Genomic DNA, 56,871 nt, shown 5'->3' with positions numbered 1-56,871 from the left:
AGATTGACCTCGCGGAAAAAGATGTAGGCACGGTTCGCGCGGCGCAGCTCCTTGGCGCCGTCAGGATTTTGAGCCATCCACTCCCTGATCTTCTGCATCGACATCTCCTCTTTCGGGATGATGCCGCGCTCGATCAGGATGCGACCCACGGCCGTATAGGGATAGCCGTTATAGGAATCGTAGTTCAGCCGGAGCGTCGTGCCGTCCTCGAACTTGATCCGCGCCGAGCCCTGGATCTGGGCGAACAAAAGATCGGTTGGGTCCTTCAGCCAGGCGAGCTCGAGCCCGCGGCCGGCGATCTTGCCGTCTTCTATCTCGCCGCGATCGTAATAGGGGACGAGCTTGCGGCGGCCGATCTTGCGATAGACCGGGCCCTTGTTGGGCAAGCTCACCGAGTCCTGCTTGTAGCCGCGCACGAACAGGTTCGAAGGACGGCGATAGACCGGGACGTTGTAGACGTCGGTCTGCGTGCGCGATCCCTCGAGCACCGGCTCGTAATAGCCGGTGACGAAACCGTCGGGCTCGCCGAGACGCGAGATCCGCAGCGGCGCGAAATTCTCCTCAAAGAAGGTTTTGGCCTTGGCGTCGTCGGTGAGCTCGAGCGACCTGGCGGCCCGGCAAGGCTCGTTCAGCGAGCCGGCCAGCGCCTTCGGATCAGAAGCATCGGTCTGCGCATTGATCGACTTGCAGCTCGTGCGGAACGTCTTGTAGGCGGCGAGATGATCGTCGTCGCTCCAGCCCTTCACATCGGACCAGGGCAGCGGCAGATATTGCGCGCCTGATATTTCGAAGGGCAGGGGAAGCTGCGGATAGGGCAAGGCCCGCGGCGCTGCCGCTGGCAGTGCCGGAAGGTGGTGATGATGGCTGCGATGGTGCCGCCGCGCCGCCTCGGCGCCGAGCGAAAACGACGACAGCACGACGATGGCAGCGCAAAGCGCCGTCGCGCTGTTCTTCAGGAAGACCTTAATTCGCGCTTCCGGTGCCAACCAGCTTCCAGTTCGGATCGCGGGAGGTGATGTCGCGGGCGAAAGTCCAGATGTCCGTGATGTCGGCAACCGTGTCGGCGCTGCCGTCGACGATGTTGCCGGCCTTGTCACGGGTGGCCGAGATCATCTGCGAGACGAAGCGGATCGTGAGCTGGGCAGTGCGATCGCGCAGCTCGGCGCCGACGAGATCCGCCTTGTCGATCGAGACGAAGCGCGTCTCGACCTTCTGCTCGTTTTTCTCGCGCTCCTTGATGGCGGCGTCGAAGCTCTCATAGACATCCGACGACAGCAGGTCGCGCAGCGCGCGGCGGTCGCCATTGGCAAAAGCCAGCACGATCATCTCGTAGGCACCACGGGCACCCGAAATGAAATGGCGCGGATCGAAGGTAGAATCCTTCTCGACGATGGCGTCGAGACCCAGGGCAAGCGCGGTGCCCGGCTCGGTCAGGCCCTTCCAGCGGTCGGAGGGCGGGACCGGATCGGCCGTCGGCGCCAGCGGGGCCTGGTCGATCACCTTGCCCGGCATGGTCACGACGTTCTTGTCCGGAGCACCCCCAGCGCATTGCGGGCGGCGGTGCGGTCGAACGGTGGCCGTTCGTTGCCCGTCCGCTGCCCCAATACGCTGCGCAGCCTCAGAAAGATGAAGACCGCCAGCGCCAGGAAGATGATGGTATAGATGTCCACGTCGTATTCGCTTTCTGGTCTTCTCTGAAAGGGGCGTCTCGAAGGGGTCGTCGCCGGGAAAATCAATCCGGCCAGTAGACCGTTCCATACCGGAACGGCAAGTCTACATCACCATTTTAGGTCCGCGCGTCAGGTCCGTGGGATGTAGGCACGAAATCTTGCCCGGCCAATGGCGCCTTTTGGCACAGCCACGAGTGTAGCGCGTTTTATGCTTAAGGGGAAACCCGATCCTGCCCGGAAATCGCGCATCTTCAATCGTTTAACGCACGATGTCGCTGGGCGGACGGGATGAACGTCCCAGTTGTGGCCACGGACCGAAAACCCCATCCGGGACCGTTCGTCCTTGTGGAATGAGGCGGCCCTATGTTAGCCAACCGCCGCGAAATTCAGCCCAAATCGGGTAAGGAGAGACTTTCATGACCAACGGCAACGGCACCCCTCCCGAGGCGGCCCAGGCTCCCCAGCTCAACGTGCTGGCGCAGTACACCAAGGACCTTTCGTTCGAGAACCCGAACGCACCGACCTCGCTCCAGCAGCAGGGCCAACCGCCCCAGATCAACATCCAGATCAACGTCAGCGCCAACAACCTCAGCGAACAGGAATTCGAGGTGACGTTGTCGGTCGAGGGCAAGGCCGAGACCGCCGGGAAGGTGATGTTCTCGTTCGAGCTCGCTTATGCCGGCGTGTTCCGGATCGCCAATGTGCCGCAGGAGAACCTGCACCCGCTGGTCATGATCGAGTGCCCGCGGCTGCTGTTCCCGTTCGCCCGCGAAATCATTGCGACCGCGGTGCGCGACGGCGGGTTCCCGCCCCTGATGCTGGACCCGGTCGACTTCGTCGGCCTCTATCGTCAGAACATGGAGCGGCAAATGGCCGCCGGTGGCCAGGCGGGCCAGGCTTAACCGAGCAGGCCTAACCGGCCGGAGGGGCGACTGGAGCGGGCCGGAACTCGTTCCAGATCGCCTTGTCACCGAGCGTGGCAATAAAGGCCCTATGCGCCTCGCGCTCGGCATCCGAAATCCGCGGCGCGAGCGGCACCAGCCGTTGCCGCCGCGGCGCATCGCCGGCCGCATGGATACGGGTATCCTCGGCTTCCGATGCCAGCAGCAATTGCGACTGCCGCGCCCCGACCAGATCGACATAGACCTCGGCGAGCAACTCGGCATCGAGCAAGGCGCCGTGCTTGGTGCGGTGCGAATTGTCGATCAAATAACGCGAGCAAAGATCGTCGAGCCGGTTCGACACGCCGGGATGCTTGCGCCGCGCCAGCAACAGAGTGTCCACCAGCCGCTCGCGCGGGATCGCCGCCCGCTTGATCCTGTCGAGCTCGGCATTGATGAAACTGATATCGAACGAGGCGTTGTGGATCACCAGCGGCGCATCACCGATGAACTCCAGGAATGCATCGACCACCTCGTGAAACAGCGGCTTGGTCGACAGGAATTCGGCTGACAGCCCGTGCACCGCAAAGGCTTCTGCCGGCATGTCCCGTTCGGGATTGATATAGACGTGATACGTCTGCCCCGTCGGCATCCGGTTCAACATCTCGACACAGCCGATTTCGACCAGCCGATCGCCGCGCAGGGGATCGAGGCCGGTGGTTTCGGTATCGAGAACGATTTCGCGCATGATCTTGAGACGCCGTGTGAGGGGCGGCGAATCAGGCTCGCCGCTGCGGCATTTTAACAACCTCGGCCAGAATGTGCGTGATTTGAGCGCGCACAGGCTCAACTCCGTGTGACGTATCCACCACGAAATCCGCGCGCTGGCGCTTTTCCGCGTCGGGCGTCTGCTTGGCGATGATGGCGTCGAGCTTGGCCTCGTCCATCGTGCCACGCGCCAACACCCGCTCACGCTGAAGTTCCGGCGAGGTCGACACCACGACGACGGCATCGACGCGCTTCTCGCCGCCGGTTTCAAACAGCAGCGGGATGTCCAGCACGACGACCGGTGCCTTGGCGGCTTCCGCAGCGGCAAAGAATTTCTGGCGGGAGGCGCCGAGCATCGGATGCACGATCTGCTCGAGCTTGCTTGATCGCAGCGGGATCATGCACGACGCGCGCAGAGAGTTTCGGCCGGTCGACCTTGCCGTTCACGGTGGTCCCGGGAAAGGCGGCCTCGATTGCCGGAGCGGCCTCTCCCTCATAGAGTTGATGGACGGCAGCGTCGGCGTCGTAGACGGGCACGCCGGCTTCCGCGAATAATTTCGCGGTGGTTGATTTGCCCATCCCGATCGAGCCGGTCAGTCCCAGGATCCGCATCAGCGCCCAGCCTCGTCTGCCATTCACACCGCAACTAGCCGTTCGCTGCGCAGGAACGCAAGAAGCGGCAGCAGCGGCAGGCCGAGAATGGTGAAATGGTCGCCCTCGATCCGCTCGAACAGATGGATGCCAAGACCTTCGAGCTGATAGGCGCCGACACTGGTGGTGACGGCATCGCCGGCGGCGTCGAGATAGGCTGAAAGCTCGGCCTCGCTCATCTGCCGCATCGTCATGTGGGCGACGGAAACGTCCTCGAAAACAATCTTGCCGTCGCGCGCCAGAGCGACGGCGGAATTCAGCTCGTGGCTTCTGCCGGCGAGATCGCGCAACTGCGCCAGCGCCTGCGGCCGGCCCGCGGGCTTGTTGAAGAGACACATCCCGAGGGCCAGCGTCTGGTCGGCGCCGATCACATGGCTTCCGGGGCGATGAACCGAGACCGCCTTGGCCTTCTCGCGAGCCAGCAGCAGAGCAATCTCGCGCGGATTGGAAAGCCCTGAGGCAGCCTGAATGCCGCGTTCGTCGATGTCGGCTGTGACGGCCTCGAATTCGAGCCCGGCATTCGCCAGCAGCATTTTGCGCGCGCCGCTTTGCGAGGCCAGGATCAACGGAGACTTGCCGAGCCAAAGACCCATCGCCGACACTTACTCGGAGGGTCGATTGCGCTGGCGATCACTGTAGAGCTTCATGATCGCCGCCGCGGTTTCCTCGATCGAACGCCGCGTGACGTCGAGCAGCGGCCAATCGTGCTTGGCGCTGAGCTTGCGGGCGAACGCGACCTCCTCGGCGACCGATTGCTTGTCGGTATAGGTGTCGCCGCTGGAGTCGGCGCCCATCGAGAGAAGACGGTTCGTACGAACCTGGATCAGGCGTTCCGGCGTCGCATGCAGGCTGACCACCAGCGGCCGCGTCAGAGTCTCCAATTGCGCCGGCACCGGAATGCCCGGCACCAGCGGCACGTTGGCGGTGCGGATGCCGCGATTGGCCAGGTAGATCGACGTCGGCGTCTTCGACGTGCGGGACACGCCGACCAGAACCACATCCGCATCGTCAAGGCCTTCGACATGCTGACCGTCGTCATGAATCATCGTATAATTCAGCGCGTCGATACGCTTGAAATATTCCGCGTTGAGGACGTGCTGGGCGCCGACGCGACCGGTGGTCGCAGCTCCGAGATACGCCTCGAACAGCTGCATCACCGGACCGATGATCGACAGGCTCGGAACGTTGATCCCCTTGCACTTGTCCTCGAGCCTGGCGACCAGATCCTTCTCCAGCAGCGTGAACAGCACGATCCCCGGCGCTTCCTCGATCTCGTCGAGCACGCGATCGAGCTGCTTCTGGCTGCGCACCAGCGGATAGACATGCTCGACCGGGGTGACGTTTGCATATTGTGCGGCGACGGCGCGCGCGACGGTGATCAGCGTCTCGCCGGTGGAGTCGGACACGAGGTGCAGATGGAAATAATTGTTCGAGGTCGGCACAAAAGCCCTTTGTATGGAGAGGGTGTGGTCTGTGGATTTCTGTGGACCTTAACCCCTCGGAAAGGGTTGCGCGACACCAGGGGCGGGACAACTGCCAATTTTGTTCACACCGCTGCCCCGCTGAACAAGTTCGATGCCCCGGAAATGCAGACATGGGATTCCGCGGACAACCCCCTTGATAAGCTGCCGACAGACACGCGCAAGCCTTTGAAGCTGGTCGACTTCTCGGCAGTCGCCGGAGCTGCCGGGGATATGTTGATGAATGTGAACAAACGATCGGGAACGTGCGGACGGAATCTTGTGAGTCCAATTCACGGTCACATAGACTCAAACCTTAAGAATCTAAGATTCTTTATAGGAGAAGGGGCGCTCCAGATGGACTATGTGTGCAGGTGAGACCTTAACGAGTTCTTACTATCCCCAGTTCCATTCGCTGGCAGAAATCCCAGGCGCCAAAAATGTTCGAAGACGTCTACCTCTGGATCAAGGCCCTGCATGTGATCGCGGTTATCGCCTGGATGGCCGGCATGCTCTATCTGCCGCGACTGTTCGTCTATCACTGCGAGGCCGAGATCGGCTCGAAGCAGTCCGAGACGTTCAAGGTCATGGAACGCCGGCTGTTCAAGGCGATCATCAACCCGGCCATGATCGTCACCTGGCTCGCCGGGCTCTACCTCGCCTGGTCCGGTCACTGGTTCACGTTCGGCTGGCTGCACGTAAAACTGGCATTGGTTCTGGCGATGTCCGCGGTCCACGGCTTTTTTCGCGCTGGCTGAAGGATTTCGCCGCCGACCGGCGCCCGCGAAGTCAGAAATTCTATCGGATTATCAATGAGGTGCCGACGGTTCTGATGATTCTCATCGTCGTCATGGTGATCGTGAAACCGTTCTAGGCAGCGATCCCGAACGATCGCTCAGCGCTTCGGCTTGCGCAGTGAGAAGCGATTTTCTATATTAGCGACATCCCACCCAACGCAGGCGGATGTGGTTGTGTCTGAGCTTTCCAGAGGCCGGACACCGCATCAGGTTTGAAGCCTCACCGGCGCTCTCCTTGCCAGACCTGCGGACCTTACCTTTTCGCGTCCGCATTTCAGAGCCTCCTCGCACCCCCTCCCAAGGTTACCCCACAGGACCACCCCAATGCGGGAAATTAAACTCCAGGACCTCAAGTCGAAGACGCCGGCCGAACTCGTCTCGTTCGCGGAAGAGCATGGGGTCGAGAACGCCAGCACCATGCGCAAGCAGGAATTGCTGTTTGCAATCCTCAAGCAGCTTGCGCTCGCGGAAACCGATATCGTCGGCGAAGGCGTCGTCGAGGTGCTCTCGGACGGTTTCGGCTTCCTCCGCTCGCCCGATGCGAATTATCTGCCGGGCCCGGATGACATCTACGTTTCGCCGTCGCAGATCCGCCGTTTCGGCCTGCGGACCGGCGATACCATCGAGGGCCACATCCGCAGCCCGAAAGAGGGCGAGCGCTATTTCGCGCTGCTGAAGGTCAACACGCTCAATTTCGAGGACCCGGAAAAGGCCAGGCACAAGGTCAATTTCGACAACCTCACGCCGCTGTTTCCGAATCAGCGCTTCCGCATGGAAATCGACGATCCGACGCGAAAAGACCTTTCTGCAAGGGTGATCGACATTGTCGCGCCGATCGGCAAGGGCCAGCGCGCTCTGATCGTGGCGCCGCCGCGCACGGGTAAAACCGTGCTGATGCAGAACATTGCGCATTCGATCACGCACAACCATCCGGAATGCTATCTGATCGTGTTGCTGATCGACGAACGTCCCGAGGAAGTCACGGACATGCAGCGCTCGGTGAAGGGCGAGGTCGTGTCCTCGACTTTCGACGAGCCGGCGGTGCGTCACGTCCAGGTCGCCGAGATGGTGATCGAGAAGGCCAAGCGACTGGTCGAGCATGGCCGCGACGTCGTCATCCTGCTCGATCTCGATCACGCGCCTCGGCCGTGCCTACAACACCGTGGTGCCGTCATCCGGCAAGGTGCTGACCGGCGGTGTCGACGCCAACGCGCTGCAGCGCCCGAAGCGTTTCTTCGGTGCAGCCCGCAACATCGAAGAGGGTGGCTCGCTGACCATCATCGCGACCGCGCTGGTCGATACCGGCAGCCGAATGGACGAAGTCATCTTCGAAGAGTTCAAGGGCACCGGTAACTCGGAACTGATCCTGGACCGCAAGGTCTCGGACAAGCGGACCTTCCCGGCGATCGATATCTCGCGCTCCGGCACCCGCAAGGAAGAGCTCATCACCGACCCGCAGGTGCTCAAGAAGATGTACGTGCTCCGCCGCATCCTTAACCCGATGGGCACGATGGACGCGATCGACTTCCTGCTCGACAAGTTGCGCTCGACCAAGAGCAATTCGGAGTTCTTCGACTCCATGAACACCTGATTGCAGTGCAATATGAGATCAGAGGGCGCCTTCGGGCGCCCTTTTTGTGCGGTATTGCTGCAGTAAATCTGCAGCATGACGAACGTCCCGACATAGATCTAATGCAGGGAAACCTGTTGATTTATCTATAGAATGCTTGACTCAGGTCTGGCTTATCGCGCGGGCGATCGAAGATACCTGCAGAAGAATGCTGCAGTTTATATTGCATCGCAATATCACCGGTGCTGCGGATTGGAGCGCAGCAAAACCGGGATCGGCTCGCTCGATAACAGCGCGTTTGCCTTTTCTCCGGCAGCCGGACAAATAGGCCATGCATCCGCGAGACCAGACTATCTTTGCACTGTCGTCCGGGCGGGCACCAAGCGCGATTGCGGTGGTGCGCGTCTCCGGGCCGGAGGCTGGTGTGGTGCTGACAACGCTCGCGGGCAAGCTGCCGGCGCCGCGACAGGCCGGCCGCCGGCTGCTCCGCGACGGCGTGGGCCAGCCGATCGACGATTCGGTGGTGCTCTGGTTTCCGGGGCCGGCCAGCGCGACCGGCGAGGACGTCGCCGAATTCCACGTCCATGGCGGCCGGGCGGTGCTCTCGGCGCTCCTGGCCGAAATTTCTGTAATACCGAATTCACGGGCGGCCGAGCCCGGTGAGTTCACGCGGCGCGCCTTCGAGAACGGCAAGCTCGACCTGACCGAGGCCGAGGGTCTCGACGATCTCATCCACGCCGATACCGACCGGCAGCGGCGCCAAGCGCTGCGGCAATTACAGGGTCTCCTGGGCGATCGCGCGCGCGACTGGCGCGAGCGCATCATCGAAGCCTCGGCCCTGATCGAGGCCGGCATCGATTTCTCGGATGAGGGCGACGTGCCCTCCGAATTGCGAACGCCGGCGGTCAAGGCGATCAGAGCGCTGCATGATGAAATCGCAAATGTCCTTGCGGCACAGGGACATTCTGAACGCCTGCGCGACGGCCTGGTGGTCGCGATCGCCGGCGAGCCGAACGTTGGCAAGTCGACGCTGATGAATCAGCTCGCGTGCCGCGAGGTCGCGATCGTCTCGCCGCATGCCGGCACCACGCGCGACGTGATCGAGGTGCAGCTCGATCTCGACGGCTATCCCGTTACGGTGATCGACACGGCCGGTATTCGCGAGACCGACGATCCCGTCGAGCAGGAGGGCGTCCGCCGGGCGCGGGCGCGAGCCGAAGACGCCGACCTCGTGCTGTGGCTGGTCGAGGGCGACCGGGCTGTCGATCCCGGCGCGATGCGATCGCTGTGGGTGCCCGGCGACACGCGGGATCCGTCAGGCGGGTCGGTCTGGATCGTGCGCAACAAAATCGACCTGAAGGAAAGCGGGGAAGCCTTGCCACAAGGCCAGTTCGGAATCTCGGCGAGCCGGGGCGATGGCATTCCCGATCTGGTCGACGCGTTGGTCAAGTTCGCAGGCGTGTTTTTTGGAACGGGTGAGGGCGCGTTGGTGACGCGGGTCCGTCAACGGGATCTGCTGCGGCGAGCGTCCGATAGCTTGCGCCGGAGTCTGGACCTTGTAGAAGAGGGCGAAGAACTTGCCGCTGAAGAGCTCCGCGCGGCCGCCTATGCCTTGGGACGGCTTTTGGGCCGGGTGGATGTCGAAGACGTACTTGGCGCCATTTTCGAGAAATTCTGTATCGGAAAGTAGTGCTAGTTCTTAATTCTAGAACTAGCGCTTCAACTTAGCGCTTGGGCCACTGTTCATGTTTCACGTGAAACGCCGTCGGTTGGGTTCCCGCCGTTTCACGTGAAACACCACCCGATCCCATGAATGGCGGGGCCGCGACTGCTGTCACTGTTGCTCGCGGCGCTCGTGCCTCACAATCGCCACCTACGACGTCCCTTGCGACGTCCGCATTTGTTTCACGTGAAACAGCAGACGGAACAAGGTGATCTCTACTGTGCATGGGGTTGTTTTCGAGAAGGTGCGTTTCGCTCGCTCGGCCGAAGCTGTTTCACGTGAAACACGCGCATCGCCCAGTTTCCCCTTCCGGCTTTTTCCTCTCTGAGCTAGAAGACCGCGCATGCGTGCAGAGCGAGAGAGCTACGACGTCATCGTGATCGGCGGCGGACATGCCGGCTGTGAGGCCGCTTCTGCCGCTGCCCGGATAGGTGCGACAACAGCTTTAGTGACGCACCGTTTCTCGACGGTCGGCGCGATGTCCTGCAATCCCGCCATTGGAGGTCTCGGCAAAGGCCATCTGGTCCGCGAAGTCGATGCCCTCGATGGCCTGATGGGCCGGGTCGGCGACGCCGGCGGCATCCAGTTTCGCGTTCTCAATCGCCGGAAGGGCCCCGCTGTGCGTGGTCCCCGGGCCCAGGCTGACCGGAAGCTCTACGCCGCCGCCATGCAGGCCGCGATCCGGGCGACCGAGGGACTTTCGGTTATCGAGGGCGAGGCTGACGAGCTGATCGTGATCGATGGCCGGGTGACCGGACTTCGCCTGGCGGATGGTCGCGAACTCCGGGCAGGCGCTGTCGTCGTCACCACCGGCACCTTCCTGCGTGGTTTGATCCATCTCGGAGAGAAGAACTGGCCCGCCGGGCGGGTCGGAGAGGCGCCGGCGATGGGCCTGTCGAGTTCGTTTGAACGTGCCGGCTTCAGCCTCGGACGGCTCAAGACCGGCACTCCGCCGCGTCTGGACGGCACCACGATCGACTGGTCGGCGGTCGAGATGCAGCCCGGAGACGAGCCGCCGGAGCCGTTTTCGGTGCTGACCGAACGGATCACGACGCCGCAGATCCAATGCGGCATCACCCGGACCCTGTCTGCGACCCACGAAGTGATCCGGGCCAATGTCCATCGCTCCCCGATGTACTCCGGCCAGATCAAGAGCTCTGGTCCTCGCTATTGCCCCTCGATCGAGGACAAGATCGTCCGCTTCGGCGACCGCGACGGCCATCAGATCTTCCTGGAGCCGGAAGGCCTCGACGATAGTACCGTCTATCCCAACGGCATCTCGACCTCGCTTCCCGAGGAGGTCCAGCTCGCGATCCTTGCCACCATTCCCGGCCTGGAGCGGGTGAAGATGGTCCGCCCGGGTTACGCCATCGAATACGACCACATCGATCCCCGCGAGCTCGACCCGACCCTCCAGACCAAGCGGCTGCGCGGCCTGTTCCTTGCCGGGCAGATCAACGGCACCACTGGATATGAGGAGGCCGCCGGTCAGGGCATCGTCGCCGGCCTGAATGCGGCGCTGGCCGCAAGCGGGGCCGCACTGACGGTGTTCGATCGTGCGGACGGCTATCTCGGCGTGATGATCGACGACCTCGTCACCCGGGGCATCAGTGAACCCTATCGGATGTTCACGTCGCGCGCCGAATACCGCCTGACCCTGCGGGCCGACAACGCGGACCAGCGCCTCACCGAGAAGGGCATCGCGCTCGGATGCGTTGGAAGCGTCAGGACGCGGCATCACCGCGCCAAGATGGATGCCTTGAATGCGGCCCGGGCCGTGTCGAAGGCCCTGACCATCACTCCGAACGAGGCGATCAAGCACGGGCTGTCCTTGAACCGGGACGGCCAGCGCCGTTCGGCCTTCGAGCTGATGGCGTATCCTGATATCGGCTGGAGCCAGGTGTGCGCGATCTGGCCGGAGCTGTCGACCATTGATCCCGTCATTGCCACCCATCTTGAGATCGACGCCAAGTACGATGTCTATCTGGAGCGCCAGAGCGCCGACGTCGAAGCCTTCAGGCGGGACGAGGGGATGATTCTGTCCGAGGTCGACTACCAGCAGGTCCCGGGTCTCTCCAATGAGGTCCGCGCCAAGCTGGAGAAGGCGCGTCCGTTCACGGTCGGCCAGGCTGGCCGGATCGACGGCATGACCCCGGCGGCGCTTGGTATCCTCGCGGCTTATCTCCGGCGCGAAGCACGAAAGACTTCCAAGGCAATTGCATAGGCGTTTCACGTGAAACAGCGCGGATCGGGCGGCGACAGGCCGCTATCGCGACGACCCGGCGCGGGCGAGGGCGCCGCGCGTCAATCCGAGATCGACTCCGGCCAGCCCGAAGATCGACAAGGCGAGCGCCAACGATCGATCGCTGGACGCCATCATCGCCGCCGACAAGGCCGCGGCGCTCAAGCTCGCGCCCGTTTCACATGAAACCAAGGCCCGGCTCGATCGCTACATCGCGCTGCTCAGGGAGTGGCAGGCCAAGACCAACCTGGTCGCGCCATCGACGTTGCCGCACCTCTGGACCCGTCACATCGCCGACTCGCTTCAGCTGATCGATCTCGCGCCCTCGGCAAAGCGCTGGGCCGATCTCGGCAGCGGTGGCGGCTTTCCGGGCGTCGTGCTGGCGTGCGCAATGGCGGGGATGCCGGACGCGCGCGTCCATCTGGTTGAGCGGATTGCCAAGAAGGCTGCGTTCCTGCGTGAAGCTATTCGCGTCACCACCTCTCCAGGAGTCGTACATCTGGCTGAGATCGGGGATAATGTGGATAGAATCACCGGCCCCGTCGATTGCGTCACCGCGCGTGCGCTTGCTCCGCTACATCAACTCATCGGCTTTGCGGAGCCGCTGATGCGCCAGGGCGCAAAGGCGCTGTTTCCGAAGGGTCAAGATGTAGAGGCTGAATTGACCGAAGCCGCTAAATATTGGAATATTCAGCCGCACCTCCATCAAAGCCGCACCGGCGATGGTTGGATCGTCGAGCTGACGTCCGTCGAGCGGCGCGGGTGAGGCGTTCAGGGGTCGAGTGGGGAATTTGCGATGAGCGTGATTGACGAGCCGCAGCAACAACAAGCCGCCGAGGTCCCGCAGGGCCACCCGCGCATCCTGGCGCTGGCGAATCAGAAGGGCGGCGTGGGAAAAACAACCACGGCGATCAACCTCGGTACGGCACTCGCGGCGATTGGCGAGCGTGTCCTGATCGTCGATCTCGATCCGCAGGGCAATGCCTCGACCGGCCTCGGCATCGACCGCCGCAACCGGTCCTGCTCGACCTACGACGTGCTGATCGGCGAATCGAGCTTGCGTGAAGCCGTGGTCTCGACCGCGGTGCCGCGGCTGCATATCGCGCCCTCGACCATGGATCTGTCCGGCCTCGAGCTCGAGCTCGGCACCACGCCGGGCCGCGCTTTCAAGCTGCGCGACGCCATCGGCGCGCTCAACAACAACGTCTCGCCGGACGCCGACTACACCTATGTGCTGATCGACTGCCCGCCCTCGCTCAACCTGCTCACGGTGAATGCGATGGCGGCGTCGGACGCGATCCTGGTGCCGCTCCAGTGCGAGTTCTTCGCGCTGGAAGGTCTGTCGCAATTGCTCCAGACGGTGGAGCAGGTGCGTTCGACGCTCAATCCGAACCTGTCGATCCACGGCATCGTGCTGACCATGTTCGACTCGCGCAACAACCTCTCGAACCAGGTCGTCGCCGACGTCCGTCAGTTCATGGGCGAGAAGGTCTACAAGACCATGATCCCGCGCAACGTGCGCATTTCGGAAGCGCCGTCCTACGGCAAGCCGGTGCTGGTCTACGATCTCAAATGCGTCGGTAGCGAAGCGTACTTGCGGCTCGCTACGGAAGTGATCCAGCGCGAGCGCGAGCTGCGCGTGACGCATTGATGCGTAGTGCCGTAGGGTGGGCAAAGGCGTCTTCGCCGTGCCCACCATCTTCCGCACATAAACAACTGGTGGGCACGCTTCGCTTTGCCCACCCTACGACAATTCAGTTCTGGAGTGTTGCACCGTGAATCCAAGGGAGCTGGCGATGGCCGATGAAGCGCGTTCGCGACTGGGCCGCGGTCTTGCAAGTCTGATCGGTGACGTCGGCGGCGAGGCGCAGCATGTCGATCGCCCGCGTGCGCAGCGCAAGGTGCCGATTGAATTCATCAAGCCCAACCCACGCAACCCGCGCCGCACCTTTTCGGACACCGAACTCAAGGAGCTGTCCGAGTCGATCAAGCAGCACGGCGTGATACAGCCGATCGTCGTGCGCCCCGTGAAGGGCGCGCAGGATCGCTTCGAGATCATTGCCGGCGAACGGCGCTGGCGTGCCTCGCAGATGGCCGGCCTTCACGACGTGCCGATCGTGCCGGTCGACATCAGCGACAGCGATGCGCTGGAATTCGCGATCGTCGAGAACGTGCAGCGCGAAGACCTCAATCCGATGGAAGAGGCGCAGGGCTACCATGCGCTCGCCAACGAGTTCAAACGCAGCCAGGACGACATCGCAAAAGTCGTCGGCAAGAGCCGCAGCCACGTCGCCAACATGATGCGGCTCACGAAATTGCCGGCCGAGGTGCAAGCCTTCATCGCGACCGGTGAGCTGACGGCAGGCCACGCCCGCGCGCTGATCGGCGTTCCCGATCCGCTCGCTGCTGCCAAGCGCATCGTCGAGGAGGGCCTTAACGTCCGTCAGGCCGAAGCGCTGGCGCACGAGGAGGGCGTGCCGGAGCGCAAGCCGCAGAAGGCGCGCAGCCCTGGGGGAAGGAAAAGGACCCCGACACGATCGATCTGGAAAAGCGCGTCAGCGATGCGCTCGGCCTCAAGGTCACGGTCAGTCACCGCGATCCCGGTGGATCCGTGCAGATCAACTACCGCAACCTCGACCAGCTCGACGAGGTGATGAAGCGGCTGGCGAAGGGCGCGATCTAGCCGTCATTCCCGCTCTCTCCTCGTCATTACTTCGTCGCTTGCGCTCCTCGCAATGACGAGTCGAGAAAGCTTACCCCCGCCGCTTTGCGTTCGCGGCGATCGCCATCAGCGTACGCTGCGCGATGGCGGCGGCGAGGGTGGATTGCTTGCGGGTGTCGAGCGCGGCCGTCGCGAGCTGCTCGATGATTGCAGCGAGCCGCGTCACGCTGAAATTGCGCAGCGCGGTTTCGACGGCCGGTTTTCGCGAAAAATGCAGCCGTGGATAGCCGCCGTCGAGCACGGACGATGCAGGCTGGCCGTCGGCAATAGCAAGTGCCGATTTGTGCAGCCACGCGGCCTGGCGCTGCGCCGCGGAGATGATCACGCCGGGGTAGGTCCCGGCGATCATGGCCTTTGCGAATTCGGTTTCGACGACATCGGGCCGGCCGGCGAAGGCGCCATCGACGATCGGATCGAGCTTCAGCTCGGATGCATCGGCGACCACGGCCATCACGTCATCCAGCGTGATTTCGCCTTTTCCATGCGCATAGAGGGTGAGCTTGCGCAGCTCATTGCGCGAGGCCTGGCGGTCGCCGCCGAGAAACGACATCAGTGCCGCGCGGGCATCCTGTGCGATGCGCAAATTCGCGATGCGGAGTTCGTCGTCCATCAGCTTGGCAAGATCGCGCTCGGTGTCGGGATAGCAGCCGATCGCCACGGCCGTCTTGGCGCGCTCGCAGGCCTTGCGCAGCGGCGACTCCGGGCGCAGCTCGCCGGCCTCGATCACGATCCGGCAATCCTTCACGCCCATCTCCGCCAGCGTGTCGATACCGCTGGCAAAGCTGCGCGAGCCGGCACGGACTCGGATGGCGCGGCGGCCGCCGAACAGCGGCACCGTCATGGCTTCATCGACCAGACGCGACGGCTCGGCCGAGAGCTCGTCGCCGTCGAGCTTGACCATCGCGAAAGGATCGTTGGGATCGTCGACGGCGGAGGCGATCAGCGCATCGGCGCGCTCGCGCACGAGGCCGGCGTCGGGACCGTAGAGCAGGATGATCGGCCGGCCCGCATCGGGGCGGGCGAGGAAGGCGTCGATCTCTTTTCCGCGGAGTGCGACCATGCCGCCTCGAAGTCGTCATGCCCTGCGCTCGAAGCGCGAGCCCCGGAATGACAGGAATGAACTACGTACCCGCAGTAAAGAACGAGGCGAGCCGCGTCGTGATGTTCTCGGCGATCTCGTTTGCGGCACGATCCTCCGCATCGCGCAGGGCGCGGTTGCGGGCGAAGCGCTGATACGAGCCGGGCATATCGTAGGACACGCGCGAGAACGTCGTTCCGGTCATCACCGACTTGTTGGTCACGACTTCGATCAGGTTGTACTGGGCGTCGATGCCGTAGTTTTCGCTGCTCGGCAGGCCGGTATTGGGATCGACGATCAGCGACGACTTGTTGGTCGTGAAGCGGATCTCAAGACGGTGGGTCGGCGGCATGCCGGTGGCCGTGCCGTACAGCTTGAAAGCCAGAGCGTTGCGGACCTCGACACCGATGCGCGCCTCGCGCGAGGCGTTGGCCTTGGCGATCGGCGGCAGATCGACCCCCATCAGCTTCTCGCGAAGGCCGGGTGTGCCGTCGGTACGCTCGGCATACATCGGCTGGAAGCAGCCGGCCGTCAGCGCCGCCAGAGCGGCGACTGCCAGCAGGCGGGCTGCGATGCGGATCCTAGCCGACAACATTCACGATCCTCTTGGGGACGACGATCACCTTGCGGACGGGCTTGCCGTCCAAGGCTAGTTTTACCGCATCGAGGGCCAAAACGGCAGCCTCGATTTCCGGATTCTGGGCCGCTGTTGCAACTGTGACCTCGCCCCGCTTCTTGCCGTTGACCTGGACCACCAGGGTCACGGTGTCTTCAACCAGCAAATCGCGTTCGATTTGGGGCCAATTGGCCTCCGAAACCAGCCCGCTGTGGCCCAGGGCCTGCCAGCACTCCTCGGCCAGATGCGGCATCATCGGGGAGAACAGCTGGACCAGGATCTGGCTGGCCTCCCGGATCGCCCAGACCAGGTCGGGGGCGGGTTGACCCGGACGCTGGAGGATCTCCGAGAACGCATTGGCGAACTCGCGGATATGGGCCAGGCACACATTGAAGTGCAGCCGCTCGATACCGCTGGTGACCTTGTCCAGTGCCCCATGGGCGGCCTTGCGCAAGGCGGTTGCATCAGGCCCGAACGAAGCCGGCCGAGCAGCCGGCGCGCCCTTGCCGAGTTCCGCCGCGTCATTCACCAGCCGCCACAGCCGCTGTACGAAGCGCGAGGCGCCCTGGACGCGCTCGTCGCTCCAGATCACGTCGCGGTCGGGCGGCGAGTCCGACAGCATGAACCAGCGGGCGACGTCGGCGCCGTAGGTCTCGATGATGTCGTCGGGATCGACCGTGTTCTTCTTGGACTTCGACATCTTCTCGATCGCACCGATCTGGATGTCTTCGCCCGTCGTCAGCAGCGTGGCGCGGCGCCCGTTGCCGCCGACCTCGATCTTCACCTCGGCCGGCTGCACATAGGTGCCGTCGGCCTTCTGATAGGTCTCGTGCACCACCATGCCCTGCGTGAACATGCCGGCGAACGGCTCGTCCAGCGCAATATGCCCGGTCGCCTTCATCGCACGGGTGAAGAAGCGGCTGTAGAGCAGATGCAGGATCGCGTGCTCGACGCCGCCGATATACTGGTCGACCGGCAGCATCCGGTTGGCGATGGCGGGCGTCGTCGGCGCGGCCTCGTTCCAGGGATCAGTGAAGCGGGCGAAGTACCAGGACGAATCCACGAAGGTGTCCATGGTATCGGTTTCGCGCTGTGCCTTGGCCCCGCATTTCGGGCAGGCGACGTGCTTCCAGGTCGGGTGATGATCGAGCGCGTTGCCCGGCTTGTCGAAGCTGACATCCTCCGGCAGCACCACCGGCAGATCGGTAGCCGGCACCGGCACCACGTCGCATTTCGGACAGTGGATCACCGGAATCGGGCAGCCCCAATAGCGCTGGCGCGAAATGCCCCAGTCGCGCAGGCGGAAATTGACCTGCCGCTCGCCGACCGGCGCGTTGCCGCGCAGCTCGGTTTCGAGGCGTTTTGCAACCTCGTCCTTGGCCTGATCGATGGTCATGCCGTCGAGGAAGCGCGAATTGATCATGCGGCCGTCACCGTCATAGGCGGTGTCGGTGATGACGAACGTCTTGGGATCCTGGCCCTCGGGGCAGACGACCGGCGTGTTGCCGAGGGCGTACTTGTTGACGAAGTCGAGGTCGCGCTGGTCGTGCGCGGGGCAGCCGAAGATGGCGCCGGTGCCGTATTCCATCAGCACGAAGTTGGCGACATAGACCGGCAGCTTCCAGTTCGGGTCGAACGGATGTACCGCGCGGATGCCGGTGTCAAAACCCTGCTTCTCCGCGGTGTCGATGATCGACTGCGCGGTGCCGATCTTCTTGATGTCGGCAATGAACTCAGCGAGTTTGGGGTTCTTTGCGGCCGCTGCCTGCGCCAGCGGATGATCTGCCGAGATCGCCATGAATTTTGCGCCGAACAACGTGTCGGGGCGTGTCGTGAATATATTCAGCTCTTTTTCGCCGGCGGGCGTCGTCGCCGCATCCAGTGCGAAACGGATCAAGAGGCCCTCGGAGCGGCCGATCCAGTTGCGCTGCATCAGCCGCACCTTGTCGGGCCAGCGGTCCAGCCCATCCAGCGCCGACAGCAGCTCCTGCGAGTACTTCGTGATCTTGAAGACCCACTGGCTCATCTCGCGCTGTTCGACAACGGCACCCGAGCGCCAGCCGCGGCCGTCGATCACCTGCTCGTTGGCGAGCACGGTCATGTCGACCGGATCCCAATTGAGCTTGCGCTTCTCGCGCTCGGCGAGGCCGGCGGCGAGCATGTCCAAAAACATCTTCTGCTGATGCTTGTAGTAGCTGGGGTCGCAGGTCGCGATCTCCCGGCTCCAGTCCAGCGACAGCCCGATCGAGCGGAGCTGCTTCTTCATCGCGGCGATGTTGTCGTAGGTCCAGGCCTTCGGGGCGACCTTGCGCTCGATGGCGGCGTTCTCGGCCGGCAGGCCGAACGCGTCCCAGCCCATCGGGTGCAGCACGTTGAACCCCATGGCGCGCTTGAAGCGGGCCAGCACGTCGCCGAGCGTGTAATTGCGGACATGGCCGATATGGATGCGCCCGGACGGGTAGGGGAACATCTCGAGCACATAGTATTTCGGCCGCGAGTCGTCGTTCCTGGAGACGAAGATCGCCTGTTCGTCCCAGGCAGCCTGCCAGCGCGGTTCGGCGTCGCGGGCGTTGTAGCGTTCGGAGGTCATGGAATCGTTCGATTTTCGTGGTTTGGGCCGCCTAAAGACGGCGGACTAGGCCATAGAAGTCCTCAGGGGGTCAATGGGTTGCCGCTGGCGGCGGCGCTCCGCAATGCTGCTCCGCAAAAGTACGGAGCAGACAATTCGGATCGGATTAAGGGGTCAGTGCGAGGTTGACTGCCAACAGCACCAGACAGGCAATGGATACAGGATTCGAAGATATCGACCATGATTATGCCGCGTCCATCGCCGGACGGGCGATGCGGAGCATGGCCGAGCAGCGGATTCCGCCGACGCCGGCCAATTTTGCCGTCTGGTTCCGGTATTTTGCAGGCAGCCAGGACGATTTGCGCAATGCCGTCGATCTCCTGATCAACCACAATCGCCGATTCGATGCTGGGACCAATCGGGATCTGTTCGAGACCTATGTCGCACCCCAGGTAAATGCCGTCGTCGCCAACACGTCCGAACGGCTGCATACCCTGATGGGAGCGGCGAAGGAGTTTCTGGCGACCGCGATCGCTGACAACCAATCCCAGATGCAGGCGATCAGCCAGGTGACCGACCAGGGCAACGCCGGCGTCGATCCGAAGGCGCTGGTCGGACAGCTCATGAACGAGCTGGCACGCGCCGCCACGCGGGCGACACGGCTCGAGGCAGGCTTTGCGGAGAAGACCCGAGAGCTCGACGTGATCCGCGATTCGCTCTCCAAATCCGAGGAGCGCGCCCGGACGGATATGCTGACGGGCCTCGCAAACCGGCGGGCGCTCGACGAATTCCTGCGCAAGGCGCAGACGACGGCCGACTGGGGCGAGCCGCTCAGCGTTTTGATGCTCGACATCGACCACTTCAAGACCTTCAACGACAATTTCGGTCACAGCATCGGCGACCAGGTGCTGCGGCTGATGGCGCGGGTGCTGCGCGAAAAGGTTCGTCAGCAGGATCTGCCGGCGCGCTATGGCGGCGAGGAACTGATCGCCGTGCTGCCGGATGCCGATCTCGCCATTTGCGCCGAGATCGCCGAGGTCATCAGGCGCGCGATCGCCGAATGCACGATCACGCGGCGCTCGACCGGCGAGATGCTGCCCAGCATCAGCGTGTCGATCGGTGTGGCGCAGTACCGGACCGGCGAAGCCATCACCGATCTGATCGAGCGCTGCGACCGCGCGCTCTATCTCGCCAAGGGCGGCGGCCGCAATCGCGTGGTGACGGAGAGCGATCTCGATCGCGCCGGCGCTGCGGGTTAGCGATCAACCCGCCATCATCATGTCGGCTGCGCCGTTCTCGATCGCCTGCACGCCATGCTCGACGACATTGTTGCGGCCGCGATGTTTTGCGGCGTAGAGCGCAGCGTCCGCGGCTTCGATGAGATCGCCGGGGCGTAGGGTCTCGTTGGGCTTCGCGGCGGCAACACCGATCGAGACGGTGACGATCATGTGCGCCGAGGTGATGTGCGGCAGGCAAAGTCTCAGCACCGCCGCGCGTACCTGTTCGCCGATCTCGACGGCGCGGTTCACGTCGGTGTTGGGCAGCAGCAGGCAGAACTCCTCGCCGCCATAGCGCGCCGCAAAGCCCATCGTGTCGGCGGCGATGCCGGACAGCGATTCGCCCAGGCGGGTCAGGCAGGAATCGCCTTCGAGATGGCCATAGGTGTCGTTGAACAGCTTGAAGTGGTCGACGTCGATCATCAGCAGCGCGAGGTCGCTGTCATATTGCTGCGCGCGCATCCACTCGAAATCGAGCCGGCTCTGGAAGCCGCGGCGGTTGTTGAGCCCCGACAGCATGTCGATCGAGGCCATCACCGTCAGGCGGTCGTTGCTCGCGATCAGCTCGCGCTCGCGCTGGCTGAGCTGCGCGGCCATCGCGTTGAACGCGCGGGCCAGCGGTACAAACTCGGCCGGCAGGCGGTTGCGCGCCGCGCGCGCCGAAAGGTCGCCTTGGCCGAGGCGCTTGGCCATGTCGGCGAGCATCTCGATCGGCTTGATCACGAGCTTCTCGGCGGCAATCAGCGCGCCGAGCAGGACGAACACGACGACGAACGCGAGCTGAAGATAGGCCGTGCGGATATCGCGGCTGACTGCCGCGGACACCTTGTCTTCGTCGATGCTCGCGATCAGGCGGGCATTGGTGCCGGCGATGCGGATGTAGCTGACCGCGCGCCGGGAGCCGTCGGCGGCAAGGAAAGAGAGCGATCCCTCGTCCTGGTTCGACCGCAGTGCCTTGTCGGCGATCGCGGACATCAGCGGCATGTTGTCGAGGGGGCGGCCGATAGCGCTGTGCTGGTCGGCCGGCGCCGCCAGCACGGTGCCGGCGCTATCGACCAGCACGGCGGTGATCCCGGCGCGGCCGCCGAGATTGTTCATGACCTTCGACATCCAGTCGAGGTTGACGGTCGCAAGCACGACGGCATCCGCCGTGCCGCTGAAGGCGGAGACCGGAAAGACCGCCATGACGGTCGGCGTCTGCGCGGGCCGCGATAGAATGAAATCGCTCAGCACGAAGCGGCCGGTCTCCTGCGCCTGCTGGAAGTAGGGCCGGTCGCTGAGGTCGAGGCCGACATACATGTTGTTGGTGGCGCACTGGATGCGGCCTTCCTGGCCCGCGATCAGCAGCGTGCGGATCCAGGGAAGGTTCGACGGCAGGCTCGCGCGCAGCACGTCGCAGCTCTTGCTGATGCCGCCGGCGGATGCCCGGATGAAAGCTTCCGATTTCAGGATGGTCTCGACCGACGAGATCACCTCGCGCTGCGCGTCGGCGCTGTGCCTTGCGACCGTCGTGAACTCGGCCGTGGCCTGCGCGATCTGCCGCGCGCGCGTGTCCTCGAGCGAACGGATGCGCTCGAACATCAAGGGCGTCACAAGAATCACCGCGAGCAACGCCAGCCGCGCCCGGATTCCGAGAACCTGCTTGAGTTTCGCTCGTTTGCGGTTGAAACTGACGTTTGCCATCTTCGCTACCCACCCCGCGGGCCAAGGTAAAGCGAAGGGTTCAAAAACTCTTTCTTGAACTCGGTAAAATTGGACCTACCTCGGTTACGATCGAAGACAATCGACCTCATGACAGACGCCAACGCCGCGCCGGTAACCGGCCATTCACCAAACGCGCTCGCCGCGGTCGAAGCCGAAATCGCGCGCGCCTGCAAGGACGCGCGGCGCGAGCGCGCTTCGGTGACGCTGATCGCAGTGTCTAAGACGTTCGCGGCAGATGCAATTATGCCGGTCATTGCCGCCGGACAGCGCGTATTCGGCGAAAATCGCGTGCAGGAGGCCAAGGGCAAGTGGCCGGCGTTAATCTCTGCTTACCCGGATATCGCACTGCATCTGATCGGTCCGCTGCAATCCAACAAGGCAAAAGAGGCGGTCGCGCTGTTCGATGCCATCCATTCGGTTGACCGCCCGAGCATTTGCCAGGCGTTAGCCAAGGAAATCGATTCCCAGAACAGGCATCCGGAACTGTTCGTCCAGATCAATATCGGCGAGGAGCCGCAGAAGGCCGGTATCGCCCCTGGCGAGGCCGACGCCTTCATCGCGAGCTGCCGCGACACTTATGGGCTGACGATTTCCGGCTTGATGTGCATTCCGCCGGTCGACGAGCCGCCGGCCGCACATTTTGCGCTGACCGCCAAGATCGCGGAGCGTAACGGACTGAAGAAACTCTCGATGGGCATGAGTGCGGACTTCGCCACAGCCATCATGCTCGGCGCCACCCACGTCCGCGTGGGGAGCGCGATCTTCGGGCACCGGTAGTCGCCGTTTGCGAGGGATTGCGCCAAGCAACTGCTATTGAGTTCGTCGTTGCTCGCAATGACGGTGGTGGTTACACAAACCCCACCGACACTTTCCCCAGCACGCCAAAGTCCACCGCAAAATAATCCCCGGCTTGAATCGGCAGCGGCGGATGGCATGTGCCTGTCGTCACCACCTCCCCTGCCCGCAAGGTGATGCCGAGCCCGCGCAGCTCGTTGGCAAGCCACGCCAGGGCAACACGGGGATCGCCGAGCACGTTCTTGCCGTGGCCGGTGTAGTGCTGGCCGCGTAGCGTGATCTGCGGCCGCTCCTCGACGAGATCCATCGCGCGCCAATTTGCTGATGTTGCTGTACCCAGCACGAACTGATGCGCACAGGCATTGTCCGCTATGAGCTGCGCCTCGCCCGCGCCAACAAAGTCGGCAAAGCGCGAATCGGGAATCTCGATCGCGGGGTGCAGGGTATCGACGGCGGCGAGCACGTCGTCGACGCTGTACGGTGTCGCGCGCGGCGGCAGCTCGCGGCTCATGCGGAAGGCGAATTCCGGCTCGCCGACGCGCATCTCGTTGCCCTTCATCGACGCGGTGCCGCCATCGGCGATCAGTGTGTCGCTCATGATGCGACCGGCCAGCGGGCCCGCGACATTGATGTGCTTCTGCCCGGCCTCGCTCGTCGCCGCGATCTTCCAGCCGAACAGTTTTCCAAGCGACTGCGTTTCGAGCTCGGCCTGGATGGCGTAACCGTCTGCACGGTTCTGCGGCCGCAACTTTGTCTCCAGCGCGTCAAGCTTGGTGCCGTCGCGCCAGTGCTGGACGAGCAGGCGCGATGCGGCGGCGATCTGGTCCTTGTCGAGCATGTGTCCTCACCCGATGATGATTTTTGTTCTTGGCCCAAGCCGTCGCAGCAATTGCAGCATGGCCGCCCTGGTCATGGAGACGCAGCCCGCGGTCGGGCCGAAATTGTCGCGCGCCAGATGCAGGAACACGGCGCTGCCGCGGCCGGCGATCCGCGGCCGGGTATTGTGGTCGATTTCGATGATGAAGTCATAGAGTTGGTCGGCTCGCTTGAGCCGGTCACCGCCCTGCTCCCGATCGAGCCGGATCGGCTGATTGTAATGGCGGTTCTTGGGGTCCTCGCACCAGGCGTCGGTGTCGCCGATGGTCCGTGCAGGCAGGAAGGTCTGCGGGCGGCGGTGCCGGTCGCCCCGCCACCATAATTGCCTGGGACGGAAGCTGCCCCTCGGGGTGCCGCCATCGCCCTCGCGCTTGTTGGCCAGGATACCGCCGCGCCCCAGCGCCACCGGAATCGTCAACGGTCCTGCCGTCAGCCAGCCCCGGCGCGGATTCCCCGCAGCAGGCTTAACGCGGATCGCCGGAAGCGGCCCCGAGCTCCGATTCCTGGTGTAACCAACTGACTTAGCTTTATTTTTCATGTGAGCGTGCGATGTCGAATTCATTACAGGACATTCATCAAAACGGCCTGCTATTCTGGGTTAGAGTGCTTCTGGCTTGTGAATCGGTAACGGCCCACTACTTCAACACGAACAACAATAATAACGGCGACCCCTAACTTTCTCTCGCGGCTGGGTGCAGCATGCATGCGCGCCGAGCCGGACTCCAAAAGGATGACCCCCTATGGCCAATGCCCGCAAGATCCTCATCGTGGATGACGATACCGATCTGCGCGACACGTTGGTGGAGCAATTATCGCTGCACGAAGAATTCGAAGCCTCCGCCGTCGATACCGGCGCCAAGGGCGCGAGCGCCGCGAAGGCCAATTCCCCCGATCTCGTCCTGATGGATGTCGGCCTGCCCGACACCGACGGCCGCGAGGTTGTCCGCTCCCTGCGCAAGGGCGGCTTCAAGGCCCCGATCATCATGCTGACGGGGCATGACACCGATTCCGACACGATTTTGGGGCTGGAATCCGGCGCCAACGACTACGTCGCAAAACCCTTCCGTTTCGCCGTGTTGCTGGCCCGCATCCGCGCCCAGCTGCGCCAGCACGAGGCCAGCGAGGACGCGGTGTTTTCGGTCGGCCCCTACTCCTTCCGCCCCGGCTCGAAGATGCTGACCGCGGCCAATGCGCGCAAGGTCCGCCTCACCGAGAAGGAAACAGCGATCCTTCGCTTCCTCTACCGGGCCGGCCAGATGCCGGTCTCGCGCGAGACGCTGCTTCAGGAGGTCTGGGGTTATAATTCCGGCGTCACCACCCACACGCTGGAAACCCACATCTACCGCCTCCGCCAGAAGATCGAGAAGGACGCCGCCAACCCGGAAATCCTGGTCACGGAAGCCGGTGGCTACAAGCTGGTGCCGTGATACGCTTCAGGGGCGTGCGAATCGTTTTAGATCGCATGCCCTTTGAGCTCCGGACCTGAATGTCAATCGACGACGACGTAGCGCTTCTCGAGCGTGTCCCGACACTGCGCCTGTTGGGAGACGCCTCGTTGCGCATGCTGGCGATCGGCTCCGAGCAGCGTAACTTCGTCCGCGGCGACGTCCTGTTCAATCTCGGCGACGATGCCGATGCCGGCTACGTGGTCCAGCGCGGCGCCTTCCGGGTTGACGACGGGGCCGGTGCCGAAATGATTGCGGGTCCCGGCGCGCTGATCGGCGAGCTCGCGCTGGTGGTGCCGATGAAGCGGCCGTCGAGCGCGATCGCGATCGAGCATGCCTCCGTCATCCGCGTCGCGCGCAGCCTGTTTCAACGCGTGCTCGAGAGTGATCCCGCTGCTGCGGTTCGCTTGCGCGATGAATTCGCGGTGCGTTCCAGCCAGATCGCCAGCGATATATTGATGGCGGGTGCGAAGCTGACGTCCTGAATGACTGCGGTAGCCCGGATTGCGCTTCGCTCCATCAGGGCTACGGAACCTCAAACCTCCAGCGTCACCGTCACCGGCACGTGGTCCGACGGCCGTTCCCAGCTCCGCGCGTCGCGCAAAATCCTGAAATCGCTCACCGCATCCTTCAGCGCGCGCGAGACCCAGATGTGGTCGAGCCTGCGGCCGCGGTCGCCGACGGTCCAGTCGGCGGAGCGGTAGCTCCACCATGTGTAGACCTTTTCCGACATCGGGATGCGATCGCGTGCGACGTCGACCCACTCGCCCGCTTCGAGCGCGGCCTTCAGCTTTTCGGTCTCGACGGGCGTGTGAGAGACGACCTTCAAAAGCTGCTTGTGCGACCACACGTCGTTCTCGTGCGGCGCGACGTTGAGGTCGCCGACCAGGATGTGGCGATCCTCTCCGCGCGGATGCAGCGGCTCGCAGGCCTTCATCTCGTCGAGGAAGCGAAGCTTGTGATCGAACTTTTCGTTCAGCGCGGGATCGGGAATGTCGCCGCCGGCGGGAACGTAGAAATTATGCAGCACCAGCGGCTTTGCGATGTCGGCCTTGCTTCCGAAGGATACGGAAATATGGCGCGAATCCACCTTGTCGCAGAAGGTCCGGATGTCCGTCGACTCGAACGGAATCTTCGAGACGATGGCGACGCCGTGATAGCCCTTCTGTCCGTTCAGCGCGACATGCTCATAGCCGAGCCGCTTGAAGCGCTTCAGCGGAAAGGCATCGTCGATGCACTTGGTCTCCTGCAGGCACAGCACGTCCGGCCGCGCGCTCTTGAGAAACTTCGCGACCAGTTCGATGCGCAGCCGCACCGAATTGATGTTCCAGGTTGTCAGGGAGAAACGCATGAGGAATGCGTCTTAGCAAGCTCTCGTAGGGTGGGCAAAGGCGCAAAGTGCCGTGCCCACCGTCTTTTCGGGCTTGGGATACGATGTGGGCACGCTTCGCTCCGCCCACCCTACGCGCTGCACTTATCCCGGCGACTGGCCGTAATTGGTGAAATCGATCTTGAACATGCCGGGATCGAGCTTCTTGGTCGCGTCGAGATTGTAAACCGCGATCGTGGTGTCGTAGCCCTGCGGATCGGTGACGGTCCACTGCTTCAACTGGCCGTCCTTGGCGCCGAACATGAGCATCAGGCGGCTGGTGCCGACCAGCGCCTGCTTCTCCTCGATGGTGACGCTGACGAAGACGTCGTCGGCCGAAACGTTGACGACGTTGGTGTCCTTCATCAGGTCGATGCGGTCGGACAGCAGGAAGCGCAGCGGCGTTTGCGACAGCGGATAGACGTCCTGCGTGGCCAGCTTGCGGTCGCGCACCACCAGCGACGATCCATCGGCGACGATGTCGATCGGGCTCGGGGCGTCATATTCGAAGCGCACCTTGCCGGGTTTCTGGATGTAGAAGTCGCCCTGCGTCTTGCTGCCGTCGGGACCGACCTGGACGAAATTCCCGACCAGCGTCGACAGCGAGGACAGGTAGGCGCTGACCTTGGCCGCCTGTGCCTTCTGGTTGGCGTCGAAGGTCTGGAAGATGCTGCTCGGCACGTTGCGGCGCGGATCAGGGATGACCGGATTCGGCGGTGTCTGCGTCGCGCCGGTGACGGCGGGCCCTCCGGCGACTGGTCCGGAATCGCGGCCCTTCGGCGCGGGCTTCGGCACGGGCACGGTCTGCGCAACGGAAGCTGCTGTCACCATCGCAGCGGTGACGAGAAGCACGCCGGCCATGCGCGCGCCTCGCGCAGCGAGGGTGGCAGCGAATTGAATGTCCGGATGTCTGATCAACGCGTCGTCCTGGTTGGCTGGGCGTCTTTTTAGCGTGATTTCAGGCAAAAGCAGATAACGTTTTTGCGTGAAATAGTGTTCTGAGGCGGCTCGCCTCACATATGGCTGTCTTCTTCTTCGACCAGAATCTCGCGCTTTCCGGCGTGGTTGGCGGGTCCGACGATGCCTTCCAGTTCCATGCGCTCCATCAAGGACGCGGCACGGTTATAGCCGATTTGCAGGCGGCGCTGGATGTAGCTGGTCGAGGCCTTGCGGTCGCGCTTGACGATGGCGACGGCCTGCTGGAATAGGTCGCCGCCGCCATCCGCGCCCATGCCACTGGCGTCGAACACCGCGCCGCCGTCCTCGTCCTCTGTGGGCTCCTCGGCAGTCACAGCTTCGAGATATTCCGGCTGGCCCTGGGTCTTGAGGTGGCGCACCACCTTCTCGACTTCCTCGTCCGAGGCAAACGGTCCGTGCACGCGGCTGATGCGGCCGCCGCCGGCCATGTAGAGCATGTCGCCCTGACCGAGCAGTTGCTCGGCGCCCATCTCGCCCAAAATGGTGCGGCTGTCGATCTTGGAGGTGACCTGGAAGGCGATGCGGGTCGGGAAGTTCGCCTTGATGGTGCCGGTGATGACGTCGACCGACGGGCGCTGCGTGGCGAGGATCACGTGCAGGCCGGCGGCGCGCGCCATCTGCGCGAGGCGCTGTACCGCGCCTTCGATGTCCTTGCCGGCGACCATCATCAGGTCGGCCATTTCGTCGACGATGATGACGATGTAGGGCAGCGGATCGAGCGAGAGCTTCTCTTCCTCGTAGATCGCCTTGCCGGTCTCCTTGTCGAAGCCGGTGTGCACCGTGCGCGTCGGCTCCTCGCCCTTGGCCTTCAATTCGAGCAGGCGCGTGTTGTAGCCGTCGATGTTGCGTACACCGAGCTTGGCCATGTTCTTGTAGCGCTCTTCCATCTCGCGCACCGCCCATTTCAGCGCGACCACCGCCTTCTTCGGATCGGTCACGACAGGGGTGAGCAGATGGGGAATGCCGTCATAGACGGAGAGTTCGAGCATCTTCGGGTCGACCATGATCAGGCGGCACTGGTCCGGGCGCAGCCGGTAGACCAGGCTGAGGATCATGGTGTTGATCGCGACCGACTTGCCGGAGCCGGTGGTACCGGCGATCAGCATGTGCGGCGTGCGCGCAAGGTCGATGATGACGGGGTCGCCGCCGATGGTCTTGCCGAGGCAGAGCGGCAGCTTCGCAACCGAGTCGACGGTCTCCTTGGCGACCAGCAGCTCGCGCAGATAGACCTTTTCGCGATGCGCGTTCGGCAGCTCGATGCCGATGGCATTGCGACCGGGAACGACCGCGACACGCGCGGACAGCGCACTCATCGAGCGGGCGATGTCGTCGGAAAGGCCGATCACGCGCGACGACTTGATGCCCGGCGCGGGCTCCAGCTCGTACAGCGTGACGACAGGACCCGGATTGGCCTTCACGATCTCGCCGCGCACGCCGAAATCCTGCAGTACGCCTTCGAGCGAGCGCGAATTGGCTTCCAGCTCGGCCTTGCTGAGCGGCTGACGATCGCCGGCCTTCGGCGCGGCCAGCACGGACACGGACGGAAGCTCGAACTTGTCGGAAGATTTTTGGAAACGGCCTTCGGTGCAGCCTTCTTGCGCGGGGCGCGCGCGGCGGGCTCTTCCTCTTCCTCCTCCTCGTCTTCCACGTCTTCTTCGGGCTCGTCCTCGTCGTCCTGGGACTGCGGCGAGATCGACGGTGCGGCACGGCCGCCGCCGAGATTCGGCTCCTGGCGGTTGAAAGAAACCGCCTTGGTCTTCGGTCCACTCGAGACCAGTGAGCGGTAAGCGGCGCCACACAGCCAGATCAGCCGTGCCTTGGTGCTCATCAGCGCGTGGAACAGCCAGCCCAGCGACACCGAACCGCGATCGCCCTCTTCGTCTTCGTCGAGCGGCTTGTCGTCATCCTCGATCTCCGCGAGTTCGTCGTCATGCTCGCGTGCGCCGAGGCCGCAGGCGATCAGGAAGGTCGCGGCCATTGCGGCGAACAGGATCGTGCCGAGCACGATGCGATAGATCGTGCCGGCGGGTCCGAAGATCACCGCGGGCGCGCGCACCAGCGCATCGCCGACCACGCCGCCGAGGCCGGTCGGCAGCGGCCAGGCGCCGCCATGCGGCCAGCAGCTGACGAAGCCCGCTGCGATCACCGTGCAGAGAATCCAGGAGCCGAGTCGCAGCGCTTCGCGGTCGAACGGGCGATGGGTCAGCATGCGCCAGCCCCAGACCGCGACGGTCAGGATCAGCATGATCGCGCCGAGCCCGAGGATCTGCATCGCAAGGTCGGCGCCGATCGCGCCGGCATAACCCAGGATGTTGCGGATCGGCCGCGAGGTGGCGTGGCTGAGGCTGGGATCCTGCACCGACCACGTCATCAGTGCGGCGGAGGCGACGCCCGACAGCGTGATCAGGCCGAAGCCGGCGAGTTCGCGTACGCGCCGGCCTAGCGCCTCGCGGATCGAGGGCGGCAGATGGCCGACCAGTGGAATGACACGTTCGATCGCCGACATGCTCATGGGCCCCGCCTAACCCAGAGTCTCGACCAGCCGGTGCAACGCCTGCGCCGTGGTCTCGCCATCCTGCACCAGCGCGAGGCGAATATAACCCGCACCTGGATTGAAGCCGTCGGGCTGGAGCCGCGCCAAAAAGCTGCCGGGCACCACGCGCACGCCTGCTTCCTTGAAGAGTTTCAGGCACACCGACACGTCGTCGCCGATGTCGGACGTGTTGAGCCAGACACAGAACCCGGCATCGGGCCGGCGATAGCCGTAGCGATTGCCGATGATCTGGTCGGCGAGATCGAACTTGATCCGGTAGAGCTTGCGGTTCTCCTCGACATGCGCCTCGTCGCCGTAGGCGGCGATCGCGACATGCTGGAGCGGCACCGGCACCTGGGGCGCAGCGATGTTGCGCAGCTCGAGGAACATGCCGATGAACCTCTTGTCGCCGGCGGCGAAGCCGACGCGCATGCCCGGCAGGTTGGAGCGCTTCGATAGCGACTGAAACGCAACCACGCGGGTGAAGTCCGGACCGGCGCATTCGAGCGCACTGCCCGGGGCTTCGCGGGTGTAGATCTCGGAATAGCATTCGTCGCTGAGGATCACGAAGCCATGGCGGTCGGCGAGCTGCTTCAGCCGCCTGAAATAGTCGGGCTTGGCGACCGAGCCCTGCGGGTTGGCGGGCGAGGCCAGATAGAACGCCACCGTGCGCGCGAGCGTTGCTTCGTCGATGGCGTCGAGATCGGGCAGGAAGCCGTTTTCGACCGTGGTCGGCAGATAGATCTGCTCGCAAGCGGCAGCCGAGGCGCCGGCGCCATAGACCGGATAGAACGGGTTCGGCATCAGGATGGCGGGCTTGCCCGGACGCGGACCGACATAGCGCGCAGCCGCGATTGCGGCGAGGAACAGCCCTTCGCGGCTGCCATTGAGGACGAGAATCTCGGTCTTGGGATCGAGCGGCCGCGGCAGCTTGAAGCGCGACGACAGCCAGGCGCTGGCCGCCGCGCGGAACGGCTCCGTGCCCTGGTTCATCGGGTAGCGGCCGAAATCGGCGATATGCTTGGCCAGCACTGGGCCGACGAAGTCGGGTACGGGATGCTGGGGTTCACCAACCGCAAGCGAAATCAGGGGCTTGCCGGGCTGATGGGGAGCCAGCAGCTCGTTCAGCCGGACGAAGGGCGAGCGCGCGGAATCGGAGCTACCACCGCCCTGCGGCGCACTGGATGAAGCGGTCATAGCCATTCTGGACGCCAGCACTCTTGGAACAGCCGGTCGCACCAAGGCGCCGGCGGGAAGCGGTTCAGTTCACCATAGATAGGGCGAGGTTAAGACGCGATTAACCATCGGTCGGCCGGTCCGTCCAGACCGGGAATTATGAGGCCGGATAGCAATGGGATGCGTGGGGCCGCCAAGCTCCCGTGATGGCCGGGCCTGCCCCGGCCGTCCACGCCCTTTCCGGGACGTCCAAGAACGTGGGTGGCCCCGGCCTTCGCTTCGCCTGGCGACATAGGCGCGCCTCAGTGCGCCGGCAGCTTCTCGAACGTCGCCATGCCCGCGGGGATCGCGTGAAACTCCTGCTTATCGCAGGTGTAGATCGCCATCTGCGGATGGAACTGTTCCGGCTCGTCCAGCGTGCCGACCTTCAGGATCGCGGCCGGCAAGCCCGGAACCTTGGTTACAAGATGCGTGCCGCATTCGGGGCAGAACTCGCGTGTCACGGCGCGCGCGAGGTCCTTGCGCGTGAACTGCTTGGGTTGTCCGATGATGTAGCTGAAGCCGGCCACCGGCATCGCGATGAAGGTGTTGGGTGCGCCGCCCGAGATGTACTGGCACTCGCGGCAATGACACTGGGCCTGCATCATGGGATCGCCCTCGGCGACATAGCGCACTTCGCCGCAATAGCATCCGCCTTCCAAACGCATGACGACCTCCCGATTTGTTTTCGTTGTGGTCGGTATTTCTGCGCCGGCAATCTGGAATGGCAATCTTTTTCTTCGGCACGCAGTCGAAAAGAATCCGGCACGAAAAGAAAGGGGCTCCAACTTGCGCTGGAGCCCCTCAACAGTCTGGGCATTGCCGGGTATGTGCCCAAACCGTAGTTGTGAACGCGATCCCCGAGGAGATCGCGTCCGGGAGGAGAGTTACATGTTGTAGGCGCGCTCGGTGTGCTCGGTGATGTCGAGGCCTTCACGCTCGGTCTCGACATTGGCGCGGAGGCCAACGATCACATCGACGACCTTGTAGAGGATCGCCGAACCGACGCCCGACCACACCAGCGTGGTGCAGACGGCCTTGAGCTGGGCGAGCACCTGAACCGCGAAGTCGTAATCGGCGACCTTCGGGGGGATGGCGGTGTAATCGACGATGCCGGCGCCGCCGAGGGCGGGGTTGACGAGAATGCCGGTGCCGATGGCGCCGACGATGCCGCCGACGCAGTGCACGCCGAACACGTCGAGGGAGTCATCGTAGCCGAGCGCGTTCTTCACCACGGTGCAGAAGAACAGGCAGACCACGCCGACGATCAGGCCGAGGACGATCGCACCCATCACGCCGGCAAAGCCGGCCGCGGGAGTCACCGCCACGAGGCCTGCGACAGCGCCGGAGATGACGCCGAGCACCGACGGGTGACCCTTGATGATCCACTCCGCGAACATCCACGACAGCGCGGCGGCTGCGGTGGCGACGAAGGAGTTGGTCATGGCGAGGGCTGCGCCGCCGTTGGCTTCGAGGTTGGAGCCGGCGTTGAAGCCGAACCAGCCGACCCAGAGCAGCGAGGCGCCGATCATGGACATGGTCAGCGAGTGCGGAGCCATCAGCTCCTTGCCGTAGCCGACGCGCTTGCCGATCAGCAGTGCGCCGACGAGACCTGCGATGCCGGCGTTGATGTGCACCACGGTGCCGCCTGCGAAGTCGATTGCGCCCATCTTGAAGATCCAGCCGGCGTCGGCGTTGATCTCGTCGAGCTTGGCCTGAGCCGCGGTCTTCGCCGCCGCGTCAGTGGCAGCAGCCAGAGCCTTGGCAGCGTCCTGGATCATGTCCGGGCCGGGCCAGTACCAGACCATGTGCGCGATCGGGAAGTAGATCAGCGTGACCCAGAGCGGCACGAACAAAGCGAGCGCCGCGAACTTCATGCGCTCGGCAAAGGCGCCGACGATGAGGGCGGGCGTGATCGCCGCGAAGGTCATCTGGAAGCACATGTAGATGAGCTCCGAGATGTTGGCGTCGACCGAGAAGGTCGCAGCCTTCGAGTCGGTGGTGACGCCCATCATGAAGGCCTTGGAGAAGCCGCCGATGAAGTCGGAACCGCCGGTGAAGGTGAGGCTGTAGCCGTACACGGCATAGATCACGGTGACGACGCACACGGTGTAGAACACCTGCATCAGCACGGAGAGCATGTTCTTGGAACGGACGAGGCCGCCGTAGAACAGCGCGAGACCCGGGATCGTCATCAACAGCACGAGCACTGTCGATGTCATCATCCAGGCGTTGTCTCCCTTGTTGACCGTTGGCTCGGCATAGGCCGCGGTCGCAGCGAACATGCCGACTGCGAGAGCCGCCAATCCCGCGCCATAGGGACGCTTAAACGTCATTTCACTTACTCCTGATTGAATTTTTGATTGGGCGAGAAATCAGAGGGCCGCGGCATCGGCCTCGCCGGTGCGGATGCGAACCGCATGGTCGAGGTTGATGACGAAGATCTTGCCGTCGCCGATCTGTCCGGTTTTCGCGGCGGACGTGATGGCATCGATGGTCTTGTCGACCTGGTCGGAGGCGACAGCGACTTCGATCTTGATCTTGGGCAGGAAGCTCACGGCGTATTCAGCACCGCGATAGATTTCCGTATGGCCTTTCTGGCGGCCATATCCCTTGACTTCCGTCACCGTGAGACCGTGAACGCCGATGGCGGTCAGGGCGTCCCGGACTTCTTCCAGCTTGAATGGCTTGATAATCGCCATAACAATTTTCATGGGTCCTATCCCCGCTTGGGCCCGGTCCGGACGTGGCCGGGCGTTTCTCGACTGGTTCGCCACGAGGGAGAAAGTTCACTACGCGGGCACAGCCACGACCCATAGAATCAAATGCCGTGCCAGATCGGGCGTGTTGCCTAACGGACTATGAAAACGGGTGTTTTCGCGTTTGGCGGGTATCGCGCTGCAGTGCGCTAATACGTCGCGCTCAATGCGTGATCATGACTGAGTAAAAAACAGGCACGACAGGCTGTCGACACAATGATGCTCATGCGTCGGGCAGGCGAGCGGTATCTAATTACGGTGCCTGCTTACCAAGGGGCGTTGCCGTACCGCGAAATATCGGCGCGGTCGCACTTCTGCTCATCGGATACGCGCAACCCGCCGATCAGCTCGAGCGGCCGAGGATGCGTTCAACGGTATCCTGCTGCTGGCCACTAATAACCGTCAGGCCGCGTCGCGGACCGCGAAAACCCGGTCGATCAGCCCCCATTCGACTCCCTGCTGGGCGGTCATGAAGTGGTCGCGGTCCAGGGTCCGTTCGACCTCTTCTTCAGAGCGCCCGCAATGCTGCGCGTAGAGCCGAATGATGCGCCGCTTGGTTTCCTGCATTTCGTTGGCGTGGATTAGGATGTCGGAGGCCTGGCCCTGAAAACCGCCAAGCGGCTGGTGCACGTGAAGGCTGGCATTGGGCAGCGCGGCACGGTGCCCGGGCTCGCCGGCCATCAGCAGGAACGAGCCCATGGAGCGCGCCGTCCCCATGCACAGCGTGTGGACCGGCGCCTTGATGAACTGCATGGTGTCGTACATCGCCAGCCCGCTGGTGATCACGCCGCCGTAGGAGTTGATGTAGAGATTGATCGGCCTGTTCGGATTCTCCGCCTCCAGGAACAGCAGCTGCGCGCAGACGAGGCCCGACATCGCATCATTGACCTCGCCATTGAGGAAAATGATGCGTTCGCGCAAGAGCCGCGAGTAGATGTCGAAGGATCGTTCGCCGCGGGCGGATTGCTCGACGACCATAGGGACGAGCTGAAGCATGTCGCGCATCGGCGACCTCCATGATGTTTGCAGGTGATGAAGTCGGTTGTTGTCAGGCCGCCGCGCGCATCAGGCAGCAATTGCTGTTGGCCGGCTTCGGGAGCGCGACGTCGCAGGCTTGCTGAATGATTCGAAAGCGAGTGCCGCCGTCCTCGTTCGGCTCGATCCGGAAGATGACGTGGCTCTCGCGAAACGGCGGTTCGGAATCGCGAAGCCGGTAGCGCACCTCTTCGCCGGGGATCGATGTTTCCGGCTCGGCGCCCGCAAGATCGCAATCCGGCAGCCAGCGCTCGCGCAGGGCCGGAATGGTCACGGCGCGCCAGACCTTTGCCGGCGGCGCATCGAATTCAAACTCAAGCACCAGAGCAGCGTCGGGGCGATCAGGCTTCAATTCGTCGCTCATTGATCCATATCCTTCAAGAGATCGGCGAGCGCTTCCATGCGCTTCGGCCAGTAGGCGCGGTAGCGCGCGAGCCATGCCCCGATGGCGACGATACCGTCCGGGTCGACCTCGTAATTGACAAAACGGCCCTGCCGCTGCTCGCGCACCAAGCCCGCCGCACGCAGCACGGCCAGATGCTGCGACATCGCCGGCTGGCTGATCTCCAAGCCGTCGCGCAACGCGCTGGCATTCTGGCTTCCGCCGGCCAGCTTCTCAAAGACCTTGCGGCGGGTCGGGTCGGCCAGCGCCTTGAAGATGTCGGCTTCGATCATGGCGATACATAAGCACGCGCTTATGTGTTGCGCAAGCCCCTACTGAAGCGCCTCGCCGTGCTGCGAGATATCGAGCCCCTCGAGCTCATGCTCGCGGGATACGCGCAAGGGCACGAACAACGCGACCAGCTTGAGCAGGACGAAGCTCACGCCGGCCGACCAGACGAAGGTGACGGCGACGCCGTAGAGCTGGATCAGGAGCTGTTGCGGATGGCCCTCGATCAGGCCGGCGGTGCCGCCGATCGCGGAGGTCGCGAACACGCCGGCCAGCAGCGTGCCGGTCAGGCCGCCGATGCCGTGGACGCCGAACACGTCGAGCGGATCGTCGTAGTCGAAGCGGTGCTTCAGCCAGGTGCAGGCCCAGTAGCAGACCGCCCCGGCGATGATGCCGATGACGATGCCGTGCCACGGCGCGACGAAGCCCGAGGCGGGCGTGATGGTGCCGAGGCCCGCCACCGCGCCGGAGATCATGCCGAGCACCGACGGCTTGCGCCGGGTCGACCATTCGATCGCGCCCCAGGTCAGCGCGCCGGCGCAGGCCGCAAGATGCGTCGCGATGATCGCCAGCACGGCCCGCGAATTGGCGGCACCGGCCGAGCCGCCGTTGAAGCCGAACCAGCCGACCCACAACAGGCCGGTGCCCATCACGGCCAGCGAGAGGTCGAACGGCGAGAGATTTTCGGTGCCGTAACCGTGACGGCGCCCCATCACCTTGGCGGCGACGAGGCCGGCTGTGCCGGCCGACAGATGCACGACGAGGCCGCCGGCGAAATCCAGCACGCCCATGCTGGCGAGGAAGCCGCCGCCCCACACCCAGTGCGCCAGCGGAATGTAGACGAAGGCGAACCAGGCGACCGAGAACACCAGATAGGCGGAGAACCGCATCCGGTCGGCAACCGAACCTGCGACCAGCGCTACCGTGATGATGGCGAACGTCATCTGGTACAGCATGAACAGCGCTTCCGGGATGGTCTTCGCCGCCGGGTTGACACTGTCCATCGTCATGCCCGCGAGAAACCAGCGGTCGAGCGTGCCGATCCAAGGGCCGTCGCCGACAAAGCAGAGCGAATAGCCGAACGCGACCCAGAGAATGGAGATCATCGTCACTGCGGCAAGGCTCTGCGCCATGGTCGCAAGCACGTTCTTTTTGCGCACCATGCCGGAATAGAACAGCGCGAGCCCCGGAATCGTCATCATCAGCACCAGCGCGGTGGCGACGATCATCCAGGCGGTGTCGGCGGTGTTGATCTCCGAGTTCGCGGCGTATGCCGGCGCGGCGACGATCGACATCAATCCGGCCGGCGCAGCCATGATGGCTGCGCGGCGCAACAATCCCGCCATGTCGTTTCCCCCAGCATCGTGATTGCGTCGCACGCTGTGGCGTCGTTGCCCGGTGCGATCGAAGAAGAAGTATCAGAGCGCTTTCGAGCGAAGCGGATACCGGTTCGCGTAAAGAAAACGCGTCAAAACAAAAGCTAGAGCGCGTCGCTGTCGGTTTCGCCGGTGCGGATGCGCAGCGCGTGGTCGATCGGCGTGACGAAGATCTTGCCGTCGCCGATCTGCCCGGTGCGCGCGGACGCGGTGATCACGCCGACGGCCTTTTCGGCGATGTCGGAGCCAACCGCGATCTCGATTCGCAGCTTCGGCAGGAAGTTCACGACATATTCGGCGCCGCGATAGATCTCGGTGTGACCCTTCTGGCGGCCATAGCCCTTCACCTCGGTCACGGTCATGCCGTGGACGCCGATCGCTGTCAGGGCCTGGCGGACTTCATCCAGCTTGAAGGGTTTGATGATCGCGACGACGAGTTTCATGGTCAGGCCTGTTCCCCGGGATGCGCCGCGCCGTATGTCCCCGGCGCAGCGTCAATCTGGCATCTTTCCGGGCACATGGCATAAAAACTTGCAGATTGAAGCGGAAAAACGTTCGCGCGTGTGAACGGCCGCCTCTGTACAGGGCATCCGTTCATCCTTCACAATGCATTTTTGGCATGGATGCGGTGAACCCGAACGTCCCGGCCGGTACAAAAGTATGTTCGAGGGGGACGCTTCATGGCGAGTTGGTTCTACGCATCCGAGGGCAAGCAGCAGGGGCCCTATCCGGGAGGGCAATTCCGCGATCTGGTCGCGCAAGGGATTGTGCGTCCGGATACGCTGGTGTGGTCCGAGGGCATGGCCGGCTGGCAGAAGGCAGCCGAAATTCCCGGCCTGATCGGCGGCGGTGCACCCCCGATGGTCCCGGCCGGCGGTCCGCCGACGATGGGCGGCGGTGGCTATGCGGGCGGCGGCAATGCCGGTGGCGGCGCCGGATCGCTGTCCGTCGATTTCGGCATCCTCGATTTTACCTGGCGCACGATCGTGGCGGTGATCGGCGCCTGCTTGGTCATTCCGGGGCCGTGGGTGCTGGTCTGGTACGCGAAATGGATCATCCCCTGCATTCGGGTGCCGGGACGTCCCAATCTCAGCTTCACCGGAAACGCCATGACGCTGGTGCCCTGGTATTTCGGCGCCATCGTACTCGCGATCGTCATCGCCTTTGCCGATATACCGGTGCTCAACAACCTGATGTTCGTCGTCCAGCTGGTCTTGTACTGGCTGCTGATCAAGTGGACGGTTGCAAACCTTGCCTCCAACGATCAGCCGCTGGGTCTCAGCTTCTCAGGCTCGATCTGGGCCTATATCGGCTGGAATCTGTTGTTCGCGATCTCGATCATTACGATCATCGGCTGGGCCTGGGTTGCCGCGGCCCAGCTGCGCTGGATGTGCAGCAACATCCAGGGCACGCGGCGCGCCATCATCTTCAGAGGCAGCGGGCTTGGCATTCTGTGGCGCGGCATAGTGGCCGCGATCCTGTTTAGCCTGATCATCCCGATCCCTTGGGTGTACCGCTGGATCATGAATTGGACGGCGTCGCAGACTGAGCTCGCGGCGCGCGGATCGCTCTGACGATCAGTTTCTCCGTTCGCGTACGGAACCCTCCTGCGCGACGGACGCCACCAGCGTGCCGTCGGGCTTGAAGATCGAACCGCGGGTCAGGCCGCGTCCGCTCTGCGCGCTCGGTGAATCCTGCGCGTAGAGCAACCATTCGTCGGCGCGGAACGGGCGGTGAAACCACATCGCATGGTCGAGGCTCGCCGGCATCATGCGCTTGTCGAACAGGGTGCGGCCGTAGCGCGCCATGATCGCATCCAGCAGCGAAAAGTCCGAGGCATAGGCCAGCGCGCACATGTGCAGCGCCGGATCGTCGGGCAGTTTCGCCGCGGTCCGGATCCAGACGTGAATGCGGCCGTCCTCGATCTTCTCGCCGAAATAACGGCTGAGCTCGACCGGGCGCAACTCGATCGGGCGATCCGACTCGTAGTAGCGGCGGATGAACTCCGGCATCTCCTTGAACATCGGCTGCTTCGCCACCTCCTCCGCCGTGAGCTTTTCCGGCGGCGGCACCTCGGGCATCTTGTCCTGATGATCGAACGCGCTCTCCTCATCGGTGTGGAACGACACCATGATCGAGAAGATCGCGTTGCCATGCTGGATCGCGGTGACGCGGCGCGTCGAATAGCTCTTGCCGTCGCGCAGGCGCTCGACCTGGTAGATGATCGGGATCTGCGGATCGCCGGGCAGGATGAAATAGCAATGCAACGAATGCGGCAGCCGGCCCTCGACGGTGCGGCAGGCCGCCACCATCGCCTGCCCGATCACCTGGCCGCCGAACACCCGCTGCCAGCTCGTCTTCTGGCTGTTGCCGCGGAACAGATTCACCTCGAGCTGTTCGAGGTCGAGGATCGAGATCAGGTCGATCAGGCTTTTGGACATGAATCGAGCTTTCTTGCCGTCGTTCCGGGCCGCTTCTGCGGGGCGCCCCGGAATGACATAACGGGCCGTTGCGCCCTTGTTTCACCTCACTGTTTCGCCCAGCTATAGTCTGCTAGCAAGACCAAGAATTGACTAGGGATTTGGGTATGTCGGTACAGGGTAGCATTGTCATTGGCGGCGGCGCGTTCGCGGGCCTGGCGCTGGCGTTGGCGTTGCGCCAGGGGCTCGGCCCCGAGATTCCCGTCATCGTCGCCGACCCCGCGTTCGGCACGCGGCCGAGCCGCGACCCGCGCGCCACCGCGATCGTCGCCGCCTGCCGCCGCCTGTTCGAGGCGATCGGCGTCTGGGACGACGTCAGGGGCGAGGCGCAGCCGATCCTCGACATGGTCGTCACTGATTCCAAGCTGGAAGACGCCACCCGTCCGGTTTTTCTGAACTTCGCCGGCGATGTCGCGCCGGGCGAGTCTTTGCGCATATGATCGAGAACCGCCGTCTAATCGATGCGCTGGTGGCGCGCGCCGAGGCCGAGGGCATCGATCTTCGCGCCACCGTTGTGTCGTCCTACGACGCGCGCAGCGACGGCATCGACGTGACGCTCGGCGACGGCAGCGTCATCGCGGCGAGCCTGCTGGTTGCCGCCGACGGCGCGCGGTCGAAGCTGCGCGAGCGCGCCGGCATCGCCACCCATGGCTGGGAATACGATCAGTCCGGCATCGTCGTCACCGTCGGCCACGAGCGCGATCATGAAGGCCGCGCCGAAGAGCACTTCCTGCCCGCGGGACCGTTCGCGATCCTGCCGCTCACGGGCAAGCGCTCCTCGCTGGTGTGGACCGAGCGCCGAGCTGAGGCCGCGCGTATCATTGCGCTCAGCGACGAGGAGTTTCACGGCGAGCTGGAGCAGCGCTTCGGTCTGCATCTCGGCGAGGTGAAGGCGCTCGACAGGCCGCGTGCGTTTCCGCTGTCCTATTTCGTGGCGCGCTCCTTCATTGCCGAGCGCCTCGCGCTGGTCGGCGATGCCGCGCATGTCATCCATCCGATCGCGGGCCAAGGTCTCAACATGGGGCTGAAGGACGTCGCCGCGCTGGCCGAAGTCGTCGTCGATGCCGCGCGGCTCGGCATGGATCTCGGCGCAGCCGACGTGCTCGAGCCGCTACCAGCGCTGGCGCCGTTTCGACACGATGGCGATGGGCGTTGCCACCAACTCGCTGAACTTCCTGTTCTCGAACCAGTCGACGCTGCTGCGCACCGTCCGCGACATCGGCCTCGGCCTCGTCGACCGCGCCCCGCCGCTGAAGAATCTCTTCATCCGCCAGGCCGCCGGACTGACCGGCGAGGTGCCGCGGTTGTTGAAGGGCGAGGCGTTGTAGCTCTCGCTGTCGCTCCGCACTCCCCTGTCGTCCCGGGACGCGCGTAGCGCGAGCCCGGGATCCATAGCCACAGGGAGACATTTTGCGAAGATTTCGGAGTTGCCAGTTTGCTCCATAACCGCACCCTGTGGTTATGGGTCCCCGTCTACGCGGGGACGACATCGAGAGTGCGGCCATCGTTTAACGACGGCTACCCCGACTTCAATCGATCTTCCGCGCCTCTTCCGGCAGCATGATCGGGATGCCGTCGCGGATCGGGTAGGCGAGTTTTGCAGACCGCGAGATCAGCTCCTGCCGCGTGGAATCGAACTCCAGCGGACCCTTGGTCAGCGGACAGACCAAAATTTCCAGCAATTTGGGATCGACGCTGTTCTCGGGGCGTTCGTTGGTCGCGTTCATCTTTGTCTCCGGCAATCGCCTGCCTCTAGCACAGAAAATGGCAGCCGCCATCGGCCTCGCTGCGGTTCAGGCTGCTACCATCTGCAGGATCTCGTCGAGCAAATGCTGCAGCCGTGCGGCCGGCACCGGCGCGCCCGACAGGGCAAAGCCCAGGAAAGTCCAGTACAGGATCTGCGCTCGCGCCTGCGCCATCGCCGGCGCGAGTCCCCGCATCGTCAGCAGCGTCTCGATATAGTCGATCCTGCGGCGGTCGATCGCGCGGACCGCGACCTGCGCGGCCGCATCGAACGCCGCCCAGTTGCGCATCGCGCGCTCGAGATCGAGCCGCGCGCCAAAGCTTCGCCGCAGCAGCGCCGTCAGCGGCTCGCCGCCGGCGGCCTCGACATCGGCGATGATCTGCTCGGCCGCGATCTCGCGCCAGCGCTTCAGGATGGCGGCGTGGAACGCGCCGAGATCGGCGAAATGCCAATAGAAGCTGCCGCGCGAAACTCCCATGGTCTTTGCGAGCGGATCGGCCTTCAGCGCCGTGAAGCCGCTGCTGGCGAGCGTCTTCAGGCCTTGCTTGATCCAGTCGTCGGCAGAAAGTTGGTCGGTCATGGCGGGTTCCGAAGATCAGCCATACACTAGTGTATTGACAGGCGGCGGGCCAGCGCTTAATACGCCATACATGACTGTATGGAGGCGTCGATGCGCGATCTCTTGCTCCAATGTGCCGGTGTTGCGGCCATTGCCGTGGCCCTGATCCATGGCGTCCTCGGCGAGACCAGGGTCTTTCCCCGCGCCCGCATCGAACCGGAACGGCTTCGCATCCTGATCCGACTGGTCTGGCAGGCCTCGACCGTCGCCTGGATCGGCGGCGGCGTGCTCCTGATCGCGGTGCCCTGGATGGACTCGGCACCGGCGCGCCACTGGATCGTCATCACCATGGCCGGTGTGTTCGGCTTGTCCGCCTGCGCCAACGCCTGGGCGACGCGCGGCCGGCACTTCGGCTGGATGGCGCTCAGCGCCGTCGTCGCGATGGCGGTCGCCGGCTATTAGCACGCCGTCGCAAACCGTGAGGCGTAAGGCCGCAGCCGGCCTACAAATGCGCTCTGCATTCGGACAGCGCTGATCTTTTTCGGATCGTTAGAATCACTCTAAAGCATTGCAAGGCCGTAGCGGATTGACTTCACTCTCTCGATCCCATCCTTCACTCTCCGTCGCGCGAGATGTCGCGCGAAGGACAGAAGGGGAGATGCTCGTGAAGGTGATGCGTGTTGTTGCCGTTGCACTGACGATCGGGATTGGCATGGGATCGGCGGCCATGGCCGACGGCTTCAAGGACTGCACCAAGCTCGACAAGGCGTCGTGGAAGCCGGCGAGCGAAGCCGAAGCCAAGGCCAAGGCACTCGGCTACGAGGTGCGGCGCTCCAAGATCGAGGGCTCATGCTATGAGGTCTACGGCGTCAAGGAAGGCAAGCTCTATGAGCTGTTCTACAGCCCCGAAGATCTCAGCCTGAAGCACACGATCGCCAAGTAAGGTCTGAGGGTGATCCCGACTTGATCGAGGAAGCGGTGTCAGAAGCGCGCGGGGCGTCCGGTGGGCTCCCCGCGAATCGAACCGCGTCCCGGACGGTTGCGGTCTGGGATCTCCCTCTCCGCCTCTGGCACTGGGCACTCGCCGTTTGTGTCTCGACGGCGTGGTTCACGCCGCCCGTTTACGACAGCCTTCATCGCATCGTCGGCTATGCGGTGCTCGCGCTTCTGGCCTTCCGTCTGGTCTGGGGTGTCTGGGGAAGCCGCTATTCGCGCTTCCGCATGGTCGGCGCCAGGCTTCGTGCTGCGCCGAGCTATCTCTGGAATCTGCGCCGCGGCATGACCGGCCGCTATATCGGGCTCAATCCCGCCGGCACCCTGATGCTGGTGGCGCTGCTGCTGTCGCTCGCGGTGTCGGCGATATCGGGCGCGTTGTCGGTGACCGTCACCTTCTTCGGCGTCTGGTGGATCGAGGACACCCACGCTGTCGCATCGGACGCGGTGATGGTGCTGGTCGTGCTGCACGTCGTTGGCGTCGTGCTGATGGGGCTGATGCAGCGCGAGAACCTGATCCGCGCGATGTTCACCGGCCGCAAGCGCATTCGCGGGCACCAGTGAAGTTGAGTCGGAATGATCGAGCCACGGGGGCGCTCACCTCTCCCGCTTGCGGGAGAGGTCGCGGAGCGAAGCGACGCGGGTGAGGGTTCTATCCTCTGGGGGATTGTCCCGTTGCGGAGACACCCTCTCTCCGACCCTCTCCCGCAAGCGGGAGAGGGAGAGGGAGCGCACCGTCGGCGGCGCACCCTCACTGCAACGGCGGATCGCCGCTGGTGCGCTTCTTGGCGAGGTCCATCTCGGTGACCGCGATCAGGATTTCGGCGCGGGTCTTCAGATCCATCGCCTCCAGCATGGCCTGCTTCTCCGCGGGACCATACGGCGACATCATCGCCAGCGCGTTGACGAGCGCCTCGTTGGGCGCGCTCTCGACACCCTCCCAGTCGACCTTGAGATTGTTGGCTTTCAGGAAGTCCGCCAGCACCGTCAGCAGCGCCTCGCGATCAACCTCGTCCTCGCCCTTGCGCGCGGTGAAGTCGTCGAGGAAGGCGAAGAAATCCACCTTGCACTGCCGGTAGGCGGTCAGCACCTCCAGCTCTTCGACCACCTTGAAGCGCGCCACGCCGGTCAGCTCGAGGATGTAGCGGCCGTCGCCGGATTCGGCGAGCTGGGTGATGCGGCCGACGCAGCCGACGCTAAACAGCGAAGGCTTGTCGGAGTTCTTCGGCGAGTGTGCCGCGTCGGGCTGGATCATGCCGATCAGCCGATGGCCGTCGCGGAGGCAATCGTCGACCATTGAAAGGTAGCGCGGCTCGAAGATGTTGAGCGGCATCTGGCCGCGCGGCAGCAGCAGCGCGCCCGGCAGCGGAAACACCGGAATGATCTCCGGAAGGTCGGCAGGCCCGCGATATTCGATGTTGATCGGCATCTGGTGCGCGGTCCCCGGTTGACGTGATCAGCCCCAGCTGTAGCGAGATACGGAAAACTCCGCAGCGGTTTCCCGAAAGATCGTGCTCCAGCCGACGCCTTATGAAAACAGGATAATCGACAAGCGCTTGCGTCCCTCGACGGTTGCATCATCCGTGCCGCCCCAGGCCTCGAAGAACTGCACGAGCTGCTTGCGGGCGCCGTCGTCGTTCCATTTGCGGTCGCGCTTGATGATCGCGAGCAGCTGCTCGGTGGCGGCGGCCCGGTTGCCTTGCGCGTTGAGCGCGATCGCAAGGTCGAACCGCGCCTGGTGATCGAGCGGGTCTGCGGCGACTTTCTGTTCCAGCTCGGCCACCGGCCCAAGCTGCTCCGCCTGCTCGGCAAGATCGATCGCGGTCTGCACGGCCTTCACGGCGGGGTCGTTGCGCTTGGATTCCGGCACCATCGCCAGGGTCTGCTTGGCCTGCTCCATCGCACCTGAGGTCACGTAGCATTTGGCAAGGCCCGCCAGCGCGGCGATGTTGGTCGATTCGTGCTGGAGCACTTCGGCGTAGATCTGCGCAGCCGCGGCGGCGTCGCCCTCGGCAAGGACGGCTTCGGCCTCTTGCAGGATCTCGGCGACATTGACCTCGCCCGGTGCGGCGACGCCCTTGGTCAGCTTCTCGATGAAGGCGTTGAGCTGGCTCTCCGGCACCGCGCCCATGAAGCCGTCGGCCGGCTGGCCGTTGACGAAGGCGATCACGGCCGGGATCGACTGGATGCCCATCTGGCCCGGGATCGCCGGGTGCTGGTCGATGTTCATCTTGACCAGCTTGACCTTGCCCTTGGCCGCCTTGACGACCTTTTCGAGGATCGGGGTGAGCTGCTTGCAGGGGCCGCACCACTCCGCCCAGAAGTCGATCAGCACCGGCTGGCGCTTCGATTCCTCGATGACGTCCTTCACGAAGGTCTGGGTGGTGGTGTCCTTGATCAGATCGGCGGCAGCCGGGCCCGGCGCTCCGTTACCCTGGTCGATGATCGTCACGGCATCCCCTCGTCTCATGTCTGGAATGGCGGCTGTTTAGCACGTCGCCAATTCATATGCGTTGCTGTCGGCCTAAAATTGGGCCGGGCCGGCCGAATTTCAATGCGAGGGCAATGATTCGCTGGTTCCGGGGCGTTTTCGAGCGATTCGGCCGGAATCGGGGTCCATATGGGGCGCTGAAACCGAATCTATGCCGCCGGTAGCTGTTGCATTCGGCGTCCGCTTTTGGCATACGACAGCCGTTGCCGGCGCAGTCATGCGACCGACACAGGATGCGGGTGTAGCTCAGTGGTAGAGCACGACCTTGCCAAGGTCGGGGTCGAGGGTTCGAGCCCCTTCGCCCGCTCCAATTTTTCCCAGAGCATCCAGCCGAACCGGGTCGGGTTGTGGTTCTTCCACGCCGCTGGCGGCCGGTTTGGTCCGACATGACAATTCTGGTCACCGATTGCTGCACGCTCGATCGTCGACCCCAGCATCATCAGCAAGCTCAATCTGCTCGAGGCGGCGCTGCTCCTCGCCGTCATGCGCGCCGAAAAACACACGTTACATCATCTCCGCCACTGGACCATTCGCGCAATGCCGTCCGGTCGTGCTCACGGGGATGCGGCCGGCGTTTGCGCGAGCGCTCTTGTGACGCGCAGTTTGACGACGGACTCATCCCGTCGCCTTGCAATCGCCGCGTTTGCCGATTTGCTTGATGCGTCAAGCGCCTGCGCGCCATCACTGGACGTAAGACCTCGTGCGCCGTTCTACTGTGCATGGGGTTGTTTTCGCGTTTTCTGTTCGACCCGTCGTTTTGCGCCTGCAAATCAGTCGCGCGATCTGATTCCGCGTTGCAGCGAGATCGTTTTCGTCGCCGCCTCGCATCTAGAGACATCCGTCTCAACTTTTATCGAGTGCAACACCGGCGGCCGCGGCGCGCTTCTCACCGCTCGCAGATGTGCTAACCTTTTTGCGTCTGCCTCGCTGGCGGACGAAAACCTCGCCTCTCGACGAGCCATAACAAAATAACGCGCAGCCCTGACGGCTGCCTTAGGGGAGTGACGCGATGACATCGATGTTCCATCGGTCCGTGCTGGCGCTTGCAGCGGTTGCCCTTCTTGCGGGGACCAGCGCTGTCCAGGCGCAGGACAAGAGCAAACTGAAGAAATACGAGATCCGGCACCAAGGAATTCTGGACGCATCCGCCGGATGACTGGTTCCTCGGCGATGAGACCGAGGCGCAGAAGGGTCTCGCGCCGCCGTCGGGTCCGCCGACCGGCGCCTCCGATGCCGAGCTCGCCAACATCGTCAAGAAGGTCAAGCTGCCGGCGGGCTTCAAGATGGAGGTCTACGCCTCCGGCGTGCTGGCCGCGCGGCAGATGGCCTGGGGAGACAAGGGCACGCTGTTCGTCGGCTCGTTCGGCCTCGGCAACGTCTATGCGATCAAGGACAACAACGGAAAGAAAGAGGTCAAGACCATCCTCAAGGGGCTGAATATGCCCACGGGTCTGGCCGTCAGGGATGGCGCGCTCTACGTCATCGCAGTCGACAAGCTGATCCGCTACGACGACATCGAAAACAAGCTCGACAATCCCGGCGAGGGCAAGGTCGTCTATGACGACATGCCGTCCTACGCCGCCCATGGCTGGAAATACATCGCGGTCGACAAGGAGGGCTGGTTCTACATTCCGTTCGGACCGCCCTTCAACATCGGCATCCCGCCGACCAGCGTCTCGCAGATCCGGCGCGTCGATCCCAAGACCGGTAACGCCGAAATCTATGCGCTTGGCGTTCGCAACTCGGTCGGCGGCGATGTCGATCCGCGCACCGGCAAGTATTGGTTCACCGAGAATGCGCGCGACTGGGTCAGCGACGATCTGCCCAGCGACAAGCTGAACATGATCTCGAAGATGGGCGAGCATTTCGGCTATCCCTACTGCCACCAGGGCGACATGCCCGATCCGAAGTTCGCGATGGGCCACAAGTGCTCCGAGTTCACGCCGCCCGTGCTGAACCTCGGCGCGCACGTCGCTCCGCTCGGCATGAAGTTCTATACCGGCGACCAGTTCCCCGCCGAGTACAAGAACAACATCCTGATCGCCGAGCACGGCTCCTGGAATCGTCACAAGTACCAGGGCGCGCGCATCATGCGCGTGATTGTCGGGCCGGACGGCAAGAACGCCAAGCAGGAGGTGTTTGCCTCCGGCTGGCTCGAGGGCGACCAGGGCTATCTCGGCCGCCCCGATGACATCGTCATAGCCAAGGACGGATCGATCCTCGTCGCCGACGATTGGGCCGGCGCGATCTATCGCATCAGCTACAGCAAGAAGTAGCGCGACGTGACATGGAGGCTGCGACCGGTGACGGCCGCAGCCTCTTTCATTTCAAGGTCCCATGCCGTCGTTCCGGATTGCGCGCCACCTGCGCGCAGCTCCGGAACCCATAACCCCGATTGGTGGTTATGGAGTCCGGGTCCGCGCCAGGCAGCGCCCCGGACTGACGACCTCGACAGAGCGGAATTCCATCATGCGCCACCAGTTCATCTCGCACGCCATCAGCGCGGTGGCGCTTGCAGCGCTCGGTCCTCTCCCCGCCATCGCCGCCGACAATGCCGCGATCAAGGAGAAGGCCGCGGTGTGCTCCGGTTGTCACGGGGAGAACGGCATTTCGCAGACCGAGAACATTCCCTCGCTCGCCGGCCAGCCCGATCAGTTCATCCAGTGGCAATTGGTGTTCTTCCGCGCCGGCTCGCGCAAGAACGATCAAATGCAGCCGATCGCCGAGGCGGTCACCAACGAGGACATCCGGAACTTCGGCGCCTATTTTTCGCAGATGACGCCGCCGAAGGCAGCGGACGACAGCGATCCGGACTTGTCGAAAAAGGGCGCGCAAGTTGCCGTCGGCCGCCGCTGCGCCTCATGCCACACGGATAGCTTTGCCGGGACCAAGGCCGTCGCCCGGCTTGCGGGCCAGCGCGAGGAATATCTGGTCAAGGCGCTGCACGACTACAAGGCCGGCGCGCGAGTCGGCGGCGGCGTCGCCGCGATGGCCGATGTCGCCTATCACATGAGCGACGAGGAGATCACCGCGGTCTCGCACTATCTCGCGTATTTCAAATAGCGGAGTATCTGGTCAGCCTGCCCGCTGCTTCTCGTAGGCCTTCAGATGCGTGTACGCGATGCGCAGCTTCGGCACCGGCACCTTGGCGGCATCGGCGCGCGCGATGAGGTCGCCGATCACATGGTCGGCCTCGACCGGCAGGCCCGCCTTGACGTCGCGGAACATCGAGGCCGTCATTGGCGAGCCTTCGGTGGTGAGGTTGCCCTTCACGCGCTCGAAGAACGGCCCGCCCGGCGTATAGCCTGATGCTGTGGCAATCGCGCTGGTCTCGTCCAGCATGCCGAGCAGGAAGTCCCTGCCGCCGGGAGCGGCGAGGATGTTGCCGACCGAGGTACGCATCAGACAGGTGCTTGCGGCGAGCGAGGAGAGGAACACCCACTTCTCCCACATGTCCTGCATGATGTTCTCGCTGGCGGCGGCACCCTTGATGGCGCTCTTGAAGGCCTCGTCGATCGCCTTGACCCGGTCCGACAGCTTGCCATCCCGCTCGCCGAAATTGAGTGATTGCATCGGCTGGAGTTGCACCACCTCGCGCTGCTCGTTCAGCGTCGCGGCGATCGCGCAGAGGCCGCCGAGCACGCGCTCCTTGCCGAACCTGGCATCCAGCGTATCGAGATGCTTCATGCCGTTGAGCATCGGGATGATGGCCGTATCCGGCCCGACCGCCGGCGCAAACGACGTGATGGCGTCGTCCAGATCGAACGCCTTGCAGCTCAGCAGCACGACGTCGAATTTTTCCGCGAGCTTGTCGGCTTGCACGGTCGGAGGATTCTTCAGCGTCACGTCGCCATTCGGGCTCTTGATGACGAGGCCGGCGCTCGCCAGCTCGCTGGCACGCCTGGGACGGACCAGGAAGGTGACGTCGCGGCCGGCCTGCAACAGCCTGCCACCAAAATAGCCGCCAATGGCGCCGGCGCCGACCACGAGGATGCGCATGGGAAGACTCCGTATTGTTGTTCTTTGGACAGACGCGAATGGCGAGTAGGAAGTAGCGAATAAGGCAGCATACGCCGAAATGCGAGTAACGTTTTCGACTACTCGCTATTCGCCATTCGCTACTCGCCCTTCACCATCTCCTCGACCTCGCGCAGCTGCTCCTTGCCGAAGAACATCTCGTTGCCGACGAAGAAGGTCGGCGAGCCGAACGCCCCGCGCGCGACCGCGTCCTCGGTGTTCTTGATCAGCTTTCCCTTCACGTCCGGCTCCTGGGCCCGGGCGAACAATTTTTGGGCATCGAGGCCGGAGGAGGCCAGTGCTTTCGCAGCGACTTCAGGGTCGTCCATCTTCTTTGGCTCGCGCCACATGTGGTGGAAAGCGGCCTCGACATATTTCTCGAACACGCCCTCGGCCTGCGCCGCGATGGCGGTGCGCATCAGGTTCAGCGTGTTGACCGGGAAAAAGGGATTCATGACGTAAGGCTTGACCTTGAAGCGCTTGATGAAGCGCTCGGTCTCGACCGTCTGGAATTCACGCTTGTTCTTGATACCGGCGAGCGTCTCGGCCGGCGACTTGTTGTTGGTCGACTTGAAGATGCCGCCGAGCAGGATCGGCACGTATTCGAATTTGACGCCGATGCGCTGCTCGATCGCCGGGATCGCGAGGTGGCTCAGATAGGCGTTCGGGCTGCCGAAATCGAACAGGAACTGGGGGGCTGTGCGGGTCAAAATCGTTCTCCCTGACCTGGCTTTTTGATCTGGCTTTCACGCATTGTGGCGCAGGGTGCGCCACAGGTCCACCGTTTAATGATGGTCATAATATCTTGATGATCAGATCGAGCGCCGGATCGCCCGCCTGCGCCAAACCAGGACGTAATAGCCCATCTGCAAAACGAACATGGCGCAGAACACGATGGGATAGGCGGCCCATACACCTTCAAGGCCAATGGCGCGGCTCAGGATCACCGCGGATGGCAGCTCGATCGCGACAATGGCGAAAATCGCCAGCAGCATCGGCGTCAGCGCCACGCCCGCGGCCCGCATGGCGCCGGAAAACACCGTCGCCATGCCGAACGGCACCGAGCTCCACAGGGCGATGAAGAGCAACTCCTTCGCCAGATCGAGCACGGCGCCGTCGGTGATGAAGAGGCCGAGGACCGCGCGCTGTGCCAGGTAGATCAGCGCGACCAGCCCGCCTGTCAACACGAGGTTGAACGCGAGGCCGGTGCGGACGATGCCGTCGAGCCGTGTCCTGTTCCCGCCGCCTACCGCTTGGGCACCGAGGATCGACACTGCGATCGAAATCGACATCGCCGTGAACTGCGTGTAGCCCATCACCTGGTTGACGGCACCATAGGCGGCGGTGGCCCTGGAGCCGAAGCCGTTGACGAGGCCGAGCAGAACCAGCTCGGCGATCGCCATCGCCACCATGCCGATCGCGCTCGGCAGGCCGATGCCGAGGATTTTTCCGAGCATGGCGCGATCGAGCCGCAGATGTCGCAGCAATGCAGCATCAAGTGCGAGCGCATGTTTGGTCCCCCGCAGATAGACGGCCAGCACGATCAGCGTCAGCGCGTTGGAGATCGCGCCCGCCCAGGCCGGACTGGTGATGCCGACAGCGGGCAAGCCGAACGATCCCCTGATCAGCATCGGCGTCAGGATCAGGCCAATAGCGGTCGATAACGCCAGTGCCAGCAGCGGCGTCAGTGCATCGCCGACACCGCGGATCATCGCCGTCATCAGCATGAAGACGAATCCGAGCGGCATCGTCAGCAGCATGATGCGCGCATAGGCGCCGGCTTGATCGAGAATGTCCGCGGGTGTCGCAAGCGCGATCATCAATTGCCGGCTGAAAACTCCGCCGACCAGTGCGATCGGGATCGACAGCAGCATGCCGACCGCGAGCGTCGTACCGACGACGCTTCGGATCCTGCCGTGTTCGCCCGCGCCAAAGGCCTGACCGATGAGCACGGTCGCGCCTGCGCTCAGGCCCATGACGAACGCGAACAGGAAGAAAATCACCGGGAAGAAGACCGACGCGGCTGCGAGTGCATCAACGCCGATCATCTGGCCGAGATAGACGTTGCTGACGGTGCCGAACAGCGACTGCAGCGCGTTGCTCAGCATGAGCGGTACGAGGAAGCGGAGGAACGTTGTCCAGAGCGGCTTTGCTGCGGGCATGGTTGGGCCTTTCATCAGGGCGTGCGAAGCCGTTGCCGCGCAATGCGCGGCTCGGCCGTCGATGGGGTTATGAGTGAGCGCGCCTAGGCGCGGTCGCTGGTGGCGAGCTTGACGATGTGGTCGCGGATGTCGGCGGGCCACTCGGCGATCAGTCCGGTAAAGCGGCGCCGGTCATCCGCAAACAGCGCGCGCGAGGCTTCCTCGAACTGCGGCAGGTTGCCCGCCATGGTCGACATGAAGTGATAGGCCGCATCGCGCGCCTGCCGCTCGCGGTCCTTGTCGCCGGTGGCGCGCCTGGCTTCCTCGACGAGCTTCCGCAACGCGACCGAAGCGCCGCCCGGTTGCGCGTTGAGCCACTCCCAGTGCCGCGGCAGCAGCGTCACTTCGCGCGCGATCACGCCGAGCTTCGGCCGCCCCCGTCCGCGCGGCTCGGTCGATGGTGCGGTCTCCTCAACCGGCGGCGGGACAAGCTTTGCCAACCGCGCCAGCACCTCGCGATCCCCGCCGCGCAGATCGAAGTCGATCGATCGGCCCGTGGCGTCCTCGAAGATGATGATGGTCTCGTCCGGCCGCGGCGCCATTCGCTTGACGACCAGCGCAACCTCGCCGGCCGGCCCGGACGCCAGGCGGCGGTGGCCTTGGAAAGCGGTGAAAGTCCGTTGCATTGGAATCATTGCCATATCGACGACGTTGGACATTTTAATACCCGGGTAAATTGTGAACGTCAATATACCCGGATGAAATAACCTCGCGGATCGCTCGACATTGCAGTCCCGGGCTGGCACGAACGCGCGGCTGATCGACCACGCCTAGCCTGGGGACCCCACCGATGCTGACCGTCCACCATCTCAACAATTCCCGTTCACAGCGCGTGCTGTGGCTGCTCGAAGAGTTGGGCGTCCCCTACGAGATCGTGCGCTATCAGCGCCAGCCGGACATGCGCGCGCCGAAGGAACTGCGCGCGATCCATCCGCTGGGCAAGTCGCCCGTCATCACCGACAACGGCAACACCGTCGCCGAATCAGGTGCCATCATCGAATATCTCATCGCCACCTACGGTAACGGCCGGCTGATCCCGCCGCCGAACACACCGGAGCGGCTGCGCTTCACCTACTGGCTCCACTATGCGGAAGGCTCCGCGATGCAGCCGTTGCTGTTGAAGCTGCTGTTCACGCTGATGCCGAAGCGTGCGCCGGCGCTGCTGCGCCCGCTGGTGCGCAAGGTCTCGAATCAGGCGCTCACCGCGCTGGTCAATCCGCAACTCAAGCAGCACATGGATTATTGGGAAGGCGAGCTTGCAAAGAGCGAGTGGTTCGCGGGCAACGAGTTCACCGCCGCCGACATCCAGATGAGCTTTCCGTTGGAAGCGGCGCAAGCGCGTGGCGGACTGGAGCTCGGTCATCCCAAGGCGATGGCGTTCCTGGAGCGCATCCACGCGCGGCCGGCGTATGCCCGAGGCGTTGGAAAAGGGCGGGCCGTATCAGGTGGGGCGGTAAGTTTCCTCACCGCCCCGGGAATAAGATCAATCCGCGTGCAGGACGCGGCCGCGTGTCTCCGGCAGCGCGAAGGCTGCGATGAAGAACAGCGCGTAAGCGGCGACCGCGAATATCGCGATCGCATTCGCAAGCGACGTCGATGCCGACAGCGCGCCGACGAGGAACGGAAACAGTGCGCCAATGCCGCGGCCGAAATTGTAGCAGAAGCCCTGGCCGGAGCCGCGCAGCCGGGTCGGATAGAGCTCGGTCAGGAACGCGCCGATCCCGGAGAAATAGCCCGAGGCGAAGAAGCCGAGCGGGAAGCCGAGCACCCACAGGATCTCATTGGTCAGCGGCAGCTGCGTGTAGAGCAGCACCACGGCCATCGCGCCGATCGAGAAGGTCAGGAACAGATTGCGCCGTCCGATCCGGTCGGCGAGCCAGGCGCCGGTGAGATAGCCGATGAAGGAGCCGATGATCAGCGTCGACAGATATCCGGTCGAGCCGACGATCGACAGATGCCGCTCCTTGGTCAGGAACTGCGGCACCCAGAACGTGATGGCGTAATAGCCGCCCTGGCAGCCTGTCGCCATCAGCGACGCCAGGATCGTGGTCTTGAGGATCGGGCCTGAAAAGATCTCCCAGAGCGCCGGGCGATCGCCGCTCGCGGCCTGCCTGGCGCGCGCCTCGGCTGCGACTTCGGGCTCGGTGACGGAGCGGCGGATATAGAACACCAGCAGCGCCGGCAGCGCGCCGATCACGAACATCCAGCGCCACGCCGTCTCCGGCGGCAAAGCCGAGAACAGGATCGCCTGCGACAGCACGGCGAGGCCCCAGCCGACGGCCCAGCCCGACTGCACCGAGCCAACTGCGCGTCCGCGATATTGCGGCCGGATCGCCTCGCCCATCAGCACGGCACCCGCCGCCCATTCGCCGCCGAAGCCGAGACCGAGCACGGCGCGCGCGATCAGCAGCTGTTCGAAATTCTGCACGACGGCACAGACCAGCGAGAAGAACGAGAACCAGATGATGGTGATCTGGAGCGTCCTGACACGGCCGATATGGTCGGAGAGATAGCCGCCGAGCCAGCCGCCAATCGCCGAGGCCAGCAGCGTCACCGTGCCGGCGAGACCGGCGGAGGCGGCATCGACTTTCCACAGTGCGATGATGGTGCCGATCACCAGCGGATAGATCATGAAGTCCATGCCGTCGAGCGCCCAGCCAGCCGCGCAGGCCCAGAACGTCCGGCGCTCCGGCGGGTTCATGTCGCGATAGAAGGCGAGAAGGCTGGTGTCTTCGATCTCGGCGCGCTCGATGCGCCCGGTCGGATCGGTCGTGGTCATGTGCGTTTCCCCGGCAGTGTTTTAAGCCCGCGCGGTCGTAGCACGGGCGGCAGCCGGAGCAAGGCGGCGCGCGCGCTCTAGCTATGCAACATCCGGGTTACTGCCCCGCGGCTGCCGCGCCGCGCGTGCGGGGATCGGGCGCGCCAAGTGGCCCGTTCGGGGTCACGAGAATCGAATTGGCGGATGTCTGTCCCATCGGCTCGATGATGTGATGGTCCATCGCCTTCAGCTCGACCAGCACGTCCTCCGGGAAACCGCGCTCGATGCGCACCTCGTCCGGCAGCCATTGGTGATGCAGCCGCGGAGCGGCAACGGCGGCGGCTACATCCATCTTGTAGTCGAGCACGTTGACGATCACCTGTAGCACGGTCGAGATGATGCGACTGCCGCCTGGGGATCCTGTCACCAGCACCGGCTTGCCGTCCTTCAGCACGATGGTCGGCGACATCGAGGACAGTGGCCGCTTGCCGGGTCCAGGCAGATTGGGTTCATAGCCGACGAGGCCGTAGGCGTTGGAAGCGCCGACCGCTGCGGTGAAATCGTCGAGCTCGTTGTTGAGCAGCACGCCCGTGCCCTCCGCGATGAGCCCGACGCCGTAGCTGAAGTTCAGCGTGTAGGTGTTGCTGACGGCGTTGCCGCGACTGTCGACGACTGAAAAATGCGTGGTGTTGGTGCCCTCGCGCGGCGCGGGAGGGTGGAAACCAGATCCTTCGACGGCGTGGCGCGAGCAGCGGAGATGCCGGCGCGCAGCTTGGCCGCGTAGTCCTTCGCGGTCAGCGTCTCGATCGGCGCAGTGACGAAGGCGGGATCGCCGAGATAGCGCGCCCTGTCCGCATAGGCGCGCTTCATCGCCTCGATCAGCAGGTGCAGCGATGCCGGCGATCCCTGCTTCAAATCTCCGAGCTGGAAACCCTCGAGGATGTTGAGGGTCTCGACCAGCACCACGCCGCCCGAGGACGGCAGCGGCATCGAGACGATGTCGTAGCCGCGATAGGTGCCGCGCACTGGCGCGCGGATCACCGCCTGATACGCTTTCAGATCGGCCGGCGTCATGATGCCGCCGGCATTGGATACGGCCTTGGCGAGTCTGTCGGCGACTGCGCCCTCATAGAAGCCGCGCGAGCCCTGCGCCGCGACGGCCGAGAGCGTTTCGGCGAGGTCGCTCTGCACGAGCGTGTCGCCTTCGACGAGCGATGTGCCGTCGGGCCGCGAGAAGATTTTTGCGGAGGACGGCCAGCGTGCGAGACGCCGATGCCAGCCCGGCAAGGTGTCGGCCATGTCGTCGGCGAGGATAAAACCGTCGCGCGCGAGCGAGATCGCAGGCTCGATCAATTGCGCCAGCGTGAACTGGCCCGAACCGTATTTCTCCAGTGCCAGAGTGAGACCCGCCACCGTGCCGGGCACGCCAATGCCGAGCGCGGAATCGCGCGACTTCGCGACGTCGGGCTTGCCGTCGGACCCAAGGAAGATTTGCGGTGTGGTTGCGGCCGGAGCGGTCTCGCGATAGTCGATCGTGACGTCCTCGTTGCGTTCGGCCGAATGGATCACCATGAAGCCGCCGCCGCCGATATTGCCGGCGCGCGGATAGGTCACCGCCATGGCAAAGCCGGTGGCGACCGCTGCGTCGACCGCGTTGCCGCCGCGCCTGAGGATATCGGCGCCGACCTGCGCAGAAATTCTCTCCTGCGCCACCACCATGCCGTGCTCGGCGGCGACGGCCTGCACGGTGTCGAGCGCAGGTGGAATATAGGCCCGCCGCGCATCCTGCGCGGTGGCGGATGCAAGACCAAACGCCAGAGTGGCAATGACGGCGAAAAATGTCCGCCGTGTCGGATATGACGACATCATCGAGCTTCCGCCGTGGCCTCAGGCCGGTTCACACGTGCTGCTGCAATGCTATACGGTTTGCCCTGAGACAGGCAAAACTGTTCGTGAAGAGGACTGCGTGATGACGACGATCGCCCCGGATGCGCGCATGCCAAGCGCGCAGCGGACCTATCCGCCGCGCGCAGCTGTCGTCAGCTGGATCTTCTTCGATTGGGCTGCGCAGCCCTATTTCACGCTGATCACGACCTTCGTGTTCGCTCCCTATTTCGCCACCGGCATTGCGCCCAATCCCGCCACCGGGCAGTCGCTGTGGGGTTTTACAATGGCGGCAGCAGGCCTTGCGATCGCGCTGATGTCACCCGTCCTCGGCGCCATCGCAGATGCGTCAGGTCGGAGGAAGCCCTGGATCGCGGCGTTCGGAACGCTGCTGGTGCTGGCGGCCTCCACGCTGTGGATCGGCAAGCCCGGTGATCCCTCCATCATTCCACCCCTGTTGCTGGCGGTGGCGCTCGCCAGCGTCGGCGCCGAATTCGCCACCGTCTTCAACAACGCGATGATGCCGACCCTGGTGCCGCCGGAACGTATCGGCCGGCTCTCGGGCACCGGCTGGGCCACGGGTTACATCGGCGGCATCGTCAGCCTGGTCATCGTGCTCGGCTTTCTTGCCGCCAATCCCGAGACCGGCCGCACCCTGCTCGGCTTCAAGCCGCTGTTCGGGCTCGATCCGGTCAGCCATCAGGGCGATCGCATCGTCGGACCGCTGACCGGACTGTGGTTCATCATCTTCGTGACGCCGCTGTTCCTGTTCACGCCGGATTATCCCGCGAAGCGCCCGGTGCGCGAGGCGCTGCACGCAGGACTGTCGGAGCTGAAGCATTCGATCAGGAGTTTGCCGCAGCAGAAATCGCTGGCGGCATTCCTGCTCGCCAACATGATCTACACCGATGGCCTGGTGTCGCTGTTCGCGTTCGGCGGCATTTATGCCGCGGGCACGTTCGGCT

The 56,871-nt window shown here is 63.9% G+C and carries 46 protein-coding genes, 1 tRNA gene and 10 pseudogenes (2 of these 57 only partly in view); 22 read left to right on the top strand and 35 right to left on the bottom strand.

What is annotated here, in order from left to right; all coding sequences use genetic code 11:
- A protein-coding gene (mltA, locus tag ACQ86E_RS13695; protein ID WP_431205822.1) for a murein transglycosylase A crosses the window boundary here: on the bottom strand, positions 1 to 986 show its 5' portion. It extends 568 nt beyond the left edge of the window; 986 of the gene's 1,554 nt are visible here — the first part of the coding sequence; it begins with the start codon at positions 984 to 986; its stop codon lies beyond the left edge, outside the window.
- A pseudogene (locus ACQ86E_RS13690) lies at positions 964 to 1,670 on the bottom strand (Tim44/TimA family putative adaptor protein). Before ACQ86E_RS13690 ends, mltA begins: the two are co-directional and overlap by 23 nt.
- Before the next feature lie 416 nt (positions 1,671 to 2,086).
- On the opposite strand from ACQ86E_RS13690, the gene secB reads away from it, so the two are divergent.
- Positions 2,087 to 2,572: a protein-export chaperone SecB gene (secB, locus tag ACQ86E_RS13685; RefSeq protein ID WP_431205821.1), complete on the top strand. Its 486-nt coding sequence runs from the start codon at positions 2,087 to 2,089 to the stop codon at positions 2,570 to 2,572.
- Between the two features lie 10 nt (positions 2,573 to 2,582).
- On the opposite strand, the gene dnaQ is transcribed toward secB, so the two are convergent.
- The 4 genes and pseudogenes from dnaQ to ACQ86E_RS13665 form a co-directional block, all read right to left on the bottom strand.
- Positions 2,583 to 3,299 carry a DNA polymerase III subunit epsilon gene (dnaQ, locus tag ACQ86E_RS13680; RefSeq protein WP_431205820.1) on the bottom strand — a complete coding sequence of 239 codons (717 nt, stop codon included), beginning with the start codon at positions 3,297 to 3,299 and terminating at the stop codon, positions 2,583 to 2,585.
- 31 nt (positions 3,300 to 3,330) lie between these two features.
- Positions 3,331 to 3,931 (bottom strand): annotated as a pseudogene (gene coaE / locus ACQ86E_RS13675) (dephospho-CoA kinase).
- Positions 3,932 to 3,954: 23 nt separating this feature from the next.
- A complete protein-coding gene (locus ACQ86E_RS13670; RefSeq protein ID WP_431205819.1) occupies positions 3,955 to 4,563 on the bottom strand; it encodes a Maf family protein in 609 nt (202 codons plus the stop codon).
- Positions 4,564 to 4,572: 9 nt separating this feature from the next.
- The gene (locus ACQ86E_RS13665; protein ID WP_014438838.1) at positions 4,573 to 5,412 is read right to left on the bottom strand and encodes a pyruvate, water dikinase regulatory protein; all 840 of its coding nucleotides are present in this window, start codon (positions 5,410 to 5,412) and stop codon (positions 4,573 to 4,575) included.
- Positions 5,413 to 5,870: 458 nt separating this feature from the next.
- On the opposite strand from ACQ86E_RS13665, the pseudogene hemJ reads away from it, so the two are divergent.
- From hemJ to ACQ86E_RS13630, 7 genes and pseudogenes are all read left to right on the top strand, one after another.
- A pseudogene (gene hemJ, locus ACQ86E_RS13660) lies at positions 5,871 to 6,304 on the top strand (protoporphyrinogen oxidase HemJ).
- Between the two features lie 247 nt (positions 6,305 to 6,551).
- Positions 6,552 to 7,818, top strand: a pseudogene (gene rho, locus ACQ86E_RS13655) (transcription termination factor Rho).
- A gap of 310 nt (positions 7,819 to 8,128) precedes the next feature.
- Complete coding sequence (gene mnmE / locus ACQ86E_RS13650) at positions 8,129 to 9,487, top strand: tRNA uridine-5-carboxymethylaminomethyl(34) synthesis GTPase MnmE (protein ID WP_431205818.1); 1,359 nt, start codon at positions 8,129 to 8,131, stop codon at positions 9,485 to 9,487.
- A gap of 376 nt (positions 9,488 to 9,863) precedes the next feature.
- On the top strand, positions 9,864 to 11,744 hold the full coding sequence (mnmG, locus tag ACQ86E_RS13645; RefSeq protein WP_431205817.1) for a tRNA uridine-5-carboxymethylaminomethyl(34) synthesis enzyme MnmG: 1,881 nt from the start codon (positions 9,864 to 9,866) through the stop codon (positions 11,742 to 11,744).
- A 142-nt stretch (positions 11,745 to 11,886) separates the two neighbouring features.
- Complete coding sequence (gene rsmG / locus ACQ86E_RS13640; RefSeq protein WP_431206469.1) at positions 11,887 to 12,528, top strand: 16S rRNA (guanine(527)-N(7))-methyltransferase RsmG; 642 nt, start codon at positions 11,887 to 11,889, stop codon at positions 12,526 to 12,528.
- Between the two features lie 30 nt (positions 12,529 to 12,558).
- The gene (locus ACQ86E_RS13635) at positions 12,559 to 13,413 is read left to right on the top strand and encodes a ParA family protein (RefSeq protein WP_014438846.1); all 855 of its coding nucleotides are present in this window, start codon (positions 12,559 to 12,561) and stop codon (positions 13,411 to 13,413) included.
- 145 nt (positions 13,414 to 13,558) lie between these two features.
- Positions 13,559 to 14,445: pseudogene (locus tag ACQ86E_RS13630) on the top strand (ParB/RepB/Spo0J family partition protein).
- Between the two features lie 70 nt (positions 14,446 to 14,515).
- Here the strand turns inward: ACQ86E_RS13630 and holA are convergent.
- From holA to leuS, 3 genes are all read right to left on the bottom strand, one after another.
- Positions 14,516 to 15,544 (bottom strand): DNA polymerase III subunit delta, encoded by a 1,029-nt coding sequence (gene holA / locus ACQ86E_RS13625; protein ID WP_431205816.1) that lies wholly within the window; start codon positions 15,542 to 15,544, stop codon positions 14,516 to 14,518.
- Between the two features lie 61 nt (positions 15,545 to 15,605).
- Entirely contained in the window at positions 15,606 to 16,157 is a 552-nt protein-coding gene (gene lptE / locus ACQ86E_RS13620; RefSeq protein WP_375311809.1) for an LPS assembly lipoprotein LptE, read from the bottom strand.
- Positions 16,144 to 18,768 carry a leucine--tRNA ligase gene (gene leuS / locus ACQ86E_RS13615; protein ID WP_431205815.1) on the bottom strand — a complete coding sequence of 875 codons (2,625 nt, stop codon included), beginning with the start codon at positions 18,766 to 18,768 and terminating at the stop codon, positions 16,144 to 16,146. Before leuS ends, lptE begins: the two co-directional genes overlap by 14 nt.
- Positions 18,769 to 18,959: 191 nt before the next feature.
- On the opposite strand from leuS, the gene ACQ86E_RS13610 reads away from it, so the two are divergent.
- Entirely contained in the window at positions 18,960 to 20,006 is a 1,047-nt protein-coding gene (locus ACQ86E_RS13610) for a diguanylate cyclase (RefSeq protein WP_431205814.1), read from the top strand.
- Between the two features lie 3 nt (positions 20,007 to 20,009).
- On the opposite strand, the gene ACQ86E_RS13605 is transcribed toward ACQ86E_RS13610, so the two are convergent.
- A complete protein-coding gene (locus tag ACQ86E_RS13605; protein WP_431205813.1) occupies positions 20,010 to 21,707 on the bottom strand; it encodes a diguanylate cyclase domain-containing protein in 1,698 nt (565 codons plus the stop codon).
- A gap of 108 nt (positions 21,708 to 21,815) precedes the next feature.
- Between ACQ86E_RS13605 and ACQ86E_RS13600 the strand changes: the two genes are divergently transcribed.
- Positions 21,816 to 22,505, top strand: a complete 690-nt coding sequence (locus tag ACQ86E_RS13600) for a YggS family pyridoxal phosphate-dependent enzyme (RefSeq protein WP_431205812.1) — start codon at positions 21,816 to 21,818, stop codon at positions 22,503 to 22,505.
- Positions 22,506 to 22,575: 70 nt separating this feature from the next.
- Here the strand turns inward: ACQ86E_RS13600 and ACQ86E_RS13595 are convergent, their stop codons facing one another.
- Positions 22,576 to 23,361: a 2-keto-4-pentenoate hydratase gene (locus ACQ86E_RS13595; protein WP_431205811.1), complete on the bottom strand. Its 786-nt coding sequence runs from the start codon at positions 23,359 to 23,361 to the stop codon at positions 22,576 to 22,578.
- A 6-nt stretch (positions 23,362 to 23,367) separates the two neighbouring features.
- Positions 23,368 to 23,937, bottom strand: coding sequence for a L,D-transpeptidase family protein (locus ACQ86E_RS13590; RefSeq protein WP_431205810.1), 570 nt, complete (start codon positions 23,935 to 23,937; stop codon positions 23,368 to 23,370).
- A gap of 202 nt (positions 23,938 to 24,139) precedes the next feature.
- Between ACQ86E_RS13590 and ACQ86E_RS13585 the strand changes: the two genes are divergently transcribed.
- Together ACQ86E_RS13585 and ACQ86E_RS13580 are read left to right on the top strand one after the other, a co-directional pair.
- Positions 24,140 to 24,826: a response regulator transcription factor gene (locus ACQ86E_RS13585; protein WP_008142830.1), complete on the top strand. Its 687-nt coding sequence runs from the start codon at positions 24,140 to 24,142 to the stop codon at positions 24,824 to 24,826.
- A 59-nt stretch (positions 24,827 to 24,885) separates the two neighbouring features.
- Positions 24,886 to 25,329: a cyclic nucleotide-binding domain-containing protein gene (locus ACQ86E_RS13580; RefSeq protein WP_014438856.1), complete on the top strand. Its 444-nt coding sequence runs from the start codon at positions 24,886 to 24,888 to the stop codon at positions 25,327 to 25,329.
- Between the two features lie 50 nt (positions 25,330 to 25,379).
- On the opposite strand, the gene xth is transcribed toward ACQ86E_RS13580, so the two are convergent.
- The 12 genes and pseudogenes from xth to ACQ86E_RS13520 all read right to left on the bottom strand — a co-directional run bounded on the left by xth (position 25,380) and on the right by ACQ86E_RS13520 (position 37,222).
- A complete protein-coding gene (gene xth / locus ACQ86E_RS13575; protein ID WP_431205809.1) occupies positions 25,380 to 26,195 on the bottom strand; it encodes an exodeoxyribonuclease III in 816 nt (271 codons plus the stop codon).
- Between the two features lie 123 nt (positions 26,196 to 26,318).
- Positions 26,319 to 27,074 carry an outer membrane lipoprotein carrier protein LolA gene (locus tag ACQ86E_RS13570; RefSeq protein WP_431205808.1) on the bottom strand — a complete coding sequence of 252 codons (756 nt, stop codon included), beginning with the start codon at positions 27,072 to 27,074 and terminating at the stop codon, positions 26,319 to 26,321.
- Positions 27,075 to 27,226: 152 nt separating this feature from the next.
- Positions 27,227 to 29,703, bottom strand: a pseudogene (locus ACQ86E_RS13565) (DNA translocase FtsK).
- Positions 29,704 to 29,712: 9 nt separating this feature from the next.
- Positions 29,713 to 30,927 carry an aminotransferase class I/II-fold pyridoxal phosphate-dependent enzyme gene (locus tag ACQ86E_RS13560; RefSeq protein ID WP_431205807.1) on the bottom strand — a complete coding sequence of 405 codons (1,215 nt, stop codon included), beginning with the start codon at positions 30,925 to 30,927 and terminating at the stop codon, positions 29,713 to 29,715.
- 275 nt (positions 30,928 to 31,202) lie between these two features.
- Complete coding sequence (locus ACQ86E_RS13555) at positions 31,203 to 31,607, bottom strand: GFA family protein (protein ID WP_431205806.1); 405 nt, start codon at positions 31,605 to 31,607, stop codon at positions 31,203 to 31,205.
- Between the two features lie 219 nt (positions 31,608 to 31,826).
- Positions 31,827 to 33,275: an ammonium transporter gene (locus ACQ86E_RS13550; protein ID WP_431205805.1), complete on the bottom strand. Its 1,449-nt coding sequence runs from the start codon at positions 33,273 to 33,275 to the stop codon at positions 31,827 to 31,829.
- Between the two features lie 39 nt (positions 33,276 to 33,314).
- Positions 33,315 to 33,653: a P-II family nitrogen regulator gene (locus ACQ86E_RS13545; RefSeq protein WP_008142813.1), complete on the bottom strand. Its 339-nt coding sequence runs from the start codon at positions 33,651 to 33,653 to the stop codon at positions 33,315 to 33,317.
- A gap of 447 nt (positions 33,654 to 34,100) precedes the next feature.
- On the bottom strand, positions 34,101 to 34,703 hold the full coding sequence (locus ACQ86E_RS13540; protein WP_431205804.1) for an ATP-dependent Clp protease proteolytic subunit: 603 nt from the start codon (positions 34,701 to 34,703) through the stop codon (positions 34,101 to 34,103).
- A gap of 43 nt (positions 34,704 to 34,746) precedes the next feature.
- On the bottom strand, positions 34,747 to 35,097 hold the full coding sequence (locus ACQ86E_RS13535) for an SRPBCC family protein (RefSeq protein ID WP_431205803.1): 351 nt from the start codon (positions 35,095 to 35,097) through the stop codon (positions 34,747 to 34,749).
- The gene (locus ACQ86E_RS13530; protein ID WP_431205802.1) at positions 35,094 to 35,408 is read right to left on the bottom strand and encodes an ArsR/SmtB family transcription factor; all 315 of its coding nucleotides are present in this window, start codon (positions 35,406 to 35,408) and stop codon (positions 35,094 to 35,096) included. The genes ACQ86E_RS13535 and ACQ86E_RS13530 overlap by 4 nt, the downstream gene beginning before the upstream one ends.
- A gap of 39 nt (positions 35,409 to 35,447) precedes the next feature.
- Positions 35,448 to 36,749, bottom strand: coding sequence for an ammonium transporter (locus tag ACQ86E_RS13525; RefSeq protein ID WP_431205801.1), 1,302 nt, complete (start codon positions 36,747 to 36,749; stop codon positions 35,448 to 35,450).
- A gap of 134 nt (positions 36,750 to 36,883) precedes the next feature.
- Positions 36,884 to 37,222, bottom strand: coding sequence for a P-II family nitrogen regulator (locus ACQ86E_RS13520; protein WP_431205800.1), 339 nt, complete (start codon positions 37,220 to 37,222; stop codon positions 36,884 to 36,886).
- A gap of 237 nt (positions 37,223 to 37,459) precedes the next feature.
- Between ACQ86E_RS13520 and ACQ86E_RS13515 the strand changes: the two genes are divergently transcribed.
- Positions 37,460 to 38,353 carry a DUF4339 domain-containing protein gene (locus tag ACQ86E_RS13515; protein WP_431205799.1) on the top strand — a complete coding sequence of 298 codons (894 nt, stop codon included), beginning with the start codon at positions 37,460 to 37,462 and terminating at the stop codon, positions 38,351 to 38,353.
- Between the two features lie 3 nt (positions 38,354 to 38,356).
- Here ACQ86E_RS13515 and tesB read toward each other — a convergent pair whose 3' ends face one another.
- Positions 38,357 to 39,220 (bottom strand): acyl-CoA thioesterase II, encoded by an 864-nt coding sequence (gene tesB, locus ACQ86E_RS13510; protein WP_431205798.1) that lies wholly within the window; start codon positions 39,218 to 39,220, stop codon positions 38,357 to 38,359.
- A gap of 146 nt (positions 39,221 to 39,366) precedes the next feature.
- Here tesB and ACQ86E_RS13505 point away from each other — a divergent pair.
- Positions 39,367 to 40,587: pseudogene (locus ACQ86E_RS13505) on the top strand (ubiquinone biosynthesis hydroxylase).
- Positions 40,588 to 40,788: 201 nt separating this feature from the next.
- Here the strand turns inward: ACQ86E_RS13505 and ACQ86E_RS13500 are convergent.
- Positions 40,789 to 40,986, bottom strand: coding sequence for a Trm112 family protein (locus ACQ86E_RS13500; RefSeq protein ID WP_431205797.1), 198 nt, complete (start codon positions 40,984 to 40,986; stop codon positions 40,789 to 40,791).
- 66 nt (positions 40,987 to 41,052) lie between these two features.
- Positions 41,053 to 41,583 carry a TetR/AcrR family transcriptional regulator gene (locus ACQ86E_RS13495; protein WP_431205796.1) on the bottom strand — a complete coding sequence of 177 codons (531 nt, stop codon included), beginning with the start codon at positions 41,581 to 41,583 and terminating at the stop codon, positions 41,053 to 41,055.
- A 90-nt stretch (positions 41,584 to 41,673) separates the two neighbouring features.
- Between ACQ86E_RS13495 and ACQ86E_RS13490 the strand changes: the two genes are divergently transcribed.
- The 3 genes from ACQ86E_RS13490 (at position 41,674) to ACQ86E_RS13480 (ending at position 43,119) form a co-directional block, all read left to right on the top strand.
- Positions 41,674 to 42,024, top strand: a complete 351-nt coding sequence (locus ACQ86E_RS13490) for a hypothetical protein (RefSeq protein WP_431205795.1) — start codon at positions 41,674 to 41,676, stop codon at positions 42,022 to 42,024.
- A 202-nt stretch (positions 42,025 to 42,226) separates the two neighbouring features.
- Entirely contained in the window at positions 42,227 to 42,505 is a 279-nt protein-coding gene (locus ACQ86E_RS13485) for a PepSY domain-containing protein (protein WP_041748648.1), read from the top strand.
- A gap of 20 nt (positions 42,506 to 42,525) precedes the next feature.
- Complete coding sequence (locus ACQ86E_RS13480; RefSeq protein WP_431205794.1) at positions 42,526 to 43,119, top strand: cytochrome b/b6 domain-containing protein; 594 nt, start codon at positions 42,526 to 42,528, stop codon at positions 43,117 to 43,119.
- Between the two features lie 187 nt (positions 43,120 to 43,306).
- Here the strand turns inward: ACQ86E_RS13480 and ACQ86E_RS13475 are convergent, their stop codons facing one another.
- Positions 43,307 to 43,984, bottom strand: coding sequence for an LON peptidase substrate-binding domain-containing protein (locus ACQ86E_RS13475; RefSeq protein ID WP_431205793.1), 678 nt, complete (start codon positions 43,982 to 43,984; stop codon positions 43,307 to 43,309).
- 99 nt (positions 43,985 to 44,083) lie between these two features.
- On the bottom strand, positions 44,084 to 45,007 hold the full coding sequence (gene trxA / locus ACQ86E_RS13470) for a thioredoxin (protein WP_431205792.1): 924 nt from the start codon (positions 45,005 to 45,007) through the stop codon (positions 44,084 to 44,086).
- 274 nt (positions 45,008 to 45,281) lie between these two features.
- Here trxA and ACQ86E_RS13465 point away from each other — a divergent pair.
- The 3 genes and pseudogenes from ACQ86E_RS13465 to ACQ86E_RS13455 all read left to right on the top strand — a co-directional run bounded on the left by ACQ86E_RS13465 (position 45,282) and on the right by ACQ86E_RS13455 (position 48,109).
- Positions 45,282 to 45,356, top strand: a tRNA-Gly gene (locus ACQ86E_RS13465).
- 699 nt (positions 45,357 to 46,055) lie between these two features.
- Positions 46,056 to 47,322 (top strand): annotated as a pseudogene (locus ACQ86E_RS13460) (PQQ-dependent sugar dehydrogenase).
- 193 nt (positions 47,323 to 47,515) lie between these two features.
- Positions 47,516 to 48,109 (top strand): c-type cytochrome, encoded by a 594-nt coding sequence (locus ACQ86E_RS13455; RefSeq protein ID WP_431205791.1) that lies wholly within the window; start codon positions 47,516 to 47,518, stop codon positions 48,107 to 48,109.
- A gap of 12 nt (positions 48,110 to 48,121) precedes the next feature.
- Here ACQ86E_RS13455 and panE read toward each other — a convergent pair whose 3' ends face one another.
- The 4 genes from panE to ACQ86E_RS13435 all read right to left on the bottom strand — a co-directional run bounded on the left by panE (position 48,122) and on the right by ACQ86E_RS13435 (position 51,905).
- Positions 48,122 to 49,045 (bottom strand): 2-dehydropantoate 2-reductase, encoded by a 924-nt coding sequence (panE, locus tag ACQ86E_RS13450; RefSeq protein WP_431205790.1) that lies wholly within the window; start codon positions 49,043 to 49,045, stop codon positions 48,122 to 48,124.
- 119 nt (positions 49,046 to 49,164) lie between these two features.
- Positions 49,165 to 49,773 carry a 2-hydroxychromene-2-carboxylate isomerase gene (locus tag ACQ86E_RS13445; RefSeq protein WP_431205789.1) on the bottom strand — a complete coding sequence of 203 codons (609 nt, stop codon included), beginning with the start codon at positions 49,771 to 49,773 and terminating at the stop codon, positions 49,165 to 49,167.
- Positions 49,774 to 49,875: 102 nt separating this feature from the next.
- Positions 49,876 to 51,225: an MATE family efflux transporter gene (locus ACQ86E_RS13440; protein ID WP_431205788.1), complete on the bottom strand. Its 1,350-nt coding sequence runs from the start codon at positions 51,223 to 51,225 to the stop codon at positions 49,876 to 49,878.
- Positions 51,226 to 51,308: 83 nt separating this feature from the next.
- Entirely contained in the window at positions 51,309 to 51,905 is a 597-nt protein-coding gene (locus ACQ86E_RS13435; protein WP_431206468.1) for a DUF2239 family protein, read from the bottom strand.
- 149 nt (positions 51,906 to 52,054) lie between these two features.
- Here ACQ86E_RS13435 and ACQ86E_RS13430 point away from each other — a divergent pair.
- Positions 52,055 to 52,721 (top strand): annotated as a pseudogene (locus ACQ86E_RS13430) (glutathione S-transferase family protein).
- Between the two features lie 26 nt (positions 52,722 to 52,747).
- Here ACQ86E_RS13430 and ACQ86E_RS13425 read toward each other — a convergent pair.
- Entirely contained in the window at positions 52,748 to 54,043 is a 1,296-nt protein-coding gene (locus ACQ86E_RS13425) for an MFS transporter (protein WP_431205787.1), read from the bottom strand.
- Positions 54,044 to 54,140: 97 nt separating this feature from the next.
- A pseudogene (ggt, locus tag ACQ86E_RS13420) lies at positions 54,141 to 55,891 on the bottom strand (gamma-glutamyltransferase).
- A 100-nt stretch (positions 55,892 to 55,991) separates the two neighbouring features.
- Between ggt and ACQ86E_RS13415 the strand changes: the two are divergent.
- Positions 55,992 to 56,871 carry the 5' portion of an MFS transporter gene (locus ACQ86E_RS13415; RefSeq protein ID WP_431205786.1) on the top strand. The gene runs 530 nt beyond the window's last position, so only the first 880 of its 1,410 coding nucleotides appear in the window; its start codon is at positions 55,992 to 55,994; the stop codon falls past the right edge of the window.

The sequence above is a fragment of the Bradyrhizobium betae genome (assembly GCF_050632175.1).
Classification (GTDB): Bacteria; Pseudomonadota; Alphaproteobacteria; order Rhizobiales; family Xanthobacteraceae; genus Bradyrhizobium; species Bradyrhizobium betae_B.
The sequence above is the reverse complement of the archived record's forward strand: the minus strand, read 5'-3'. Positions and strand labels throughout refer to the sequence as shown.

Bases quoted from the DNA above. Each gene is read 5' to 3' on its own strand.
- ACQ86E_RS13600 (WP_431205812.1), top strand. From the start codon at position 21,816: ATGACAGACGCCAACGCCGCGCCGGTAACCGGCCATTCACCAAACGCG.
- ACQ86E_RS13580 (WP_014438856.1), top strand. From the start codon at position 24,886: ATGTCAATCGACGACGACGTAGCGCTTCTCGAGCGTGTCCCGACACTG.
- dnaQ (WP_431205820.1), bottom strand. From the start codon at position 3,299: ATGCGCGAAATCGTTCTCGATACCGAAACCACCGGCCTCGATCCCCTG.
- ACQ86E_RS13595 (WP_431205811.1), bottom strand. From the start codon at position 23,361: ATGCTCGACAAGGACCAGATCGCCGCCGCATCGCGCCTGCTCGTCCAG.
- ACQ86E_RS13515 (WP_431205799.1), top strand. From the start codon at position 37,460: ATGGCGAGTTGGTTCTACGCATCCGAGGGCAAGCAGCAGGGGCCCTAT.
- holA (WP_431205816.1), bottom strand. From the start codon at position 15,544: ATGGTCGCACTCCGCGGAAAAGAGATCGACGCCTTCCTCGCCCGCCCC.
- ACQ86E_RS13540 (WP_431205804.1), bottom strand. From the start codon at position 34,703: ATGCGCGACATGCTTCAGCTCGTCCCTATGGTCGTCGAGCAATCCGCC.
- ACQ86E_RS13555 (WP_431205806.1), bottom strand. From the start codon at position 31,607: ATGCGTTTGGAAGGCGGATGCTATTGCGGCGAAGTGCGCTATGTCGCC.
- ACQ86E_RS13545 (WP_008142813.1), bottom strand. From the start codon at position 33,653: ATGAAAATTGTTATGGCGATTATCAAGCCATTCAAGCTGGAAGAAGTC.
- lptE (WP_375311809.1), bottom strand. From the start codon at position 16,157: ATGTTGTCGGCTAGGATCCGCATCGCAGCCCGCCTGCTGGCAGTCGCC.
- ACQ86E_RS13520 (WP_431205800.1), bottom strand. From the start codon at position 37,222: ATGAAACTCGTCGTCGCGATCATCAAACCCTTCAAGCTGGATGAAGTC.
- ACQ86E_RS13475 (WP_431205793.1), bottom strand. From the start codon at position 43,984: ATGCCGATCAACATCGAATATCGCGGGCCTGCCGACCTTCCGGAGATC.
- panE (WP_431205790.1), bottom strand. From the start codon at position 49,045: ATGCGCATCCTCGTGGTCGGCGCCGGCGCCATTGGCGGCTATTTTGGT.
- ACQ86E_RS13535 (WP_431205803.1), bottom strand. From the start codon at position 35,097: ATGAGCGACGAATTGAAGCCTGATCGCCCCGACGCTGCTCTGGTGCTT.
- ACQ86E_RS13670 (WP_431205819.1), bottom strand. From the start codon at position 4,563: ATGGGTCTTTGGCTCGGCAAGTCTCCGTTGATCCTGGCCTCGCAAAGC.
- ACQ86E_RS13500 (WP_431205797.1), bottom strand. From the start codon at position 40,986: ATGAACGCGACCAACGAACGCCCCGAGAACAGCGTCGATCCCAAATTG.
- ACQ86E_RS13455 (WP_431205791.1), top strand. From the start codon at position 47,516: ATGCGCCACCAGTTCATCTCGCACGCCATCAGCGCGGTGGCGCTTGCA.
- ACQ86E_RS13490 (WP_431205795.1), top strand. From the start codon at position 41,674: ATGCGCGATCTCTTGCTCCAATGTGCCGGTGTTGCGGCCATTGCCGTG.
- ACQ86E_RS13550 (WP_431205805.1), bottom strand. From the start codon at position 33,275: ATGACGTTTAAGCGTCCCTATGGCGCGGGATTGGCGGCTCTCGCAGTC.
- xth (WP_431205809.1), bottom strand. From the start codon at position 26,195: ATGCGTTTCTCCCTGACAACCTGGAACATCAATTCGGTGCGGCTGCGC.
- secB (WP_431205821.1), top strand. From the start codon at position 2,087: ATGACCAACGGCAACGGCACCCCTCCCGAGGCGGCCCAGGCTCCCCAG.
- ACQ86E_RS13610 (WP_431205814.1), top strand. From the start codon at position 18,960: ATGGATACAGGATTCGAAGATATCGACCATGATTATGCCGCGTCCATC.
- ACQ86E_RS13585 (WP_008142830.1), top strand. From the start codon at position 24,140: ATGGCCAATGCCCGCAAGATCCTCATCGTGGATGACGATACCGATCTG.
- ACQ86E_RS13605 (WP_431205813.1), bottom strand. From the start codon at position 21,707: ATGGCAAACGTCAGTTTCAACCGCAAACGAGCGAAACTCAAGCAGGTT.
- ACQ86E_RS13530 (WP_431205802.1), bottom strand. From the start codon at position 35,408: ATGATCGAAGCCGACATCTTCAAGGCGCTGGCCGACCCGACCCGCCGC.
- ACQ86E_RS13590 (WP_431205810.1), bottom strand. From the start codon at position 23,937: ATGAAAAATAAAGCTAAGTCAGTTGGTTACACCAGGAATCGGAGCTCG.
- mnmE (WP_431205818.1), top strand. From the start codon at position 8,129: ATGCATCCGCGAGACCAGACTATCTTTGCACTGTCGTCCGGGCGGGCA.
- ACQ86E_RS13425 (WP_431205787.1), bottom strand. From the start codon at position 54,043: ATGACCACGACCGATCCGACCGGGCGCATCGAGCGCGCCGAGATCGAA.
- ACQ86E_RS13435 (WP_431206468.1), bottom strand. From the start codon at position 51,905: ATGGCAATGATTCCAATGCAACGGACTTTCACCGCTTTCCAAGGCCAC.
- mnmG (WP_431205817.1), top strand. From the start codon at position 9,864: ATGCGTGCAGAGCGAGAGAGCTACGACGTCATCGTGATCGGCGGCGGA.
- ACQ86E_RS13560 (WP_431205807.1), bottom strand. From the start codon at position 30,927: ATGGCTATGACCGCTTCATCCAGTGCGCCGCAGGGCGGTGGTAGCTCC.
- ACQ86E_RS13495 (WP_431205796.1), bottom strand. From the start codon at position 41,583: ATGACCGACCAACTTTCTGCCGACGACTGGATCAAGCAAGGCCTGAAG.
- ACQ86E_RS13525 (WP_431205801.1), bottom strand. From the start codon at position 36,749: ATGGCGGGATTGTTGCGCCGCGCAGCCATCATGGCTGCGCCGGCCGGA.
- ACQ86E_RS13570 (WP_431205808.1), bottom strand. From the start codon at position 27,074: ATGGCCGGCGTGCTTCTCGTCACCGCTGCGATGGTGACAGCAGCTTCC.
- ACQ86E_RS13635 (WP_014438846.1), top strand. From the start codon at position 12,559: ATGAGCGTGATTGACGAGCCGCAGCAACAACAAGCCGCCGAGGTCCCG.
- tesB (WP_431205798.1), bottom strand. From the start codon at position 39,220: ATGTCCAAAAGCCTGATCGACCTGATCTCGATCCTCGACCTCGAACAG.
- ACQ86E_RS13440 (WP_431205788.1), bottom strand. From the start codon at position 51,225: ATGCCCGCAGCAAAGCCGCTCTGGACAACGTTCCTCCGCTTCCTCGTA.
- leuS (WP_431205815.1), bottom strand. From the start codon at position 18,768: ATGACCTCCGAACGCTACAACGCCCGCGACGCCGAACCGCGCTGGCAG.